General features: G+C 64.8%; 50 protein-coding genes, 1 tRNA gene, 1 pseudogene and 1 riboswitch (1 of these 53 only partly in view). Of the genes and pseudogenes, 21 read left to right on the top strand and 31 right to left on the bottom strand.

Features of this window, described 5'->3' with window-relative positions; all coding sequences use genetic code 11:
- Positions 1–687, bottom strand: the beginning of a protein-coding gene (locus J8I26_RS09605) for an efflux RND transporter permease subunit (RefSeq protein WP_209606539.1). The gene continues 2,469 nt to the left of window position 1, outside the view; the window shows 687 of its 3,156 coding nt (coding positions 1–687); its start codon is at positions 685–687; its stop codon lies off the left edge, out of view.
- 11 nt (positions 688–698) lie between these two features.
- On the bottom strand, positions 699–1,904 hold the full coding sequence (locus tag J8I26_RS09600) for an efflux RND transporter periplasmic adaptor subunit (RefSeq protein ID WP_209606537.1): 1,206 nt from the start codon (positions 1,902–1,904) through the stop codon (positions 699–701).
- A 641-nt stretch (positions 1,905–2,545) separates the two neighbouring features.
- On the opposite strand from J8I26_RS09600, the gene J8I26_RS09595 reads away from it, so the two are divergent.
- Positions 2,546–3,211 carry a TetR family transcriptional regulator gene (locus J8I26_RS09595; RefSeq protein WP_209606535.1) on the top strand — a complete coding sequence of 222 codons (666 nt, stop codon included), beginning with the start codon at positions 2,546–2,548 and terminating at the stop codon, positions 3,209–3,211.
- Positions 3,212–3,217: 6 nt separating this feature from the next.
- Here J8I26_RS09595 and J8I26_RS09590 read toward each other — a convergent pair whose 3' ends face one another.
- The 6 genes from J8I26_RS09590 to J8I26_RS09565 all read right to left on the bottom strand — a co-directional run bounded on the left by J8I26_RS09590 (position 3,218) and on the right by J8I26_RS09565 (position 11,137).
- On the bottom strand, positions 3,218–4,519 hold the full coding sequence (locus J8I26_RS09590; protein ID WP_209606533.1) for a TolC family outer membrane protein: 1,302 nt from the start codon (positions 4,517–4,519) through the stop codon (positions 3,218–3,220).
- A gap of 192 nt (positions 4,520–4,711) precedes the next feature.
- Positions 4,712–5,035, bottom strand: coding sequence for a rhodanese-like domain-containing protein (locus J8I26_RS09585; RefSeq protein ID WP_209606532.1), 324 nt, complete (start codon positions 5,033–5,035; stop codon positions 4,712–4,714).
- A 9-nt stretch (positions 5,036–5,044) separates the two neighbouring features.
- Positions 5,045–5,710, bottom strand: a complete 666-nt coding sequence (locus J8I26_RS09580; RefSeq protein WP_209606530.1) for a protein-L-isoaspartate O-methyltransferase — start codon at positions 5,708–5,710, stop codon at positions 5,045–5,047.
- A gap of 150 nt (positions 5,711–5,860) precedes the next feature.
- The gene (locus J8I26_RS09575; protein ID WP_209606528.1) at positions 5,861–9,076 is read right to left on the bottom strand and encodes an efflux RND transporter permease subunit; all 3,216 of its coding nucleotides are present in this window, start codon (positions 9,074–9,076) and stop codon (positions 5,861–5,863) included.
- Between the two features lie 3 nt (positions 9,077–9,079).
- Entirely contained in the window at positions 9,080–10,363 is a 1,284-nt protein-coding gene (locus tag J8I26_RS09570) for an efflux RND transporter periplasmic adaptor subunit (protein ID WP_209606527.1), read from the bottom strand.
- A gap of 144 nt (positions 10,364–10,507) precedes the next feature.
- A complete protein-coding gene (locus tag J8I26_RS09565) occupies positions 10,508–11,137 on the bottom strand; it encodes a TetR/AcrR family transcriptional regulator (RefSeq protein WP_209606525.1) in 630 nt (209 codons plus the stop codon).
- A gap of 361 nt (positions 11,138–11,498) precedes the next feature.
- Between J8I26_RS09565 and J8I26_RS09560 the strand changes: the two genes are divergently transcribed.
- Entirely contained in the window at positions 11,499–11,759 is a 261-nt protein-coding gene (locus J8I26_RS09560; protein WP_209606523.1) for a YkgJ family cysteine cluster protein, read from the top strand.
- A gap of 24 nt (positions 11,760–11,783) precedes the next feature.
- On the opposite strand, the pseudogene arsC reads toward J8I26_RS09560, so the two are convergent.
- Positions 11,784–12,134: pseudogene (gene arsC, locus J8I26_RS09555) on the bottom strand (arsenate reductase (glutaredoxin)); the annotation flags it as partial.
- A 227-nt stretch (positions 12,135–12,361) separates the two neighbouring features.
- Between arsC and J8I26_RS09550 the strand changes: the two are divergent.
- From J8I26_RS09550 to J8I26_RS09535, 4 genes are all read left to right on the top strand, one after another.
- Positions 12,362–13,216 (top strand): undecaprenyl-diphosphate phosphatase, encoded by an 855-nt coding sequence (locus J8I26_RS09550; RefSeq protein ID WP_209606519.1) that lies wholly within the window; start codon positions 12,362–12,364, stop codon positions 13,214–13,216.
- A gap of 115 nt (positions 13,217–13,331) precedes the next feature.
- Entirely contained in the window at positions 13,332–14,204 is an 873-nt protein-coding gene (locus J8I26_RS09545) for an undecaprenyl-diphosphate phosphatase (protein ID WP_209606518.1), read from the top strand.
- A gap of 40 nt (positions 14,205–14,244) precedes the next feature.
- Entirely contained in the window at positions 14,245–16,098 is a 1,854-nt protein-coding gene (gene recQ / locus J8I26_RS09540) for a DNA helicase RecQ (protein WP_209606516.1), read from the top strand.
- Between the two features lie 234 nt (positions 16,099–16,332).
- Positions 16,333–17,901, top strand: coding sequence for a methyl-accepting chemotaxis protein (locus tag J8I26_RS09535; RefSeq protein ID WP_209606514.1), 1,569 nt, complete (start codon positions 16,333–16,335; stop codon positions 17,899–17,901).
- Between the two features lie 88 nt (positions 17,902–17,989).
- Here the strand turns inward: J8I26_RS09535 and trmB are convergent, their stop codons facing one another.
- Both trmB and J8I26_RS09525 read right to left on the bottom strand, forming a co-directional pair.
- On the bottom strand, positions 17,990–18,709 hold the full coding sequence (gene trmB, locus J8I26_RS09530) for a tRNA (guanosine(46)-N7)-methyltransferase TrmB (RefSeq protein WP_209606512.1): 720 nt from the start codon (positions 18,707–18,709) through the stop codon (positions 17,990–17,992).
- A 94-nt stretch (positions 18,710–18,803) separates the two neighbouring features.
- A tRNA-Gly gene (locus J8I26_RS09525) sits at positions 18,804–18,877 on the bottom strand.
- Between the two features lie 186 nt (positions 18,878–19,063).
- On the opposite strand from J8I26_RS09525, the gene arfB reads away from it, so the two are divergent.
- On the top strand, positions 19,064–19,486 hold the full coding sequence (arfB, locus tag J8I26_RS09520) for an alternative ribosome rescue aminoacyl-tRNA hydrolase ArfB (RefSeq protein WP_245200243.1): 423 nt from the start codon (positions 19,064–19,066) through the stop codon (positions 19,484–19,486).
- A gap of 60 nt (positions 19,487–19,546) precedes the next feature.
- On the opposite strand, the gene J8I26_RS09515 is transcribed toward arfB, so the two are convergent.
- From J8I26_RS09515 to J8I26_RS09500, 4 genes are read right to left on the bottom strand one after another with little or no spacing between them, the layout of a single operon-like run.
- Positions 19,547–20,644, bottom strand: a complete 1,098-nt coding sequence (locus J8I26_RS09515; RefSeq protein WP_209606510.1) for a glycosyltransferase — start codon at positions 20,642–20,644, stop codon at positions 19,547–19,549.
- Positions 20,619–21,719 carry a hypothetical protein gene (locus tag J8I26_RS09510; RefSeq protein ID WP_209606508.1) on the bottom strand — a complete coding sequence of 367 codons (1,101 nt, stop codon included), beginning with the start codon at positions 21,717–21,719 and terminating at the stop codon, positions 20,619–20,621. Before J8I26_RS09510 ends, J8I26_RS09515 begins: the two co-directional genes overlap by 26 nt.
- A complete protein-coding gene (locus J8I26_RS09505; RefSeq protein ID WP_209606506.1) occupies positions 21,716–22,525 on the bottom strand; it encodes a glycosyltransferase in 810 nt (269 codons plus the stop codon). Before J8I26_RS09505 ends, J8I26_RS09510 begins: the two co-directional genes overlap by 4 nt.
- Before the next feature lie 4 nt (positions 22,526–22,529).
- A complete protein-coding gene (locus J8I26_RS09500; RefSeq protein ID WP_209606504.1) occupies positions 22,530–23,822 on the bottom strand; it encodes a hypothetical protein in 1,293 nt (430 codons plus the stop codon).
- A gap of 1,004 nt (positions 23,823–24,826) precedes the next feature.
- Between J8I26_RS09500 and J8I26_RS09495 the strand changes: the two genes are divergently transcribed.
- On the top strand, positions 24,827–25,762 hold the full coding sequence (locus J8I26_RS09495) for an exopolyphosphatase (protein ID WP_209606503.1): 936 nt from the start codon (positions 24,827–24,829) through the stop codon (positions 25,760–25,762).
- An 83-nt stretch (positions 25,763–25,845) separates the two neighbouring features.
- On the opposite strand, the gene J8I26_RS09490 is transcribed toward J8I26_RS09495, so the two are convergent.
- Positions 25,846–26,472: a trimeric intracellular cation channel family protein gene (locus J8I26_RS09490; protein WP_209606501.1), complete on the bottom strand. Its 627-nt coding sequence runs from the start codon at positions 26,470–26,472 to the stop codon at positions 25,846–25,848.
- Positions 26,473–26,709: 237 nt separating this feature from the next.
- On the opposite strand from J8I26_RS09490, the gene J8I26_RS09485 reads away from it, so the two are divergent.
- Positions 26,710–28,170 (top strand): hypothetical protein, encoded by a 1,461-nt coding sequence (locus tag J8I26_RS09485; protein WP_209606499.1) that lies wholly within the window; start codon positions 26,710–26,712, stop codon positions 28,168–28,170.
- Between the two features lie 43 nt (positions 28,171–28,213).
- On the opposite strand, the gene J8I26_RS09480 is transcribed toward J8I26_RS09485, so the two are convergent.
- The 3 genes from J8I26_RS09480 to J8I26_RS09470 all read right to left on the bottom strand — a co-directional run bounded on the left by J8I26_RS09480 (position 28,214) and on the right by J8I26_RS09470 (position 31,161).
- Complete coding sequence (locus J8I26_RS09480) at positions 28,214–28,423, bottom strand: protamine P1 domain containing protein (protein WP_209606497.1); 210 nt, start codon at positions 28,421–28,423, stop codon at positions 28,214–28,216.
- A 159-nt stretch (positions 28,424–28,582) separates the two neighbouring features.
- A complete protein-coding gene (locus J8I26_RS09475; protein ID WP_209606495.1) occupies positions 28,583–30,238 on the bottom strand; it encodes a PAS domain-containing methyl-accepting chemotaxis protein in 1,656 nt (551 codons plus the stop codon).
- A 338-nt stretch (positions 30,239–30,576) separates the two neighbouring features.
- Positions 30,577–31,161 (bottom strand): attG domain containing protein, encoded by a 585-nt coding sequence (locus J8I26_RS09470; RefSeq protein ID WP_209606493.1) that lies wholly within the window; start codon positions 31,159–31,161, stop codon positions 30,577–30,579.
- A gap of 186 nt (positions 31,162–31,347) precedes the next feature.
- Between J8I26_RS09470 and J8I26_RS09465 the strand changes: the two genes are divergently transcribed.
- The 3 genes from J8I26_RS09465 (at position 31,348) to J8I26_RS09455 (ending at position 35,419) form a co-directional block, all read left to right on the top strand.
- Positions 31,348–31,776 (top strand): nucleotide pyrophosphohydrolase, encoded by a 429-nt coding sequence (locus tag J8I26_RS09465; protein ID WP_209606990.1) that lies wholly within the window; start codon positions 31,348–31,350, stop codon positions 31,774–31,776.
- Positions 31,777–31,844: 68 nt separating this feature from the next.
- Positions 31,845–33,410 (top strand): methyltransferase regulatory domain-containing protein, encoded by a 1,566-nt coding sequence (locus tag J8I26_RS09460; RefSeq protein WP_209606491.1) that lies wholly within the window; start codon positions 31,845–31,847, stop codon positions 33,408–33,410.
- Positions 33,411–33,745: 335 nt separating this feature from the next.
- Positions 33,746–35,419, top strand: coding sequence for a diguanylate cyclase (locus J8I26_RS09455; protein ID WP_209606490.1), 1,674 nt, complete (start codon positions 33,746–33,748; stop codon positions 35,417–35,419).
- Positions 35,420–35,517: 98 nt separating this feature from the next.
- Here J8I26_RS09455 and J8I26_RS09450 read toward each other — a convergent pair whose 3' ends face one another.
- From J8I26_RS09450 to J8I26_RS09430, 5 genes are all read right to left on the bottom strand, one after another.
- Positions 35,518–36,021 carry a hypothetical protein gene (locus J8I26_RS09450; RefSeq protein ID WP_209606488.1) on the bottom strand — a complete coding sequence of 168 codons (504 nt, stop codon included), beginning with the start codon at positions 36,019–36,021 and terminating at the stop codon, positions 35,518–35,520.
- A gap of 134 nt (positions 36,022–36,155) precedes the next feature.
- Complete coding sequence (locus J8I26_RS09445; RefSeq protein WP_209606486.1) at positions 36,156–36,596, bottom strand: DUF2325 domain-containing protein; 441 nt, start codon at positions 36,594–36,596, stop codon at positions 36,156–36,158.
- Between the two features lie 105 nt (positions 36,597–36,701).
- Positions 36,702–37,403, bottom strand: a complete 702-nt coding sequence (locus J8I26_RS09440; RefSeq protein WP_209606484.1) for a YafY family protein — start codon at positions 37,401–37,403, stop codon at positions 36,702–36,704.
- 150 nt (positions 37,404–37,553) lie between these two features.
- Entirely contained in the window at positions 37,554–37,925 is a 372-nt protein-coding gene (locus tag J8I26_RS09435; protein ID WP_209606482.1) for a VOC family protein, read from the bottom strand.
- Positions 37,926–38,075: 150 nt separating this feature from the next.
- Positions 38,076–39,080: a bile acid:sodium symporter family protein gene (locus tag J8I26_RS09430; protein ID WP_209606479.1), complete on the bottom strand. Its 1,005-nt coding sequence runs from the start codon at positions 39,078–39,080 to the stop codon at positions 38,076–38,078.
- Between the two features lie 108 nt (positions 39,081–39,188).
- Here J8I26_RS09430 and J8I26_RS09425 point away from each other — a divergent pair, with 108 nt between their 5' ends.
- Positions 39,189–40,037, top strand: a complete 849-nt coding sequence (locus tag J8I26_RS09425; protein WP_209606477.1) for a LysR family transcriptional regulator — start codon at positions 39,189–39,191, stop codon at positions 40,035–40,037.
- 20 nt (positions 40,038–40,057) lie between these two features.
- Here J8I26_RS09425 and J8I26_RS09420 read toward each other — a convergent pair whose 3' ends face one another.
- On the bottom strand, positions 40,058–40,456 hold the full coding sequence (locus tag J8I26_RS09420) for a hypothetical protein (RefSeq protein WP_209606475.1): 399 nt from the start codon (positions 40,454–40,456) through the stop codon (positions 40,058–40,060).
- A 107-nt stretch (positions 40,457–40,563) separates the two neighbouring features.
- Complete coding sequence (locus tag J8I26_RS09415) at positions 40,564–42,201, bottom strand: FapA family protein (RefSeq protein ID WP_209606474.1); 1,638 nt, start codon at positions 42,199–42,201, stop codon at positions 40,564–40,566.
- 287 nt (positions 42,202–42,488) lie between these two features.
- On the opposite strand from J8I26_RS09415, the gene J8I26_RS09410 reads away from it, so the two are divergent.
- The 4 genes from J8I26_RS09410 (at position 42,489) to mntP (ending at position 46,586) form a co-directional block, all read left to right on the top strand.
- On the top strand, positions 42,489–43,397 hold the full coding sequence (locus J8I26_RS09410) for a cation diffusion facilitator family transporter (protein WP_209606472.1): 909 nt from the start codon (positions 42,489–42,491) through the stop codon (positions 43,395–43,397).
- Between the two features lie 115 nt (positions 43,398–43,512).
- Entirely contained in the window at positions 43,513–44,061 is a 549-nt protein-coding gene (locus J8I26_RS09405; protein ID WP_209606469.1) for a cytochrome b, read from the top strand.
- Between the two features lie 109 nt (positions 44,062–44,170).
- Positions 44,171–45,751, top strand: a complete 1,581-nt coding sequence (locus tag J8I26_RS09400; RefSeq protein WP_245200242.1) for a hypothetical protein — start codon at positions 44,171–44,173, stop codon at positions 45,749–45,751.
- 88 nt (positions 45,752–45,839) lie between these two features.
- Positions 45,840–46,007: riboswitch (yybP-ykoY riboswitch) on the top strand.
- 12 nt (positions 46,008–46,019) lie between these two features.
- A complete protein-coding gene (gene mntP, locus J8I26_RS09395) occupies positions 46,020–46,586 on the top strand; it encodes a manganese efflux pump MntP (protein WP_209606468.1) in 567 nt (188 codons plus the stop codon).
- Between the two features lie 20 nt (positions 46,587–46,606).
- On the opposite strand, the gene J8I26_RS09390 is transcribed toward mntP, so the two are convergent.
- Positions 46,607–47,191, bottom strand: coding sequence for an antibiotic biosynthesis monooxygenase (locus tag J8I26_RS09390; protein WP_209606465.1), 585 nt, complete (start codon positions 47,189–47,191; stop codon positions 46,607–46,609).
- Between the two features lie 35 nt (positions 47,192–47,226).
- A complete protein-coding gene (locus J8I26_RS09385; RefSeq protein ID WP_209606463.1) occupies positions 47,227–48,348 on the bottom strand; it encodes a porin in 1,122 nt (373 codons plus the stop codon).
- 312 nt (positions 48,349–48,660) lie between these two features.
- Between J8I26_RS09385 and ilvD the strand changes: the two genes are divergently transcribed.
- The gene (gene ilvD, locus J8I26_RS09380; protein ID WP_209606462.1) at positions 48,661–50,523 is read left to right on the top strand and encodes a dihydroxy-acid dehydratase; all 1,863 of its coding nucleotides are present in this window, start codon (positions 48,661–48,663) and stop codon (positions 50,521–50,523) included.
- 122 nt (positions 50,524–50,645) lie between these two features.
- On the opposite strand, the gene J8I26_RS09375 is transcribed toward ilvD, so the two are convergent.
- Positions 50,646–51,545, bottom strand: coding sequence for a LysR family transcriptional regulator (locus J8I26_RS09375; RefSeq protein ID WP_209606460.1), 900 nt, complete (start codon positions 51,543–51,545; stop codon positions 50,646–50,648).
- A gap of 135 nt (positions 51,546–51,680) precedes the next feature.
- Here J8I26_RS09375 and J8I26_RS09370 point away from each other — a divergent pair, with 135 nt between their 5' ends.
- A complete protein-coding gene (locus tag J8I26_RS09370) occupies positions 51,681–52,319 on the top strand; it encodes a LysE family translocator (RefSeq protein WP_209606459.1) in 639 nt (212 codons plus the stop codon).
- 42 nt (positions 52,320–52,361) lie between these two features.
- On the opposite strand, the gene J8I26_RS09365 is transcribed toward J8I26_RS09370, so the two are convergent.
- A complete protein-coding gene (locus J8I26_RS09365) occupies positions 52,362–52,742 on the bottom strand; it encodes a DUF427 domain-containing protein (protein WP_209606458.1) in 381 nt (126 codons plus the stop codon).
- Positions 52,743–53,128: 386 nt separating this feature from the next.
- On the opposite strand from J8I26_RS09365, the gene J8I26_RS09360 reads away from it, so the two are divergent.
- A complete protein-coding gene (locus tag J8I26_RS09360; RefSeq protein ID WP_209606457.1) occupies positions 53,129–53,770 on the top strand; it encodes a LysE family transporter in 642 nt (213 codons plus the stop codon).
- Between the two features lie 187 nt (positions 53,771–53,957).
- Positions 53,958–55,127: a serine hydrolase gene (locus tag J8I26_RS09355; RefSeq protein ID WP_245200253.1), complete on the top strand. Its 1,170-nt coding sequence runs from the start codon at positions 53,958–53,960 to the stop codon at positions 55,125–55,127.
- Here the strand turns inward: J8I26_RS09355 and J8I26_RS09350 are convergent.
- Positions 55,108–56,070, bottom strand: coding sequence for a LysR family transcriptional regulator (locus J8I26_RS09350; protein WP_209606456.1), 963 nt, complete (start codon positions 56,068–56,070; stop codon positions 55,108–55,110). The genes J8I26_RS09355 and J8I26_RS09350 overlap by 20 nt on opposite strands.
- Positions 56,071–56,193: the final 123 nt, after the last annotated feature.

The following is a 56,193-nucleotide window of genomic DNA, read 5'->3' as shown; positions in this document are numbered from 1 at the left end:
CTGCTGCGAGCCGGGGCTGGGCAGCGCGCCCAGCGTGCCGCCTGCCACCAGCGCGTTTTGCGCGGTGATGGCTGAGGTCACGTCGGCCGGCGTCAGGTTCAGGCCGATCAGCTTGTTCGGGTCGATCCAGATGCGCATTGCGCGTTCGGTGCCGAACAGCTGCGCCTGGCCCACGCCCGGCACGCGCTTGATTTCGTTGAGGACGTTGCGCGACAGGTAGTCGCCCAGCGCCACCTGATCAAGCTTGCCGTCGGTCGAGGACAGGCCGATGAACAGCAGGAAGTTGGAACGCGACTTCACCACCTGCACGCCCTGTTGCGTGACGGCCGCCGGCAGGCGGGCCTCCACGCGCTTCAGGCGGTTCTGCACGTCCACCGCCGCCAGGTCGGGGTTGGTGGCCGGCGAGAAGGTCACGGTGATCTGCACCTGGCCGTTGGCCTGGCTTTGCGACTCCATGTACTGCAGGCCGTCGGCGCCGTTCATTTCCTGTTCGATCAGGCTGGTCACCGAATCGTCCAGGGTCTGCGCGGTCGCGCCCGGATAAGTTGCCGTCACGACGATGGTCGGCGGCGCGATGTTGGGGTACTGCGACACCGGCAAGCCGGTGATCGCCAATGCCCCGGCCAACATGATGAAGATGGCCAACACCCACGCGAAAACGGGGCGATCAATAAAAAACTTTCCCATCTGGCAGCCTCTTAGTTAGCTTTCGGTTGGGCGCCTGCACCTTGCTGGGCCGGCTGGCCTTGCGCGGGAGCGCCCGCGGGATTCCATTGAACAGGCTTGACCGGTGCGCCCGGCTTGACCTTCTGCAGGCCTTCCACGATCACGCGGTCGCCGTCCTTCAGGCCGTCCAGGATCTGCCAGTTGGTGCCGCGGGCGGCGCCGGTCTTGATCGAACGCGGTTCGACCTTGTTGTCGGCATTGACCACGAACACGGACGAGCCGTTGGGGTCACGCATGACGGCCTGTTGCGGCACCACCAGCGCCTGCTCGTCGACCGCCTGTTCGATCTTGGTGCGCACATAGGTGCCCGGCAGCAGCACGCGCTTGGGGTTGGGGAATTCGGCGCGCAGCGAGACCGAGCCGGTGGCTTCATCCACGCTGATGTCGGAGAACAGCAGCTTGCCCGGCAGCGGGTAGTTCTGGCCGTTTTCCATGACCAGCGTGACCGCCGCCTTGTTCTCGCCCACGCTCTTCAACTGGCCGCCGGCCATGGCCGTCTGCAGCTTGAGCAGGTCGGCGCTGGACTGGGTCACGTTGACGTAGACCGGGTCGAGCTGCTGCACCAGCGCCAGCTGGGTAGCGTCGCTGCCCTGGCCGACCAGTGCGCCCTCGGTTACCAGCGCGCGGCCGATACGGCCGGAGATGGGCGAGGTGACGGTGGCGTAGCCCAGGTTCAGGCCGGCGGTCTGCACCGCGGCCTTGCCCGAGGCGACGTCGGCTTCGGCTTGCTTTTGCGCGGCCACGGCGTCGTCATATTCCTGCTTGGAAACGGCGTTGACTTCCACCAGCGGTTTGTAGCGCTGCGCCTTCAGCGAAGCCTGGGTCAGGTTGGCCTGGGCGCGGGCCAGCGTGGCTTGCGCGCTGTCGTAGGTGGCCTTGTATTGCGCCGGGTCGATCTTGTAGAGGACCTGGCCTTCCTTGACGTCGCTGCCTTCCTTGAAGACGCGCTTTTGCACGATGCCGGCCACGCGGGCGCGCACTTGCGCCACGCGGAAGGCTTCGACACGGCCCGGCAGTTCATTGGTGATGGCCACGCGCTGCGGCGTCACGGTGACGACGGATACCTCCGACGGCGGCATGGCGCCGCCCTGAGCAGCTGGTTTTTGTCCGCAAGCGGCCAGGGCGGCGGCGATTGCGACGGTCATGGTGAGGCGCGTGAAACGACTGACTGAGCTCATAGATATCTCGCACGAAAGTAAAGTTGAGGCCGCCGTGACGGCCGATGAAACGAATTCGGTAAAGCGGATGCTGCTGCCCTGTCCGAGGGGAGGACGAAGGCGGGATACACGAAAGCGATTTGACGAAAAAGCGGTTTGTTGCGGAGCAAAAAAGTAGATGCCTGCTTCCCGGCGGAGGCGGTCGATTTTTTTGCGTTTGATTTACGACAGAGACTTGAAGCGGGTGCTATTATACATACATTCATGTATGTATGTATTTCTTCGGAAACTCACACTAATTTATCAAACTTGCAGAACTGAGCGTAGAGAAATATGAGCGATTCCTTGCATTTTGTGAATTGCGCCGTTTCCAAGCCGTTTCTGCAAGGGAAAAACCGAGCCGCCAGCCATGCCTCAGCTGCCGCCTTGTCGCCGATCGCGACCGGGCCGCGCTGTGGCGGAGTAACCCCAGCGCCACAGCATTGTGCCTGGGATTGCCTGACGTAAAGATGACTGCTCGCACTCAACAGGCGCGCGCGGCCTTTACATTTTGTCCAAATCCGATGTGCATATGCAGCATCGCGGGCCGGCGGCATGTTTTCAGTTCTCATTGGGTGTCACCATGATCCAGATTTCCATTCTCTTCCGTCCGGGCCGCTGACATGGCCCGATCGACCAAGGAAGAAGCGCTTGAAACGCGCTCCCGCATCCTCGACGCCGCCGAGCAGGTGTTCCACGAGCGCGGCGTCTCGCAGACCTCGCTGGCCGACGTGGCCAAGGCGGCCGACGTCACCCGCGGCGCCATCTACTGGCATTTCAAGAACAAGAGCGATCTGTTCGACGCCATGTGCGAGCGTGTGACGCTGCCCATGGAGGCGGTGATGGAGGAAAACGCCAGCCCGCAGCAGGAAGACCCGCTCGGCCAGTTCCTGCGCAGCGGCATCTACGTGCTGACCATGGCCGCCACCGACGAGCGTTGCCGCCGGGTGTTCGACATCATCTTCAACAAGTGCGAATTTGCCGACCATAACGATCCTATCCTGGTGCGCCAGCGCGAGTGCCACGTCGACGGCATGCTGCGCATGGAACAGATCCTGACCAACGCCATCGCCCGCGGCCAGCTGCCGGCCACGCTGAACATCCGCGTGGCCTGCCTGATGGCGCACTCCACCTTCAGCGGCCTGCTGACGGACTGGTTCTTCGCGCCCGGCAGCTTCGATTTGGTTGAGGACGGCGGCCGCATCCTGGCGGCCTCGCTGCATGCGCTCAAGAACGCGCCGTCGCTGCAGAAGGATGCCGACGGCGCCGCGCCGACGATTCCGGCCTGATCTTCCTTATTGCTGCGGCGCGCCCAGCAGGGCGTTGACCTGCGCCAGGTCATCCTCGCGCAGGGCGCCGGCCGCGGCCTTCAACTTCAATCCGTTCATCAGCGTGTCGTACCTGGCCTTGGCCAGGTCGCGCCGTGTCGAGTAGAGCTGCTGCTGCGCGTTCAACACGTCGATGTTGATGCGCACGCCGACCTGGTAGCCCAGCTTGTTGGAGTCCAGCGCCGACTGGCTCGACACCTCCGCCGCTTCATACGCCTTCACCTGCGACAAGCCGTTGGCCACGCCCAGGAAAGCCTGGCGCGCGTTGAGCACGGCGGTGCGGCGCGCGTTCTCCAGGTCCGAGCGGGCCTTGTCGGCCAGCGCGATGGATTCGTCCACCTTGCTGCTGGTGGCGTAGCCCGAGTACAGCGGGATATTCCACTGCACCCCGATCGAATTGCTGTAGCCGCGCAGGTTCAGGTAGGGCGAGCGCACGCTGGTCTGGTCGGTGAAGCTGCGTCCGACCACCAGGTCTACCGTCGGCGCGTGGCCGGCGCGGTTGCGCTTGATCTCGCTTTGCGCCACCTCCAGCGCCACCTGCTGCGCTACCACTGCGTAGTTGTCGGCCTGGGCGCTGGCGATCCAGGCGTCGATCTGCGCCGGTTGCGGCGCAGAGAGTTTCACGCCCGGGCGCAACGCCGCCAGCGGCGCCGGCGGCTGGCCGATGATCTGCTGCAGTTTGGAAAGCGCCACCTCCAGGTCGTTCTGGGCGGCGATTTCCTGCGCGCTGGCCAGGTCGTAGCGAGCCTGGGCTTCATTGGTGTCGGTGATGGTCGAGGTGCCGATTTCGAAGTTGCGTTTGGCCGAGGCCAGCTGCTCGGTAATGGCGATCTTTTGCGCGCCCAGGAAGGACAGCGCGTCCTGCGCCGCCAGCACGTCGAAGTAGGCTTGCGCGGTGCGCAGGATCAGGTCCTGTTGGGCCTGGGCGAACTGCGCCTCGCTGGAGGCCACCGACAGCTTGCCTTGCTTGTAGCTTTCCCAGTTGGCCAGGCGCAGCAGCGGTTGCGTGAGCTGCAGCGCGTAGCTGTTGTTGCTGCTGTCGAAGTTCTGATCCGAGCGGGTGTAGCTGCCGCCTACGCCGACGGTCGGCAGCAGGCCGGCGCGGCCCTGGGTTTCCTTCTCGCGCCCGGCGGTGAGCGCATAGCGCGCGCTGGTGTAGACCGGGTCGTTGGCCAGGGCCAACTGGTATGTCTGCAGCAGGTCGGCGCCGCTGGCGGCGGCATGCACGGCCAGGCCGGCAATCAGGGAGGCGAAGAGCGTACGGCGCATGGAGCGGATTCTCCGAAGAAGGCAAGGCAACGAGGGCGAGACGGCACTGCGGTGCTGCTGTCGTCAGACGTTGGATCGCGGACGAAATCCGGCCCCGCGCCGCATCGGCGGCAAGCTGGAAAAAGAGGGGGAAGTTCGCCGGAAACCGTCTGCCGCAGCAACGCCCGTCCGCAAGGGGACGGGCGCGCCGGATCAGTAGGTCGGCATGGACGGGTCGACCTGGTTGGCCCAGGCGTGGACGCCGCCGGTCAGGTTGACCACCTTGGTGAAGCCCTGGCGCTCGAGGAACGCTGCCACCTGCATGCTGCGTCCACCGTGGTGGCAGATGCAGACCACGGGCTGCTCTTCATCGAGCTCGGAGAAGCGGCCGGGAACCGTGTTCATCGGGACCAGTTGCGATCCGGCGATGTTGCAGGTCTGATGTTCCCAGGGTTCGCGCACATCCAGCAGCAGGGGAGTAGGGCGGTCGGGATCGGCGATCCACGCGGCCAGTTCCGGGGCGGTGATGTGCTCCATAGCGTATTCCTAGAAAGTGAAGTGAGATGGTGCGGCCGCGGCGTGCAGGGGCTTGGCCACGGTCTCGACCACGTTGACGGTGTCGAAACTCTGTTCGGAAGTGCGGGTGATCAGCTTCAGGGTCATCACCGGCTCGGTGCCGATGATGGCCAGCAGGCGGCCGCCGACTTTGAGTTGCTTGCCGAAGGCTTCCGGCAGGAAGGGCAGCGAGCCCGAGATCACGATCACGTCGTATTCGCCAGCCTTGCCGTCGGCGCCGGTCCAGCCTTGCGCGCCGTTGCCCAGCTGGACGTCGACGTTGGCCACGCCGTAGTCCGACAGGTTCTGCTCGGCCAGGCTCTTCAGCTCGGGCGAGATTTCCACTGTGGTGACGTGACGCGCCTTGTGCGCCAGCAGCGCCGCCATGTAGCCCGAACCGGCGCCGATTTCCAGCACGTATTCGTGTTTCTTGACGTTGGCTTCCTGCACGATGCGGGCTTCCATCTTGGGCGCCAGCATGTTCTCGCCGCCCGGCAGCGGGATTTCAGTGTCGAAGAAAGCCAGGCTGCGGTGCGCGGCGGGGACGAATTCTTCGCGCTTGACGACCGTCAGCAGGTCCAGAATGTCCTGCGCCAGCACGTTCCAGGGACGGATTTGCTGTTCGATCATGTTGAAGCGGGCTTGTTCGATATTCATGGCTGTAGGCTCTAATAGCGACGGAAAGGCGCTATTTTATCAAACGCCGACGCGCTAAACAGCTCATGTACGCGGGGAAAAACGCCCAAGAAACCCGCCTGTTGCGGGATTTCCTCAGTGCAAGGCGTCGCGGCGGGCCGCCGGATGGGATCAATCCTCATGGCGCAGGCCTCCCGCACCGCCGTCGCTGCCATCGCCATTTTTGCCGAACCACTTGCGCTTGAACCATGCGCCCAGGTCGTCCAGGTAGGTATAGGCCACCGGCACCACCACCAGCGTCAGCAGCGAGGAGGTGATGATGCCGCCGATCACTGCCTGGCCCATCGGCGCGCGCTGTTCGGAACCCTCGGCCACGCCGAAGGCCAGCGGCACCATGCCGAACACCATCGCCAGCGTGGTCATCAGGATCGGGCGCAGGCGCACGTGGGCCGCTTCCAGCAGCGCCGCGCCGCGCTCCATGCCTTCACGCCGCGCCTGGTTGGCGAAGTCCACCAGCAGGATCGCGTTCTTGGTCACCAGCCCCATCAGCATGATGAAGCCGATGATGGAAAACATGTTCAGCGTCGAGCGGAAGAACATCAGCGCCAGGAACACGCCGATCAGCGTCAGCGGCAGCGAGGACATGATCGCCACCGGCTGCAGGAAGCTGGCGAACTGCGAGGCCAGGATCATGTAGATGAACACGATCGCCAGCGCCAGCGCACCCACCGCGTAGCCGAAGGATTCGTTCATGCTCTTGGTCGAGCCGCCGATCTGGTAGCGATAGCCAGGCGGCCAGTGAATGCCGTCCAGCATGGTCTTGATCTGCGCGTTGATCTGTCCGGCCGAGCGGCCCTGGGCATTGGCCGAAAGTTCGACCTCGCGGTTCAGGTCGCGCCGGTTGATCTGGTTGGCGCCCAGCGTGTCCTTGATGTCGGCCACCTGGCGCAGCGGCACCATGCGCGGCGAGCCGTCGGAGTTGGTCAGCGTGCTGGCCAGCATCAGGCGCGAGAGGTCGTCGGCGGTGTTGCGGTCCTTGGGCGAGAGACGCACGTTGACGTCGTAGTTTTCGTCGTCCGGCCCGCGCCAGCTGCTGGCCGCCTCGCCCGCCAGCAGCGGCGACAGGGCGTTGCCCAGCTGCGCCACGCCGATGCCGAGGTCGGAGCCGATGTCGCGCTTGGGCTCGATCGAGATGGTCGGCTTTTGCGCCTTCAGGCTGGAGTCGAGGTCGACCACGCCGGGGATCTGGCGCATCTGCGCCTCCACCTGCGCCGACAGTCGCGCCAGTTGTTGCAGGTCGGGACCCAGCAGGCTGAAGCGGATCTGCTTGTTGTCGCCGCCCACGCCATCCAGCGTGCCGACGTGGGTGACCGAGATGCCGGCCACCTGCGACAATTTCTCGCGCAGCAGCGGCGCCAGCTGGCCGGTGGTCAACTGGCGCTGGCTGCGCGGCTTCAGGCGCACGAACACGGTCGCGTAATTCTTGCCCTGGGCGTTGCCGGTGTTGACCGTGCTGTAGATGTCGGTGATCTCGGGGAACTGGCGCAGCACGGCCTCGACCTGGCGCACCTTGCTCTCGGTCAGCTCCAGCGAGGAGCCCACCGGCGTGAAGAAGGTGACGCCGGTTTCCGAGTAGTCCGCCTGCGGCACGAACTCGGAGCCGATCAGCCCGGTCGCCGGCAGCGCGAAGCCGCCGAAGAAGGTCGCCAGCGCGATGGCCAGCGTGGCCACGCGATGCCTGAGCGACCAGCGCAGCATCTCCTGGTAGCGCGCCGACAACCATTGCACCAGGCGCTCGAAGGCATGCAGCACGCGGCCGATGCTGCGCTCGTACCAGCCGGCCTTTTTGCCGTGTTCGCCGTGGGCGTCAGGATCGGGCCAGATGGACGAGAGCATCGGGTCCAGCGTGAAGGAGACGAACATCGAGATCAGCACTGCTGCGGCGACCGTCACGCCGAACTGGTGGAAGAAGCGGCCGATGATGCCGCCCATGAAGCCCACCGGCAGGAACACCGCAACGATGGAAAAGGTGGTGGCCAGCACCGCCAGGCCTATTTCCTGCGTGCCCTCCAGCGCCGCCATGCGGTGCGACTTGTACTTGCCGTGCAGCTTCATGCCGGCGTGGCGCACGATGTTTTCGCGCACCACGATGGCGTCGTCGATCAGCAGGCCCACGCACAGCGACAGCGCCATCAGCGTGATCATGTTGATGGTGAAGCCGAACATGTACATGAACAGGAAGGTGCCGATCAGCGCCACCGGCAGCGTCAGGCCGGTGATCACCGTCGAGCGCCACGAGTTCAGGAACAGGAACACGATCACGATGGTCAGCAGCGCGCCTTCGATCAGCGTGCGGCGCACATTTTCCACGCCGGTGCGGATCTGGCGCGAGCCGTCCTTGACGATCTCCAGCTTCACGCCCGGATAGAGTTTCTCGAAGCTGGGCGCCATGTCGCTCATGGCGCGCTTCAGGCCGTCGGCCACGTCGATGGTGTTCTGGCCCTGCGCCTTCAGGATGTCCAGCGCCAGCGTGCGGCGGCCGTTGTACAAGGCCAGCGTCTCCTGCTCTTCCTGGCCGTCCACCACGGCCGCGACCTGCTCCAGCGTGACCGGCTGGCCGCCGCGGCGCGCCACGATGATGCGTTTGAAGTCTTCCGGATTCCTCACCCGGCCCTGCACCTGCACCGTCTTTTCGGCGTCCAGCGTGCGGATAGCGCCGGTGGGCAGCTCCTGGTTCTCGTTCTTGACCGCATCCACGATCTGGTTCACGCCCACGCCCAGCGCCTCCATCTCGGCCGGCTTGACGTAGATATTGATCTCGCGCTTGACGCCGCCCACCAGCGTCACCGAGCCGACGCCGCGCACGTTTTCCAGGCGCTTCTTGATCACCTGGTCGGCGATGGTGGTCAGCTCGCGTAGCGTGCGCGGACGGGCGTTGGCGGCGTCCGGCGCGTTGGACACCGAGATCGAGAAGATCGGTTGATCGGCCGGGTCGAAGCGGGTGATGCGCGGCTCGTCGACCTCCTTGCGGAAGGCCGCCTTCACCAGCGCCACCTTTTCGCGCACGTCCTGCGCGGCCAGCGCCGGATCCACCGTCAGGTCGAACTGCACGATCACCACCGACAGGCCTTCATAGGAGTGCGACACTAGGGTGTCGATGCCGTTGATGGTGTTGACCGATTCTTCAATCTTGCGCGTCACGTCGGACTCGACGTTCTCCGGCGAGGCGCCCGGATAGGTGGTCTGCACCACCACCACCGGGAAGGTGATGTCGGGGAACTGGTCGACCCGCATGCGCTGGTAAGAGAACAGGCCCAGCACCACGAAGGCCATCATCATCATGGTGGCCAGGACCGGGTTGCCGATCGAGATGCGCGTGAACCACATCGTTTATCGTCCCTGCGGCTGGGTGGAGGGATTGGCCGGCGGCGCCGGCGGGACGATGCCGGTTTGCGCCGCCTGGGCGCCCGGCAATTGCCGCGCGGAATCCGTCATCGCTGGCGGGACCGGCGAGGCGGGCGCGCCGTTGCCGGCGCCTTGCTGCAATACGCGCACCGGCGTGCCGTCGCGCATGATGCCCAGGTTGGCGCGCACGATCTGCGCGCCGTCGGTCAGGCCGCTGGTGATTTCGGTGGCGTTGCCGTCGTCGGTGCGACCTTGCAGCCCGGTCACGACCGGGCGACGCGCCAGCGCGCCGTTCTCGATGGCGTAGACGTAGGCGTTGCCGTTCTCCACCTGGATCGCGGTGGCCGGCACGGCCAGCGCCTGCGCCTTCTTTTCCAGCGTCAGGCTGGCATCGGCAAACATGCCGGCGCGCAGCAGGCCCTGCGGGTTGTCCAGCCGCACATACACCATGATCGAGCGCGAGCCCGACTGCGTGGCCGGGTTGATGCGCACCACGCGGCCCAGCACCTTCTGCGGCAGGCCTTCCACCGCCACCTGCACTTCCTGCCCGGTTTGCACCTTGAGGATGTCGTTGGTCGGCACCGGCGCTTCCAGCTCCATCTGCGACAGGTCGACCACGTCCAGCAGCTTGCCGTCGACGGCCACCTTCTCGCCCGGCTGCACATTGCGCGCGCTGATCAGGCCCGCGATCGGCGAGCGCACCACGGTATCGGCCAGCGCCTTGCGGGCCACGTCCAGCGCGCCTCGCGCGGAATCGACGTTGGCCTTGGCGATGTCGAACTGGCTGGCCGCGGTATCGAAGGCATTGCGCGAGATGAAGCCCTTGTCCAGCAGCACCTGGTTGTTGTTGCGGGTCTGGGTGGCGATATTGAGCTGGCCTTGCGAGGCCACCAGTGAGCCGCGCGCCTGGTCGACCTTGGCCTGGTAATCGGCGCCGTCGATGCGCGCCAGCACCTGGCCTTCCTTGACCGCTTCGCCTTCGCGCACCAGCACCTGCTGCACTTCGCCGGCCACGCGCGCCTTCACCGACGCCTGGTTCAGCGCACGCAGCGCGCCCGACAGCGGCAGCACCTGGCGCAGCTCGCCGCTCTTGACGGTGTACAGGTCACCCGGCAGGAATTCCATGGCGCTGGGCGCCACGCTGGCAGGGGCGGTCTTGGCGGCATCCGGCGCGCTGCGTTTTTTGAGCAGCACCATCGCTGCCATCAGCAGCACCAGCGCCAGCAAGGTCCACCGCAGCCAGCGGCGTTTCAGGAAGGAAAGCGTCATTCGGTCGGTCCCGGGGTTCAAGCTTGCAGACGTACAGATAGATACAGACGTTCAGACAGGCTTTTTATTGTTCTACTGAGGTGATGCGGTGAAGCGGTACAGCGCAAATGCGGATCCGGCAGCCGGGCTACGGAGGTCAGGGGGTCAAGCCTTCAGGCCATGGATGCACAGGTCGATCAGGCTGGCGAGGTAGGCTTGCGGATCGATGGGCGTGATCGAGCAGGGGCCGAAGGACTGATCCCACAGCATCAGCATCACCACCGGCGCCACGATCACCTTCTTCATCGATTCGGCGTTGATGGCGCGGAATTCGCCGTGCGCCATGCCGCGCTCCAGCATGCGCACCACCATGGCGTCGCTGCGCACGATGATCTCGTCGTGATAGAAGCGCGCCAGCTCGGGGAAGTTGCCCGACTCGGCCACCATCAGCTTGGAGATGCCGTTCAGTCCGGAATGCGCCGCTGCATCCCACCAGCCCATGATCAGCTCGCGCAGCAGGTCGGCGCTGCTGCCGGCGTAACCGTCGACCATGGCTTCGGCTTCGTCCAGCAGCGGCAGCATGTTGGCGCGCACCACCGACTTGAACAGGCTTTCCTTGTTTTCGAAGTAGAGATAGAGCGTGCCCTTGGACACGCCGGCGCGCGCGGCGACGTCTTCCAGGCGGGTGGCCGCGTAGCCACGCTCGACGAACAGCTGCAGCGCAGCCGCCAGCAATTCTTGCGGGCGGTCCTGCTTGCGGCGTTCCCAGCGGGGTTCTTTGGCGGCGTCGGACATAGGCGAGCAAAACATCGCGAACCGGCCGGCGCGGCGGCGATCTCCCTCACGCGGGAGCGCCAGGCCTCGCGCGCAAAGACGAGTTCGCGGGTAAGTAACCGGAGAGTCAGCAATGTAAGTGGCAAACGTCATGGCGTCAAGGATGCAGATCAGGCATTCGGGTAAGCGAATGTAAAGCGTCCGGACGGCCGGGCGCCAGCAGCATGCGACAGAACGTCGCCGGCGCGCGCACAAGGTCGCAAACGGGGGATGAAACGCGCGGGCCGCAGCGCCGGCAAGGGTAAAATAGCGCCTTCGCCGACGCCAGCCGGCCGGCCGCGATGCGCCTTGATTTCCGACTCCCCGATTTGTTCACCCGTCCATGAATTGCCGTCCCCGCTGCGGCGCCTGCTGCACGGCGCCTTCCATCACCAGTCCGATCCCTGGCATGCCCGACGGCAAGCCGGCCGGCGTGGCCTGCGTGCAACTGGATGAAGAGATGCGTTGCCGCATCTTCGGCCGACCCGAGCGCCCGGCCTTCTGCGGCGGCCTGCAGCCTGCGGCCGACATGTGCGGCGACAGCCGCGAGGCGGCCATGTTCTGGCTGGGCGCGCTGGAGGCGGCAACGGCGCCGGCCGCCTGAGCCGGCTTGCCAGCTAATTAATCAGGGGAAAATTTCGGCCAGTCGTTCGCTGGGACGCACCAGCATCGTGCCCTTGGGGGCCACCACGATGGGACGGTTGATCAGGATGGGGTTGGCCAGCATCGCGTCCAGCAGCTGGTCGTCGCTCAGGCCGGGGTTGTCCAGGCCCAACTCTTTGTACAACGTTTCCTTGGCCCGGATCACCTCGCGCAGCGGCACGCCCATGGCGGCGACCAGTTTCTTGAGCGTGGCGCGGTCGGGCGGGGTCTTCAGGTATTCGATCACGATCGGCTCGACGCCGCCGTCGCGCAGCGCCTGCAGCACGTTGCGCGAGGTGCCGCATTTGGGGTTGTGGTAGATGGTGATGTCGCTCATGGCTGTGGTTCCGGCGTCGGTGCTGAGATAAGAAAGCCGATATGGTAACCCTTCCGGTTCGACGTCAATGGAACGTCAGCTTTCGTATTGTAAAATTTCGGTTTGTTGCAGCGCACCTTCTGGGGCAAGCGCTGTCCAAATGCCGGTTTTTGATATTTTTTGCCGCATCTGCCACGTTTTTCGCAACATCTCCCTTCAACTCCACATAAGAAGCCACCCAGCCACGTATGGACACTATCCTCGCGCTCAAGGCGCTCATCATGGGCGTCGTCGAAGGCCTGACCGAATTTCTCCCCATTTCCTCCACCGGCCACCTGATCCTGGCCAACAGCCTGCTGCAGTTCACCGGCCCGACCTTCTCCAAGGAAAAGGCAGACGTCTTTGAAATCGTGATCCAGGCCGGCGCCATCCTGGCGGTGTGCTGGGAATACCGCGCCCGCATCGCCGCCGTGCTGGGTGGCCTGTTCATCGACCGCAAGGCGCAGCGCCTGGTGATCAACCTGATCATCGCCTTCCTGCCGGCGGCCATCCTGGGCTTCCTGTTCAGCCGCAAGATCAAGGAGGCGCTGTTCAACCCGGTGTCGGTGGCGATCGCCTTCATCGTCGGCGGCCTGATCATCCTGTGGGTGGAACGCCGCAACAAGGACCGCATGAGCATGGCTTCGGCGCGCATCGAGACGGTGGACGACATGACCCCGCTGGACGCGCTCAAGGTCGGCATCGCCCAGGCTTTCGCGCTGATCCCCGGCACCAGCCGTTCCGGCGCCACCATCATCGGCGGCATGATGTTCGGCCTGTCGCGCAAGGCGGCCACCGAGTTCTCCTTCTTCCTGGCCATCCCGACCCTGTTCGCCGCCACCATCTATTCGCTGTACAAGGAGCGCGCGCTGTTGTCGGCGGCTGACGTGCCGCTGTTCACGGTGGGCACCGTGGCCGCCTTCATCTCGGCATTCCTGTGCGTGCGCTGGCTGCTGCGCTACATCAGCTCGCACGATTTCACCGTGTTCGCCTGGTACCGCATCGTGTTCGGCATCATCGTGCTGGCCACCGCTTACACCGGCGTCGTGGCCTGGGTGGAATAAACCGCCCGGGATGCGCAGGCCGCATCCAAGCTGCATTACACTGCTGCACCGACCGGACGCCTCGACGCGTCCGGTTTCATAACTATCCCGCCAATCCCTTCAAGAGAACATCCCCATGGCCAATGTTTGCAGCGCCGGCCTCGATATCGGCTTCGCTTCGCTCAGCTACGCGCAGATCGGTTTCCTGGGCATCGTCCAGGGCATCACCGAGCTGTTGCCCATTTCCTCCACCGCCCACATGCGCGTGGTGCCGGCCTTCCTCGGCTGGCACGATCCCGGCTCGGCGTTCTCGGCGGCGATGCAGCTGGCGGCGCTGGCGGCAGTGATCAGCTACTTCCGCCGAGACGTCGCCGCCGTCACCGGCGGCAGCGTCTCGGCCTGGCGCCGTCGCGACTTCAACGACCCGATGTTCAAGCTGGCCGTGGCCATCATCCTGGCCACCATCCCCATCGGCATCGCCGGCCTGGCGCTGTCGCATGTGTTGAATGCCTGCGGCTCGCCGCTGCGCAGCCTGACGGTGATCGGTTGGTCCTGCATCGTCATGGCGGTGCTGCTGGCGATCTCCGAGCTGGTGTGCCGCCATCGCCGCAGCGTCGACCAGATGCGCCTGCGCGACGCGCTGATCGTGGGTGTGGCCCAGGTCGGCGCGCTGATCCCGGGCGTGTCGCGCTCGGGCTCGACGCTGACTGCGGCGCTGTTCCTGAACTTCCGCCGCGAAGAAGCGGCGCGTTTCTCCTTCCTGCTGGGCCTGCCGGCGATCGCGCTGGCCGGACTCAAAGAGCTGGCCGTGCTGCTGCACGCGCATATCCCGCTGGAAGCCTGGGGCGTGCTGCTGTTCGGCCTGGCCGTGGCGAGCGTGTCGGCGTTTGCGGCGATCTGGGGGCTGATGAAATTCCTTGAGAGATTTTCGACCTGGCCCTTCATCGTTTATCGCGCCGCGCTGGGCGTTTTCCTGCTGTTTGCGGTGGGGCAGGGCTGGCTGCAATAAAATAGCGTCTTTGCTTCCCGCCTCAACCCGCCTCAGATTCATGGTCGACTTCGATTCCCTGCCCGCCGCAGCCACGCTGCAAGACCGCGCCCTGCATGTGCTGGAGACCGTGTTCGGCTATTCGTCCTTCCGCGGCCACCAGGGCGAGATCGTTCAACAGGTAGCCTCAGGCGGCGACGCCCTGGTGCTCATGCCCACCGGCGGCGGCAAGTCGCTCTGTTATCAGGTGCCGGCGTTGTTGCGCGAGGGCACCGGCGTGGTGGTCTCGCCGCTGATCGCGCTGATGCAGGATCAGGTCGACGCGCTGGCCGAAGTGGGCGTGCGCGCGGCCTTCCTCAACTCCACCCAGAGCTTCGACGAGGCGCTGCAGATCGAGCGCCGGCTGCGCCAGGGCGACCTGGACCTGCTCTACGTCGCCCCTGAACGGCTGATGACGCCGCGCTGCCTGGACCTGCTGGAGGCTTCGCGCATCTCGCTGTTCGCCATCGACGAGGCGCATTGCGTCTCGCAATGGGGTCACGATTTCCGTCCCGAATACATCAAGCTGTCGGTGCTGCACGAGCGCTTCCCACAGGTGCCGCGCATCGCGCTGACCGCCACCGCCGACGCCCAGACGCGCGAGGAGATCATCCATCGCCTGCAGCTGGAACAGGCGCGGCAGTTCGTGTCCTCCTTCGACCGACCCAACATTCGTTACCAGATCGTGGAGAAGGCCAACGGCCGCAAGCAGCTGCTGGACTTCATCAAGAGCGAACACCCGGAGGACGCCGGTATCGTCTACTGCCTCTCGCGCAAGAAGGTGGAAGAGACCGCCGAGTTCCTGCGCGGCGAAGGCATCAACGCGCTGGCCTATCACGCCGGCATGGACTACGCGCTGCGCACCGCCAACCAGGCGCGCTTCCTGCGTGAAGACAAGATCGTGATGGTCGCCACCATCGCTTTCGGCATGGGTATCGACAAGCCCGACGTACGTTTCGTCTGTCACCTCGATTTGCCCAAGAGCGTCGAGGGCTATTACCAGGAAACCGGCCGCGCCGGCCGCGACGGCCTGCCCGCCAACGCCTGGATGGCCTACGGCCTGCAGGACGTGGTGCAGCAGCGCCGCATGATCGACGAGTCGGAAGCCGACGAGACCTTCAAGCGGGTGCTCGGCACCAAGCTCGACGCCATGCTGTCGCTGTGCGAGACGCTGCATTGCCGGCGCGTTCGCCTGCTCAATTATTTCGGCGAAGAGGCCGCGCCCTGCGGCAACTGCGACACCTGCATGACGCCGCCGGTGTCCTTCGATGCCACCGTCGAGGTGCAGAAGCTGTTGTCCACCGTCTACCGCGTTGAACAACGCTTTGCGCCCGGCCACGTGATCGAGGTGCTGCGCGGCATCGACGGCGAACGCGTCAAGCAGTGGCGCCACGACCAGCTGTCGGTGTTCGGCATCGGCAGCGATCGCGGCGAGGCCGAGTGGCGCGCCGTGCTGCGCCAGGTGATCGCGCTGGGCCTGCTGACGGTCGACGCCGAGAACTACAGCGCCTTGAAGCTCACCGAGGCCGCGCGCCCGGTGCTGCGCGGCGAACAGAAGGTGCAGCTGCGCCAGTACCAGAAACCGGCCAAGGCCAAGCGCAGTTCGCAACGCTCCGGTTTCGTCGAGACCGATCTGTCGCCCGAAGAGCAGGAGCTTTTCGAGAAGCTGCGCTGGTGGCGCGTGGAAACCGCGCGCGAACACAACGTGCCGGCCTACGTCATCTTCCACGACGCCACCATGCGTGAAATCGCCAAGGCGCGTCCGCAGTCGCTGGACGAATTGCGCCACGTCAACGGCGTCGGCGAGAAGAAGCTCGACACCTACGGCGCGCAGATCATCGCGCTCATTTCCGGCGTGGAACAGACGCCGGCGTGAGCCGGCTGATCCATCACGCCTCGTAGGAAAATCTCGTCGAATCTCGCAGTCGATTTCACTTTCCGCATCAATACAACAACGCCATGCCGAAATCACGGATGGCGTCATTGCGCAGAAATAATCCCCCTCCAATCTGTTGACGAAAACTCAGGATTTTCGGACGCCGCTCTTCAGCCGGTCATCCGCGACGCCGTTAATTCCTTTGTCAGTCCACGCACACGTTCGGGGGGTAGCATGAAGCTCAATGATGTGAGAATCGGGATACGGCTGGGCTTGCTTGCCGCCTTGTTGCTGGCGGCCACGGTCTTCGTCGGCGTACGCGGCTGGATGGTGCTCGACGAGATTTACCAGCAGGGCGCACAGGCCATGCAAAGGGGGGCATTGATCGAGCAGTCGGTGGACGCCGCGCGCAGCGCCCAGGTGCAGTTCAAGATCCAGGTGCAGGAGTGGAAGAACACCTTGCTGCGCGGCAAGGATCCGGAGTCCTTCAAGAAATATCGCCAGGCCTTCATCGATGAAAGCGCGGCGACCCAGGCCACGCTGAAGAAGCTGGAAAAGCTGATGCCGCAAATCGGCATGGACGACGCCGCCTCGCGCAAGACGCAGGAAGCGCACGCCGAGCTGTTGGCCAAGTACCTGGAAGCGTTGAAGCTCTACGCGACCGATGACCCGGCTTCGGTGGCGCGGGTGGATGAGCAGGTCAAGGGCGTGGATCGCCTGCCGACCAAGATGATCGACGACATCGTCGTCGCCGTGCATGCGCACGCCGACAAGGTGCGCGAAGAGATCAACGCCGACAGCCTTTCCGACTACCGTCAGGCGCGCACCCTGCTGGTGGCGTCGATCCTGCTGTCGCTGCTGGTGGGCGTGGGCATCACCTGGTGGCTGGTGCGCAGCATCGTGCGCCCGCTCGGCGCGGCGGTGCGGATTGCACAGACAGTGGCCGCCGGCGACCTGCGTTCGGAGGTGGTGGTGAGCGGCAAGGATGAAACCGCGCAACTGCTGCATTCGCTCAAGGAGATGAACGACAACCTGGTCAACATCGTCTCCGAGGTGCGCCAGGGCACCGGCAGCATCACGGTGGCCGCCACCGAGATCGCCAACGGCAACCGCGATCTTTCCGAGCGTACCGAGGACCAGGCCAGCTCGCTGGAAGAAACCGCCGCCTCGATGGAGGAGATCACCTCGACCGTGCAAAAGAACGCCGACAACGCCAACCACGCCAACCAGCTGGCCGGCGAGGCCTCCGGCGTCGCCGTCAAGGGCGGCGAGATGGTGGGCTCGGTGGTGGCGACCATGCAGGCGATCGAAGAGAGCTCGCGCCGCATCGTCGACATCATCGGCGTGATCGACGGCATCGCCTTTCAGACCAACATCCTGGCGTTGAATGCAGCAGTGGAGGCCGCCCGCGCCGGCGAACAGGGGCGCGGCTTTGCGGTGGTGGCCTCAGAGGTGCGTTCGCTGGCCCAGCGCAGCGCCACCGCCGCCAAGGAAATCAAGGAGCTGATCGACGACTCGGTGAGCAAGATCAGCGCCGGCACCGCGTTGGTCGGCGGCGCCGGGCAGACCATGCAAGATATCGTCTCCGCGATCCACAAGGTCGCCTCCATCATGGACGAGATCACCGACGCCAACAAAGAGCAGAGCGCCGGCATCGACGAGGTCAACCGTGCGGTGATGCAGATGGATAGCGTGACGCAGCAGAACGCCGCGCTGGTCGAGCAGGCGGCGGCCGCCGCCGAGAGCATGCAGGAGCAGGCCGAGACGCTGCAGCGCGCGGTGGCGGTGTTCAAGCTCAAATAAGACCGTCACGGTGGTTCGCGCAAAACAAAAAACGGCATGTCCCGCGAGGGCATGCCGTTTTTCAATCGAGCGCCGCAGCGGCCGACGTTCAGCTCACCTTTTCGAACACCAGGTCCCACACGCCGTGGCCCAGGCGCAGACCGCGGTTCTCGAACTTGGTGGTGGGGCGGTAGTCCGGGCGCGGCGCATAACCGGACGGATCGGTGGAGGTGTTCTTCAGCGTCGGCTCGGCGCCCAGCACTTCCAGCATCTGGATGGCGTACTCCTCCCAGTCGGTGGCGCAATGCAGATAGCCGCCCACGGCCAGGCGCGAGCTGAGCAGCTGCACCAGCGGGCCCTGGATCAGGCGGCGCTTGTTGTGGCGCGCCTTGTGCCAGGGATCGGGGAAGAACACATGCACGCCGGCCAGCGCTCCCGGCGCGATCATGTTGTTGAGCACCTCGACCGCATCGTGCTGGATGATACGCACGTTCTCCAGCTTGCCCTCGTCGACCAGCTTCAGATAGCTGCCCACGCCGGGGGTATGCACTTCCACGCCGATGAAGTTCTTCTCCGGCATTAGCGCCGAAATCTTCGCGCTGGTCTCGCCCATGCCGAAGCCGATCTCCAGCACCGTGGGGGCTTCGCGGCCGAAGGCGGCGGCGATGTCCAGCGTTTCCTTGGCGTAAGGCAGCAGGAACTTCGGCCCCAGCTCTTCGAGCGCGCGTCCTTGCGCATTGGAAACGCGCCCCGTGCGCGTGACGAAGCTGCGGATGCGGCGCTCGGTCGGATCGTAGAACAGCGGTTTGCCGGATTTGTTTTCAGACATGGATAACTCGTGAATCGGTGTTGTGCGGCTGGGCCAGTCCCGTTGGCCGGACGATCCCGGCGGCTGGCAGCCTGCAGCTATAACGGTGCGGCAGTGGAGCGGGTGAAGGGGATCGAACCCTCGTCTTAAGCTTGGGAAGCTCCTGCTCTACCATTGAGCTACACCCGCGTGAGGGGCGTATTTTACGCGGGTTTGGCGGCGCCCGGCAAAACTGGGCGAGGGGTGATGCGCAGCGCCTACATCCGTCCTGCGGGACACCCGGACGTCGCAAACCGGGCGCCGGCGCGGCGGCAGTCATTGTCCCGTACGGATACGGCGGAGGGCGACGGTCGCGCCAGCCGTTAAAATGGCGTTTTGCCAACCCGGGCCGCTGCCATTCTTCCCCTCTTCATTGCCGACGACGACGTTGAGTTCACCGCCATCCGCGCGCAGGGCGCCGGTGGTCAGAACGTCAACAAGGTATCGAGCGCGATCCACCTGCGCTTCGATATCCGCGCTTCTTCCCTGCCCGATGAGGTGAAGCAGCGGCTGCTAGCGCTGAACGATCAGCGCATCAGCAAGGAGGGCGTGGTCGTCATCAAGGCCCAGGCGCACCGCAGCCAGGAAAAGAACAAGGCCGAAGCCCTGCAGCGTCTGCAGGAAATGCTGGCGCTGGCGGCCAGTGCGCCCGTGTTGCGCAAGGCCACGCGTCCCACCCGCAGCTCGCAGCGCAGGCGGCTGCAGAGCAAGACGCAACGCGGGGAAATCAAATCGATGCGGGGGAAGGTGCGCGAATGAAGCCGGGGGCGATGCTCAAGGAGGCCGGCCGCCGCGCGGATGCGGCGGTCGGCCAGCCGGTCATGGCCTGGACGTGTTGATGTCGTTCAGGAACGCGATGTAAGCCGGGATGAACAACTTGCGGGAAAACATGTTCACGGTCGCCTGCGCTTCCTGTCTGATGAGGTCGATGTCTTCGCCCCCCTGCGCGACTCGCTCAATCAGCTGAGCATAGGTGGCCAGCGCATTGTCCTTCACTAAGTAACCGTTGTTCTTGTCGGATACCAGGCTGCGGATGCCTTCGATGTCGTTGACGATCACCACGCAGCCGCAGGCCATGGCTTCCAGCACCGCGTAAGACAGGCCCTCATGCAAGCTGGGCATGATCAGGATGTCCGAGTTGGACAGGATTTCAGGAATATTGCTGATGAATCCGAGACAGGTCACGTTGTCGGGCACCTCGGGCAGGAAGCGCAGGACGTCCGCCGGAGTCGCCCCGCACAGCAGCAGCTTGTACTTCGGGTTGGTCAGGTAGTCCTTCCAGACATGCAGAGCGCGTTCAAAACCCTTGCGGCGCTCTGGTCGGCCCACAAACACCACCAGTACGTCGTCTTTGTTGATGCCATGCTCCTGTCGCCAGCGGGAGTCCAGGTAGCGAGCTTTGTTGTAGACATCCAGATCGAGCCCGCAAGCCGAGCCGTTGAGGATGACGGATGGATCGAGGCTCTCCCGTACATTTGTTAATAGCCTGACCATGTCACGCGAGACCGTCAGTACCTTGGTGGCCAGTGAACCGTTGATGCTCTCGAGCAGTTTCAGCACCCAGCGCACGGTGCCGTTATAGCCGACGTAAGGCACGCCGTGGTTGAAGTAGATCCGCGACTTCACGCGCATCAGCCACGCCGCGAACAGCGGCAGCGGCGACGACTTGGTGTTGTGGCTGATCACGACATCGGGTTTGCGCGCATGGATCAGCCGGCAGATTCGGAACAGGGAAAACGGCAGCAGCGGCAGGTTGCGCAGTGACAGGTCGTATCTGATTTCCAGCGTGCTGGTTTTCGATCTGATGCTCGATGTGATCAGCTCCGAGTCATGCCCAGCCTTGCGCTCTCCCTCGATCAGCGGATCGATGAACAGCGCAGCCATTCGTCCATTAGGATGAAAGTGAAGAATCTTCATTGCGTTTGTTATCAGTAAAACGGAAGAGCAGAAAAAGCGGCGCCAGGTAAAACAGCGATTCGAAGTTGGTTCTCCAGCGCGTGGCCGATCCTGGATTCAACAACCCGAAAGGGGCGTGCAGGATCATCAACGCCAGCACGGCCGGGACGATGCACCACAGGTAGAGGCGACAGAACAATTGCTTGTCGGCGAAGTCATGCCGTTTGGCATAGCGATAGATCACCAGCGGCGCAAACAGGACGAAGAGGCCTTCCAGGAAGAAGGGGAGGAATTCCGGGCGTGACATGAGTTCGGATGGCAGTGGGCCTACGATGCCCGTGATGACGCCTAGTGGAAGCATGCGCTTGAAATGTTCAAATCCGAAACCGGTCTGCGGTTCGATGTCGAACAGCGCGTATCGACTCGCGCGCGCCGAGGCCTCGATGCTGCCAAAGCCGCGATACAGGATATCCGTCCAGGCGAAGAAGTAGACAGACAAGACCACCAGGGCAAGCGCCGTCAGCAGCACGCTCCATGACCTGTCACCCAGCTGTTTGATGATGTACGTGGCTACAAACAGCCATATGATGGCGAGTCCATAGTGCGGTCTCAATATGAGGCAGGTGCCCAGTGAGAGCAAGGCGAGGATGACGCTCGTCGGGTTCGGTTTTTCGACGCAGTACCTGGACCAGATTACCAGCAGCATGCTGAAGCATCCAGCATAAATAGCTTCCTTGCCGACGATCGAGGTCCAGATGAAGGCGCTTGGCAGCAGCAGCAGCAACATTAACGGCCATCTACGACCGCCGGTGGCATAGTAGTAGATGATGCCCGCTGAGGAAATCATGCCGAACGTCACATGGGCGAAAAGTGGCCCGCCGACATGGTTCAAACTGACTGCAAGCGTATTAATTAACTGCGTCCGGAGGAATCGATCGGTGGTGTAGTAGCCGCTCAAGTAGAGCTTGGAGTCCACCAGTGGCGAAAAGCGGTTGAATACGATCGTCGCAAACAAGGCGCCGGCGACCTTGATCGCCAGCAATATCCCAATTTTCAACCACAGGCCTTCGGTGTTGCGTGGCTTTGCCGCCATCATGACATTCCCCTTAATTTGCTGACCAGGCTTGTCGGAAGCAGCGACTTCACGGCGATGACGATCATGGCTCTGAAGCCAATCCGGATGACGCAGGACACTCTCTCGAGGCCGGTCAGGTTTCTTGATGCGATCGCCAGGTATTCCCGGTAGGAAATCATCGGCTGGCTGGATGCCACACCGTCGACCTCGACGATCGTCAGCGGCGCCTGGGTGGGCGCGAGGACCACGCACTGGCGGCGGCTGCGCATGTAGAGATCGAAGTCGGCGGCGATCTTGTAGCGGATGTCGTAGGGATGGCTGCGAATGAAGCCGGCGGCGAACAGCATGGCCTGGTGCGAGGTCGGCATATGCATGGGCGTGGCCGCATGGGCGTGGACGACCTTGGTATGGCCGCTGCTCTCCACTTGCGAGAAGGAGAAGCAGGCGATATCGACGCTCTCCTGGCCGCCGAGCTGTTCAATCCATCCTGCCAGCTCGTCGGGGCCGGCCTGCATGCAGTCGCCGCAATTCAGGAACAGGAGGAAGCGTCCGTTGCTCTTGGCGACGCCCTGGTTCATCGCATCGTAGATACCCTTGTCGGAACCGGAATGGAACAGGAAGTTGGCGGTGCCGGCGAGCGGCGCCACCAGTTCATGGGTATTGTCTGTGGACTTGCCGTCCATCACGATATGTTCGAAGCGGGCGTCGCCGTAGAAGCGTCCCATGCTTCGCAGCGTGAGGGCCAAGCGGGCGGAGTCGTTGCGGGTGACCGTGACAATGGACAGCAGCCGTGGCGGCGGCGTTGCCTGGATGAGTGCCTGATTCATCGGATTAGATTGTCACTGGGGAGGAGGTGTTCATGTGTTCGGAAATGAGCTTCTTGAACAGGTAGAAAAGCAGTGCCGTGCTCACCAGGCAGGTCGCGGCCATGGACAGCAGGATGCCGACGCCGCCGAACTTGCGGGCGGTCAGGGTCAGCAAGGTGAAGCCGAGCGCAATCTCCAGCGCATAGACTTTGTAAGGCACGGACTTGATGCCGGCGCTGCTCAGGGTGACCACACCGACGTCGCGCAATACGCGTACGGCGAAGTAGATGAAGGCGGCCAGCATCAGCGGGTGGTCGATCACGTTCTTGCTGGTGAGGCGCTCAAATACATGCATGTCGTCCAGCACGATCACGGCGACGTAGATGCATGCCACCGAGGCCAGGCCGACGATGGCCGAGCTGCGGATCATCTTGAGGATGGCAGGCGCTCCGCCGCGGACCGCATCGGGGGTCAGCCGGCGTGACTGATGCTGCACGAACGCGTAGTAGATCACGAACGACAGGAAGAAGAATCGCGTGGCGAAGTGATAGGAAACGATCTGCTCGCTGCTGAGGTAGTGCGCCGAGAAGTAGTAGTCGGCGCCGAGGAAGACCGCCGACAGGACGTTGAGCGTCCAGAACGCGAACGCATCGTGGCAGATGGCGCGCAGGCTGTCCTTGCGCGGGCGCTTGCGCCCCAGCAGCATCTTGCGCGCCACGTTGAGCACCAGCGGCAGGTTGATCACCACCTGCGGCGCAATGTAGATCAGCACCGAGACCACGACATCGGGATGGGCGGTGTGGGCGTACAGGGCCAGGCCGGCCAGCGAGGCCAGCGACTGGAGGATCAGCAGGGTGTTGCCGGCCAGGCCTTTGTTGAGCACCACCAGCATGCGTTGCAGGATGACGTTGCTGGTGGCGATGATCATCAGCGCCATGCCGATGGAGAACGCCCGGAACTCGATGCTGTCGACGGCGTAGTGGTCTGCCGGCAGGAACAGCCGGGGCAGCAGCGGGCTGGCGACGATGAATGCCGCCAGCGCCAGCACCAGCGCATAGTGCACGAGGATCATCAGGCGCACATCGGGCGCGCCGCTCTTGCGGGAGTTGAATCTGTTCTGCAGCGTCTGCGACAGGCCGAGCTCCAGCACCTGGAACCAGATCGCATAACCCAGCAGCAGGAAAATGACAGATGCTTCAGCCGGGGTGTGAATCTTGGAGAAAACGAAGATGGCGTAGAGCTGGGCCAGCGCTGCAATGCTTTTGCCGCCAAGATTGGTGAGAACGAAGATGACAGATTGCTTGTGTTGGTGACTCAAGGTGTTGTTCCAGGTTGTGACAAGCCGAGAATCCTTGGCCTCCATCCATATCCCGTTCCCATGCCGCAAGGCCGGTCGCGGCGCTCGTGCAGTATGAAAACGTTCCAGCTTGCAATATTGCAGCGGCAAAGATGGCTTGTCCGCCGCCTGATTTCTCGATCATATAACTGATAATGATTGCTATTTGAGAGAAATAGGCAGGGAAAAGATGAATTTGCCTGCATATTTTGAAATGCCGATTTTACTTCCAGTGGCGATGGAGGAGACAAATTCATTGCACGGGAATCAAAATCCCATGCTGAGGCCGCGCCGGCCGCAAAGGGGCCGGGGAGGCTTGGCGAGCCGCAATGGCCGGGGAGGGGCGTGGCGCCGCCGCCGGGCGTGCATGCTGTCAGACGGGATGCGCGGGGTGATGCCGTGTTGCAAGAAAATCACGGTTTTTTGCTGATTGCCGCTTGACCGGCGCAGCGCAGGCGCCGGGCCGGATCAAGCGCCGGCCGGGATGCCGGATGCGAGGATGAGGGGTGCCCCGAGCGCAGTCGTGAGACGTTGGCGGCCGCAGTGACCGATCTCCGGGCGCGTCAGAATCTCGGGGCGCGTCAGATTCAGCGGGGCCCGCCGCGACCGCCGCCGTCTCCCCAGCCGCCTGGTCCGCCGCCCGGCCCCGGGCCGCAGAACCAGGGGGCGCAGACGCAGCCCCCCAGGCTGAGCGCGAACAACATGGCGGCGATCGTGGTCATCCATCTTTTCATGGGTATGCTCCTTGCAAAATTCGGTCAGGCAGCATTGGACACTGCAGGTTTGCTAAGCGCGGTCAGGCAATTGCAACAATTGATGTCGAGGCCGCCGGCGCGGCGGACTCGGCCATGGCGGGCGGCAGGGCGGAAAAACGCTCGCCGCCATCGACAACAGCCCTCGCCCGCGCCGCATTTTTGGGCTATAACGTTAGCCTGATATCTTGTGGCGGTCATGTCTGGTTGGAATTCATCAACGAGGGGAAAATCATGTCGGAAGCAAAGAAATATCGTCTGGTCACGCGCAGCGACTTTGACGGCCTGGTGTGCGCGGTTCTGTTGAAGCATCTGGACATGATCGACGAGATCCTGTTCGTGCATCCCAAGGACATGCAGGATGGCAAGATCGCCATCAGCGACAACGACATCACGACCAACCTGCCGTTCGTGCCCGGCGTGCATATCGCCTTCGATCACCATTTGTCGGAAACCATCCGCAACACCGGTGAGCGCAAGAACCATGTGATCGACCCGGCCGCGCCCTCGGCGGCGCGCGTGGTGTATGACTACTATGGCGGCGGCAAGGCGTTCCCGGCGTCGTGGGGCGACATGATGGCGGCTGTCGACAAGGGCGACGCCGCGCGCTTCAACGAGCAGGAAGTGCTCAACCCCCAGGGCTGGGATCTGCTCAACTTCCTGATGGATGCGCGCACCGGCCTGGGCCGCTTCCGCGATTTTCGCATCTCCAACTACAACCTGATGATGGACCTGATCGAGCTGTGCAAGACGCACACCATCGACCAGATCATGGCCTCGCCCGACGTCAAGGAGCGTCGCGACCTGTACTTCGAGCACGCGGAGAAATGCAAGGAACAGATCCGCCGCTGCGCCACCGTGCACAAGAACCTGGTGGTGCTGGACCTGCGCAAGGAGGAAGTGATCTTCGCCGGCAACCGCTTCATCATCTATGCGCTGTTCCCGCAGACCAATATTTCCATCCACGTGCTGTGGGGCCTGAAGAACCAGAACACGGTATTTGCCACCGGCAAGTCCATCCTCAACCGTACCTCGAATACTAACGTCGGCGCGCTGATGCTGGAATACGGCGGCGGTGGTCATGAAAACGCCGGCACCTGCCAGGTGGAAAACGACCGCGCCGACGAGGTGTTGCAAGCGCTGGTCGCCCGCATCAATACCGACGGCTGACCGCGCCTCGCCAGCGTTGCAGAACGATGCCGCCCGCCGCAAGCCGGGCGGCATTTTTCATGCGCGCGGCGCGAAGACAGCGCTTAGTCGAAGCCGCGCACGCGCTCGGCGTTCAGGCGCGGCAGTTCCCAATGGAAGCGGATCGCCAGCAGGCGCAGCGAGAATCCGGCCAGCAGCGAGCTCAGGGTGGCGATGCGCGGATCGATGTCCAGATGCAGGATGCCGACGTACATGGCGCCGGTCAGCAGCGAGACGCTGGCGTAGATTTCGCGGCGCAGGACCAGCGGGATCTCGTTGCACAGCACGTCGCGCAGCAAGCCGCCGAAGACGCCGGTGACCATGCCCAGGATCACCACGATGGCGGGATGGAAGGCGCCGAAGCTGCGCGCAATGTCGCAGCCGATGATGGTGAAGGCCACCAGGCCCAGCGCGTCGACCACCAGGAAGGCGGATTTGAAGTGGTGCAGGGCGCGCGCCGCGACGGCGGCGACGATGGCCGCGCAGATGGTGAAGGCGAGGTATTCGGGATGCAGCACCCAGCCCAGCGGATAGTGGCCGATCAGGACGTCGCGCACGGTGCCGCCGCCCAGTGCGGCGACGGCGCCGATCAGGCAGATGCCGAAGATGTCCATGTCCTTGCGGATGCCCATGAGCGCGCCCGAGACGGCTTCGGCGCAGATGGCGATCAGATAGATGTAGTGCAGCAGCATGGCGACTCCAGTGGGACGTGCGGGATGGAAGTGTCGGCATTGTAACGGCAAGCTGACACAGGGCTGACAGCGGTGCCGATAGCGGGCGGCGCGGGCAGGATTCGCTTGCCGCGTCTCTTTACATCTGCAAGAATCGCCGCGGGAGTCCCATCAACAACAAGCGGGACATGGGCGGGGGATCGGCGACTGCGGCCGTCATCGCGCGTGGGCCGCCGCTACGCCAAACCGGATAACAAGATGACGTATGTCGCACGCACGTTCCGCCTGCTCGCCATCGCGGGTGTTTCGCTGGTTGCCGCTTGCACCCATGCACCGCGCAACAAGGCCGAGATCCCGCAGCAGGATCCCGCCATGTCCACCATCTACCTGTACCGCGCAGCGCTGACGGCCGCGCGTGCGCAGCCTTTTTATGTGTCGCTGGACGGCAAGCCGGTCACGCCGCTTACCAACGGCAGCTATGTCGCGCTCAATGTACCGCCAGGAGATCATCGGGTCGTGGTCAGTCCCGGCCCCTACGGCTACAACCGCGGCGCGAGATTGAAGACGGTCGCCGGCGGCAGCTACTTCTACCAGTTCGAATTCAAGACCGGCGACGATCCGCGCCACTTTGCCGAGACCACGCTCAGCGCCCGCGACGAGCAGGTGGCGCGCGCCGACATCGGCAGCCTCAGGCGCGCGCTGGCCAATTTCAACGACCGCCGCCTGACCTATGCGCGCACCAACTACGCCTCGGTGTCGGATGTCGACGCCGTGCCGGCATTGAATGCCCGCGGACGCGAGGTGTATCAGAACTGGTTGCGCCAGCGCCTGCCGCGCGCCTTTGTGGTGGCCAGCAACGGCGCCTGGTATGGCACCTGGGGCATGGGCGTGATCGACATCCCGGGTTTGTCCGATCCGGCAACGCGCGCCATGCAGCGTTGCGCGGCGAGGATGGACGTGATCTGCCAGGTGTATGCGATCAACAATTCCGTGGTGTGGCGGCCGCTGCCCAAGGAGATGGTGCAGAACGAGCGGCAGCGCAAGGCGGCTGCCGCCGCACCAAGCGCAGCGGTGACGGCGCCCGAGTCGGCCGAGGCCGTGGGCGGCGAGGACGAGAGCAAGCTGCAGCAGCCGCAGGTGCGCTTGATCGCGCCCATCTTCAGCCAGCTGATGATGCTGAGCCTGCCGCCGGGTTTCAAGCCGGGCTTTGAGCAGGCCAATTCGGCCAGCTATATCCGCGAGTCGGTGCCGCTTGATGAAAGCGTGAACCGCTGGACCCAGATGGTGACGGTGACGGGCGTGCGCAACATGGCGCGCAGCACCGAGGTGACGCCGGAGGGATTCGGCAACAAGATTGCGGAGGGATTTCGCAGCAGCTGCCCGGGGAGCTATGCGGGCAAGGTGCTCTCCAGCGGCATGGTCAACGGCCGTGAAGAGCATGTCTTTGTGGCCAGCTGCGGCAAGCGCACCACCGCCTATGGCACGGTCAGCGAGACCGCCATGATCCAGGTAATCAAAGGGCGCGCCGACTACTACACGGTGCAATGGGCCGAGCGCGGCGAAGCTTCCGAGACGCCGTTGCCGGTGGACGTGGCCAAGTGGCTGGACCGCTACAACGGCCTGGCGCCGGTCAAGCTGTGCGAGCGCGTGCCGGGCGAAAAGCCGCCGTACCCGAGCTGCGTCAACGGCAAGGGCAGCGGCGGCGGAACGGCGGTCTGAAGGCCGGCGCCGAAGCGGCGCAAGCCAAGACCGCCGGGACCGTTCAGGCCGAAGTGTCGATGATGCTGCCGATCTTCTTGAAGCCGGAGGAGACGCTGTCAGCCACGGTGTTGGCGGCCGAGGAGACGGCGTCCACCGTGCTGTCGTAGGCGCCTTCGATCTCGTCGCCAACGTCCTGCACGACGTTCTTGATCGGTTGCACGATGGTGTTGTAGAAGCTGCTGTTGCCCGAGGAAACGGATGACACGCTCATGTTGTACTCCCTTGTTCTGATGGTTGGAGGTTCGCGTGCCCGGCGCGCGGCCGGGCACGAAAACGTATCTTCATCATAGCAAGCAAGGCGTCAGCGAAACGGCCCCCATGCGCCGTTGCCGGGTAAAGATTTGCAAGTCAATGTAAAGGCGCGCCGGCCTCACTGGTGCGCCAGCTCCAGCGTCCGCGCGGTCGCCCTAACGGGCGGCGCCGTCGCTCCTGCCGCTGCCGGCGTCGACGCACCGTCCCCGATCTTGAACACCGACACCGCCTGGTTGAGCCTGCCGGCCTGCTCGCGCAGGTTTTCGGCGGCGGCGGCGGCCTGCTCCACCAGCGCGGCGTTCTGCTGCGTGGTCTCGTCGATGTTGTTGATCGCTTGGTTCAACTGGTCGATGCCGCCGCTCTGCTCCTGACTGGCCACCGTGATCTCGGCCATCGTCACCGCCATGCCGCGCACCGCGCTGCCGATTTCCTGCATCGCTTGCGCGGTCTCGCGCACCAGCTGGTTGCCGTTCTCGACCTTGGCGCGCGAGTCGTCGATCAATCCCTTGATGTCCTTGGCCGCCGCTGCCGAGCGCTGCGCCAGCGTGCGCACCTCGGCCGCCACCACCGCAAAGCCGCGGCCCTGTTCGCCGGCGCGCGCGGCTTCCACCGCTGCGTTCAGCGCCAGGATATTGGTCTGGAACGAAATGCCGTCGATCAGGCCGATGATGTCCACGATCTTGTGCGAGGCGGCGTCGATCTCCTCCATCGTGCTGCCCATGCGCTGCACCGATCCGGCGCCGCGCTGGGCGATCTCGGCGGCGCTGCCGGCCTGGCGGTCGGCGTTGGCGGCCGAGTCGGCGTTCTGGCGCACGGTGGCGGCGAATTGCTCGACGCTGGAGGCAGTCTCTTCCAGGCTGGATGCCTGCGATTCGGTGCGGCCGGACAGGTCGAGGTTGCCGTTGGCGATCTCCTGCGTCGACACCGCCATCGAATCGACGTTGCGCCGCACGTCGCCGATGATGGAGCGCAGGTTGACGTTAAGCTGCTGCAGCGCCTGCAGCAGCAAGCCCATGTCGCCGCGCCGGCCGTTGGCGATCTCCAGGTTGAGGTCGCCGCCGGCCAGCCCATGCACCGCTGCGATGGCCTCTTTCAACGGCGCGACGATGGCCGCATGCAGCATGGCCCATGCGCCCAGCAGTAGCAGCACGCCCAGGCCGGTGCCGCTCCATACCATGTAGGCATTGCCGCCGGCGTCTCGCACGGCATTGCCGGCGACCGCGCCGCCGGCCACGAACATCAGCGCCAGCAGACCCATGACCAGCCCCAGGCGACGCGCGATCGGCATGTCGCGCAACTGGTTGAGCCAGCCGGCCGCGCCCGAACGCACCGCGACGCCGCGACGGATGCGCAGGCCGCGCGCCTGGCCCAGGGCGAACCGACGATACACGCCGTCGGCTGCCTGCACCTGCTGGCGCGAGGGACGCGTGCGCACCGACATATAGCCGACCATGCGGCCGTTCTCGCGCACCGGCGTGACGTTGGCCTGCACCCAGTAGAAGTCGCCGTTCTTGCAGCGGTTCTTGACCAATCCGTTCCACGGCAGGCCCGACTTGAGGGTGGCCCACATGTCGGCGAACGCCTCGCGCGGCATGTCGGGATGGCGCACGATGTTTTGCGGCGCGCCCAGCAGTTCGTGCTCCTCGAAGCCGCTGATCTCGATGAAGTAGGGATTGACGTAGGTGATGTTGCCCTGGAGGTCGGTCTTGGAGACGATAGACTTGCCGTCCTCAAGCAGACGTTCGTTGGTGGTGACCGGCAGATTCTTGCGCATGCGATTTCCCCTTGCCTGGAAATGCCGGATCCCGGGGTCTTTGCGTCCCATAAGATCCTGGCGTTTATTGTGGTCGCTGCGACGCGGTTTCCCCCCTGCGGCGCAGCCCTGCAAATTCAACTATCGCTACTGCGGTTGCTTAACGTCGGTGTTGCCAGGATGAGTGATGCCTGATGGTAATTTTTCCCAGCCGCAGCAGGGCCTTGGCTGGTTTCGTTGTCGGGCGCGGGCAAGATATTGTTGGAAAATTTGCTCCTTTTTGCAAGTGAGATCGGTAACCGTCAATTACGTTGCCGCGCGGGAAGGCGACCGTCCCGGCCGCGCACCGCGTTGTCCATTTACTGTTGTGGCTGGAGCTGGAACAGCAGGCCCTGCGCGGTCACCTCGACCGACAGCAGTTGGTCGGAGACCACCTCGGTCATGCGCTGGCCCGGATTGTTCAGCGCGATGCTGATCAGACGGGTGATCAGCGGCAGCAGCTTGTCCTGTGCGGTGGCGATGAAGCTGCGCGCGGCGCCGTCGGCGCAGATCAGGAATTCATCGCGCGCGGCCTGCGAGCGGTCGGTCAGCAACACGCCGATGGCGCGCAGCTCGCCCTTGGTGTTGAGCGTGCCCAGCAGGGCAGTCTGCGAAGGGCCGACCTTGGTCTCCAGTACGTATTCGTACTGACCGGGGTGCAGGCGCGACGCGTCCAGCCGGTACAGGTTGGCCATGTGCTCGGGTTCTTCCACCTGCATGCCGGCCAGCACCGCGGGCAGCTTTTCATTGAAGCGCCGCGCGAATTCCTTGGGCGTTACGCCCAGCGTGGTTTCGGCCGCGGCGTGCTCGGCCAGTTGCTTGTCCACCGAGCGGTCGCAGGCGGCCAGCAACGATGCCAGCGCGAGCAGGGCGCAAACGAAGAGGGAACGAAAACGGGATGGCATGAAGACTCCAAGGCAAAGCGGTCGCGGGTTTCGCTACATTGTGCATCAAGCGCTGCGGGCGCAACCTGTCCCAGATCAAGGATTGTGCGCGATTGCGCCCGGCGTTGCGCCGCGCCGCACCGGTGCGCGTTTTCGCGATGGTGATAAAGTGTGCGCTTCGCCACACAGCGCCTGCCCGACGACGCCATGACAGCCCCGCAGCAACCGACCTCCGACCTCGCCGAATTGCGCGACATCATCCGCCAGTTTTCCAGTGAACGCGACTGGCTGCGGTTTCATACGCCCAAGAACCTGGCCATGGCCATGTCGGTGGAGGCGGCAGAACTGATGGAGCATTTCCAGTGGCTGCCCACCGGCGCCGACCATGAGCTGGACGAGGCTGCGCGCGTCGGCATCCGCCACGAGATGGCCGACGTGCTGGTCTATCTGATCCAGCTGGCCGACCACACCGGGGTCGACCTGCGCAGCGCGGTGCTGGAGAAGATGGAGCTGAACCGGCGCAAGTATCCAGTGGAGCTGGCGCGCGGCAGCTCGCGCAAATACACGGCTTACGGCGCCGGCCTGGACGCAGACGACAACACCAACAACAACGGCAGCGACGACAGCAGCCGCTGAGCGCGCCGACGACAATCAACAACGCCAACGCCAACGTCAACGTCAACGCCATCCGCCGGGAGATCCCCTTGAGCAACTGGAACGACGGTTACGTCTTCGATATCGCCTATACCTACGGCTACTATCCCGACATGAATCCGGCGCGCCTGCCGCTGGCCTTCGCCTTCCACGGCCTGCGCGCGCCGACGGTGCAGACCGGTTGCGAACTCGGCTTCGGCCAAGGCCTGTCGACCAATTTCCATGCGGCGGCATCGGGCACGCGCTGGTGGGGCAATGATTTCAATCCGATGCAGGCCGCCTTCGCTCAGGAACTGGCGGCGGCCAGCGGCAGCGGCGCGCAGATGGAGGATTCCAGCTTCTCGCGCTTTTGCCGCCGCGAAGACCTGCCCGACTTTGATTTCATTGCGCTGCACGGCGTGTGGAGCTGGGTCTCGCAAGAGAACCGCGACATCATCTTCGACTTTATCGACCGCAAGCTGAAGCCGGGCGGCGTGCTCTACATCAGCTACAACACGCAGCCGGGCTGGTCGGCCTTCATGCCTTTGCGCGACCTGCTGGTGCAGCACACCCAGCAGGCCGGCAACGAAGAGCAGGGCCTGCCGACTGCGGCGCGCATCGACGCCGCGCTGGAGTTTGCCGCACGCATGTTCGAGTCGGACCCGGTGTATGCCCAGGCCAACCCCTTCATGCGCGACCGCCTGAAGATCCTGCAGCAGCAGGGCCGTAATTACCTGGCGCACGAATATTTCAATCGCGACTGGCACGCCGAGTCCTTCGCCGACATGCATCGCCGCCTGTCCCAGGCCGGGCTCGAGTTCGCCTGCCCGGCCAACTATGCCGACCATCTCGACATGGCCAACCTGACGCCGGGGCAGCGCCAGTTCATGCAAGGCATCAGCGATCCCGTGATGCTGCAGAGCGTGCGCGATTTCATGGTCAACCAGCAGTTCCGGCGCGACTACTGGGTGCGCGGCGCGCAGCCGCTGGACGATCGACAGCGCGTGCAATCGCTGGCGCTGCAAAGCATCGTGCTGCTGACCGAGCCGGACAAGGTGCCGCTGACGATTCAGAACGTGGCCTCCGAGATCACCCTGAACCGCCTGATCTACGAGCCTATCCTGCAGGCGCTGGGCGACTACCAGCCGCATACGCTGGTGGACCTGGCGGCCTCGCTGGCGCATCGCAACCTGAACCTGTCGCAGGTGCTGGATTCGGCGCTGATGCTCGTGGGCACCGGCCATGCGGCGCCCCTGCCGGCCGAGGTCGACGCCGCCACGCGCGAGCAGGTCGCGCGCCGTGCGCAGACACTGAACCTGCATTTACTGAACAAGGCCACGGTAGCGCCGTCCGAATCCGAGGGCGGCGTCGATCATCTGTGCAGCCCGGTGACCGGCGGCGGCGTGCGGGTCGACCGCATCGAACAATTGTTCCTGCTGGCGTTGCGCGAGTGCGGCGAGGACGTCGACGCCTGGCCGGCCCATGTCTGGAAGCATATCGCCGCCCAGGGCAAGAAGCTGGTGCGCGAAGGCGTACGGCTGGAGGGAGAGCAGGAGAACCTGGCCGAACTGGCCACCCAGGCGCAGCTGTTCGCCCGCACCCGCCTGCCGCTGCTGCGCGCGCTGCAGGTGGCCTGACGCAGCCGGTGCGCGGCGTGGGAAAAACGGCACATGTGACGGCACCGATGACGTCGTCGTTTGCGTCCTCACGCTTGAGCCTGTAGCATTCGCGTGCCGGTGAAAACCGGCGCACCACATGATGTCGCCGGAAGCAGGGGAGGGCCGGCGGCGCAGCACCTGCGCATCAATGCGCGGCCGTTTCAGATTCCTGGCCGCCCCGGGGCATGAAGCCCGGAACAATCCCCGAATATCGCTGCACCTCGCGCCATTGCGCGCCCGCCTCTCGGCGTAGGCTGCGCAATGCCTGCAATCGATCAATACATCTTTCCGCAAGGAAAGTCAGTCTTCAGCCTATGTCGCGTCTAAATCTGGAACTCAAAACCCGCCTGGCCATGGCCGTCGTGGCCGCCGTCGTCATCACCGCCGTCGTCGTCACTGCGCTTTCCTTGTTCGTCATCCGGCGCGACATGCGCGAAGAACTGGGCGAGCAGCAGTTCACAGCCTTGAAGCTGACCGCCGCCGCGCTCGACGCCGGCTTCGAGGATCGCCGCATCGCGCTGCGCCTGCTGGGCGAAGGCATCCCCGACGCCGCCCGCCACAATCCCGTGCTGATGCAGCGTTACATCGAGCAGCATATGTCGCTCAATGCGCAGTTCTTCAACGTGTCGGTGGCCGAGGCCAACGGCAACGTCATCGCCAACTACGCCGATGCCGGACAGATCAACCGCTTCAGCATGGCCGGGCGCGACTACCTGAACGACACCGTCAAGGGCAAGAAGGGCGTGATCTCCAAGCCGCTGCAAAGCAAGATGTCCAATCGCCCGGTGGTGCTGATGACCGAACCGGTGCTCAACACCCGTGGCGACGTCGAGCTGGTGCTGGTGGCCAGCATCGACCTGAAGGAACACAACTTCCTCGGCCAGTTCACCGGCGTGCGGCTGGGCAAGAGCGGCTTCATCTTCATCATCACCGGCGACGGCGTGGTGGTCGAGCATCCCGACAAGGAGCGCATCCTCAAGCATATGGACGACGTCGGCGGACAGAGTCCGGCCAACAACCAGGCGTTGAAGGGCTTCGAAGGCAGCATGGAGAGCCCCGATCGCGCCGGCGAGGACGCCCTGTATTCGTTCAAGCGCATGGCCAGCACCAACTGGATCATCGGCGCGCATTACCTGACCCGCGACGCCTACGCGCCTATCGCCGAGATGCAGGAACGCGCCATCCTGGCCTCGGCAGTGCTGACGGTATTGGCGGGCCTGCTGTCGTGGTGGTTCATCAACCGCTTGTTCCAGCCGCTGGCGCGCCTGCACGCTCACATCCAGCGCATCCGCCAGGACAAGAGCCTGGACCAGTTGCCGGGCGAAGCGCGCAACGATGAGCTGGGCGACCTGCACAATGCCTTCAACGCGCTGATGCTGGAACGCAAGAACATCGAGGCCGAGCTGGACGAGGCGCGCGTCAACCTCGAAGAGATGAACAAGACCCTGGCCCGCCTGGCGCTGGAAGACGCACTGACCGGCCTGGCCAACCGCCGCCAGTTCGAGCGCGGCCTGCAGGAAGAATTCAACCGCGCCGCGCGCACCGGCTTGTCGCTGGCGGTGATCATGATCGACGTCGATTACTTCAAGCAGTACAACGACCTGTACGGCCACATGGCCGGCGACAAGGTGTTGCGCCGCCTGGGCAGCGCGATCCGCGACACCAACCTGCGTCCGGAAGACATGCTCGCGCGTTACGGCGGCGAAGAGATCGCGGTGCTGCTGCCCGGCGCCAAGCTGGAAGGCGCGGTGATGGTGGCCGAGCGTATCCGCAAGTCGATCGAGGCGCTGGACATCGAGCACAGCGCCAGCGCCAGCGGCCACTTGACCATCAGCCTGGGCGTGTCGGCAGTGGCGCCGCAGCGCCAGGTGGACAATCCGGAAGACGTGCTGCGCGAGGCCGACGAGGCGCTGTACCTGGCCAAGGCGGCCGGCCGCGATTGCATTCGCACCGTCGACGACCTGAAGAGGTCCAAGGGCCAGGCCTGAGCTGCCGGGCAGGCAGCGCGCTGCGGATCACCGGGCGAAAAAAAGCCGCGCATCATGCGCGGCTTTTTTATGTTGCGTATCGCCGTGATGCGTCCGGCTCAGGGCTGCTGCGGCGACGGCACCAGGAACTTGGACTTGGCGCAGTACATCTTGGCGTCGGTGTTGTTGTAGACGATCTTGCTGCCGGCCTGCGACTGCCGCATCGGATAGGCGGAGTTGTCTTCGGCCGCGAAGCGGATGCCCAGCGAGGTGCTGATGGCTTCGGCCAGCTTGACCGGGGTGGCCTTGAAGTAGGCGCCGATGAAATCGGCCTGGCTGCTGCTGTCGTTGACCAGGAAATCGGTGGCTTGCACGCCCCAGATGTTCACGTTGGTGGCCTTGAACCAGTAGGCGCCGCCTTCGGTCTTGTAGGGCGGGCCGAAGGCTTCCACCAGGTAGTCGAAGAAGTATTTGCTGTTGAGTTGGTTCAGGCACAGCAGGGCGTTGCCGACTTCGATGCCAAAGCTGGGTTGCGGGGCCGCATGCGCGGCCGGCGTCACTGCGGCCGAACAGGCCAGCGCGAGCGCCGGAAGGCTTTTGGCCAGGCGACGTACGATGTTCAAACAGACTCCCGAGGATGATGCCGTGATGGCTAGTTGTCACTTCGACCATATTGTGCGGCCGTTGGGAGTCGATTGTAGGGGGCTTTGCGTATTTTTTCCAATCGGCATGTCGCTGCACGCCGTCGGAGGCGATGTTAGCGTGCGCGACGCAGTAGGCGATCCCCGCGTGCGGAGGGGCCGGTTGGGTCTGAACGCACCTGCGCCAGCGTGCCCAGGCCATCCAGGAAGGACGCGATACCGGTGCCCTTGACCAGCACGCAGGGCTTGCCCAGTTTCTTGCAGGTGCTCTTCACCAGATGGTAGGCGTTGTGGCTGATGTTGCCGGAGGCGCAGATGACGATGTCGGCTGCGGCCAGCATGGGGGTGAGGCGATGCAGGTTGTCTTCGCGCCCGCCGTCGTGGTGGATGAAGCGGCCGGCACGGGTTTCGATTTCGGCGCGATAGTGGTTGCGTGCGCCGGTCAGGCCGCCCACGCAGAGCACGCAGCGGTCGTCCAGCGAGATCGGGGCAGCGGCGCTGGCGCCGTGATTGGCCTGCACGGGGGCGTGGGCGTTTCGGCTGGATTCTTTGCGCATGAGCCTGGACCAAGAGTGATCGATGGCTCAAGCCTAAACCGGTCGCGCATGGCGGCGAACGAATGAATCCGCATCTGCATATGCGCTTTTCTGCGCCGGGGAGCGTCAGGGTGCCGGCGGCGCTTCTTTGGTGGCGCGCTGCATGGCGCGCACGAAGTCGGCCAGGCGGCGACCGTTGCGGTCGGGGTAGTAGCCTTGCGCGCTCATCTGTTGCACGCGGTCCAGGCGGAACGAGCGGAAGTCGTCGCGTGCCTCGCACCATGCGGCCAGCAGCCAGGTGCCGCCGAAGAAGGCCAGCGCCAGCGGCCATACCACGCGTTGGCTGGCGCGCTGCTGGGCGTCGGAGTAGTGCAGCAGGAGTTTGTGGCGGCTGCTGATGGCCTGGCGGATTTCTTCCAGGCGCTCGCCGTGCAGCGGGTCCATCTGCGTGTTGGGGGCGAACAGCGGCGTGGCTTCGACGAAGTCGCGTTTGTCCTTGGGCAGCGCCAGCACCACCTTGGCCAGCGCTGACGCCGCCGAGGCCGACAGCTGCGGGCCGCCCCAGGCCTGCACCATGCGCATGCCGATCACCAGCGCGTCGATTTCGTCGGCGTTGAACATCAGCGGTGGCAGGTCGTACCCGGGTTTGATGCGATAGCCGACGCCGGCTTCGCCATCGACCGGCACGCCCGAGAGGGAGAGGTCGCGAATGTCGCGATATACCGTGCGCTCGGATACCGCCAGCCACTCGGCCAGCTGGCGCGCGGTGGTGAGCCTGCGTCCGCGCAGGTATTGGGTGATCTGGAACAGTCGGTCGGCTCGGCGCATGAGGTGGCGGGGAGGCAATGGTGCGCGCCATTCTGGCACGCATGCACCACCTCCGCCACAAGCTTCGATGTTGCTCTGCAATGGAGGACGGCGACGGCTTTTTCAGCCTTGCGCGGGGTGTGCATTGCGCCGCCGCAGTCCGGGTCGGTCTCAGTTCTTGGCGTGCAGCGCGACGCGGTTGCCTTCGGTATCGATGAATTGGCAGATGTAACCGATATCGTTGGGCAGCTGCATCTTCTCCAGCGCGATCTTGCCGCCGGCCGGCACGATGCGGTCGATCACCGCCTGGATCGACGGGCCGGCGTCGAGATAGACCAGCGTACCCTGCGGCGATGGTTCGATCCAGCGGCCGCCGGTCAGGCAGCCGACCGACTGGCCGTCGTCGCGGATGAAGATGGCCATCGGCGCGTCTTCGTCGAAGGCCTCGGGACGCAGCGTGGTGGCGAACACGGTTTCATAGAAGCGCGTGGCGCGGGTGAGGTCCTTGGTGGCGATCTCGAACCAGTTGACGGAGGTTTGCATGCTGTCTTCCTTTTCGTTGTGATTGATGAACTGTTCCATGCCTGCGTCTGTGTCGCCTGGCATGGAACGCATCATGCAGGCAGGCTCCTGACAACGTGGTGTCAGGAGCCTGCGGAAAAGAAAGAACGGAGGAAGGTTTTTGCGCGGGGATCAGCGGCCGACGGCCACCGGCGCGGCGGGAGACGATGCCTGCTCGGCGCGCTCCTGCTGCTCGGCGTAGCGGCGCGCCAGTACCGCGCACAGCATCAGCTGCATCTGGTGGAACAGCATGATGGGCAGCAGCACCACGGCCGCGCCGCTGCCGGCAAACAGCACCGAGGCGATGGGAATGCCGGAGGCCAGCGACTTCTTGGAGCCGCAGAAGACCAGCACGATCTCGTCGCCGCGCGGCATCTTCAATGCGCGCGCGCCGTAGGTGGTGATCAGCAGCACCGCGCCCAGCAGCACCGCGTTGACCAGCACCAGCAGCGCCAATTGCGTCGGCGGGAACAGGTGCCAGATGCCTTGCGCCACGGCGGCGCTGAAGGCGGCGTAGACCGACAGCAAAATACCGCCGCGGTCGACCACGTTGACGATCACCTTGTGCTTGTTGATCCAAGCGCCGATCCACGGACGCAGCAGGTTGCCCAGCACGAAGGGCAGCAAGAGCTGCAGCAGGATGCTCAGCACCTGCGACAGGCCGCTGCCTTCGTGGTGGCGATGCAGCAGCAGCGTCACCAGCAGCGGCGTGACCAGGATGCCCAGCAGGTTGGAGGCGGTGGCGCCGCAGATCGCCGCCGGCACGTTGCCGCGCGCAATCGAGGTGAAGCCGATCGACGACTGCACCGTGGAGGACAGGCAGCAGACGAACAGCACGCCCATCCACAGCTGAGGCGTCAGCAGGTCGGGCACGGCGGCTTTCAATGCCAAGCCCAGCAGCGGGAACAGGATGAAGGTCGAGGCCAGCGTCAGCAGGTGCAGCTTGGGTTGCTTCAGGCCCGAGATCGCCGCTTCGCGCGACAGCTTGGCGCCATGCAAAAAGAACAGCAGCGAGATCGCCACGTTGCTGGCGACGTGCATGAAGGCCTCGAAGCGGCCGGTGGCGGGGAGCAGGGTGGCCAGCAGCACGGTGCAGATCAGCAGCTGGGTGAAGCGGTCAGGCAGGAAGCGTTTCATGATGGACGTGGAAAGATGATTTTGTCCTCATGATAGGAAAAGCCGGGGTAATCGGGAACCCCTTTGATAGCGTTGACTGTGATCGGAATATTCGATGACAATGCTCCCATGCTCAATCCCGTCTGGCTCCACACCTTCACCACCGCCGCGGCTTCGGCCAGCTTCACCGAGGCCGGGCGCCAGCTCGGCCTGACCCAGTCCAGCGTGAGCGACCATATCCGCCGGCTGGAGCAGAGCGTGGGGCGACGCCTGTTCGTGCGCGACACCCATTCACTGGCGCTGACCGCCGACGGCGAGAGCCTGCTGGTGCACGCGCGCCTGATCCTGGAGGCGCATGCGCGCGCCGAGGCCCAGTTCAGCGGCACCCGCCTGCGCGGCCGGGTACGCTTCGGCACCTCGGACGACCTCGCCATGGGGCCGCTGCCGGACATGCTGGCGGCCTTTCGTAGCCAGCATCCCGAGGTCGAGCTGGAGATCACTATCGGCCTTACCAGCGACCTCTACACGGCGCTGGAACAGGGCAAACTGGATTTGCTGGTAGGCAAGCGACGCAGCGGCGAATCGCGCGGGCACAGCATGTTTTCCACACCGATGCAGTGGCTCACGCGTCCCGAGAGCATGGTCGACCTGTCGCAGCCGCTGCCGCTGATCCTGCTGCCCGAGCCCAGCATCACGCGCGCGGCGACGCTGCAGACGCTGGGCAAATCCGGCCATCACTGGCGCATCGTCTGCACCAGCGGCAGCCACGCTGGCTGCATGGCGGCCGCGCGCGGCGGCCTGGGACTGGCGGCCTTGCCGCAGCATCTCAGCTCGCGCGACCTGGTGCCGCCGCTGAACGTGGCGGCGCTGCCGGTGTTGCCGGATGTGGAGTATGTGGCGCTGACTGCGCGCCGCCTGTCAAAGCCGGCGGACACGCTCTACCAGATCCTGATGAGCAGCCGCCTGTCGCGCGGCTGAGTGCGAGCGTGGCCGGCGGCTCAGGCCGGATCGACCACCAGCGCGGCGTTGTCCAGCGTGCGGATGCGGCGGTCGACAAAGTAGCCGCCGGCTTCCATATAGCGCAGGTAATGGCGCGCGCATTGCGTGCAGCGCGCCACGTTGCAGCGGTTGTAGGGATAGTAGCGGGGCGCGATGGGTGCCGCGGGCGAGCCGTATTGGGTGCCGTCCGGATGGTGCTCGGCGAAGGTCGGTTCGTCGTAGGGATCGCGCACCAGCGTGGCGACGTCGGCCAGCTGGGCCTCCGGCAGCGACAGCGGCAGGCTGATCCAGCCGGTGCTGTCGGCGCTGCGGCAGTTGCAGTCCTGGACGACGGCAGCGCTTTGTCGGGCGAACGCGCGCAAATCGTCGGCGCTGGCTTGCGGGAGAAGGTCTTGCATGGAGCGGCTTTCGGATGGCTGGGGCGCAGGGCGCGGCCCCATCGAGTCCGTCATTGTAGAACGCATCGCGGCGGCGAGCTGGACGCTGCCGCGATGCGTGATTTGGCTTATTTCTTCGGGTTGTAGCGGATATCGCCCTCGAACAGCTGCGCCGTGCCGCCGCCGAGGTCGGACTGCACCGGCCAGGACTGGTGGCCGATGCGCAGTTCGGTGCCTTCGAACACCGCCTTGGCGACCACGATGCGGGCGTCTTCGGCCGCCACCATGCCTTCCTTCATCTGGCCCACTTCTTCTAGCAGCACCTTGACCTCGTAGGCCAGCGCCTTGCGCTTGTCGCTGGTCTCGAACAGTATTTCCGGCGTAGCCTTTTCCGGGTTGAGCTTGTAATAGGCTTGCTGCTTGATGGTGCGGTCCAGCTCGGCCACTTTGCGCGCGTACTCCTGTTCCTTGATGGCGATCTTTTCTTCCAGATAAGGGTCGAGGCCTACCTGCACGCGCGTGAGCGTGGAGGTGGAGGCGCCGATCACGTTGGCGCGGATCGAGTTGGTCGCTTCCACGCGCCCGCCGATGATGTGGCCGGTGCGCGGGTTGCCCTTGCCGACCACGATTTCATTGCCGGCCAGCAGTTCACAGTGGCGGGCGTTGCCCAGCACCAGGATGTCTTCGGCCGCTTCGATGTGGGCGCTTTCGGCGAACATCACCTGCACCGATTTTTGCGCACTGATGCGCGAAGCGATCGCGGTGGTGCCGGCAGTGGCGGTCACGCCTTCGCTGTGGCCGATTACGCCGCCCTTGACGGTCACGCTGCCGCCGGCCACGATCTCGGCCGCCTCCACCGTGCCGCTGACGACCACGTCGCCGCCCACGTGCACCTTCATGCCGGTCAGCACGTCGCCGGAGACGCGCACCGAGCCCTCGAACGTGAGGTTGCCGGTGGACAGGTCGACGTTCTCGACGTCCAGCACCGGATTGACCTTGACGCCATTCTTGATCAGCGTCGGCTGGCCCGGCACCATGGCCACCAGCAGGTCGGGATCTTCCTCGCTGGGCTCGGCGCCGACCGATTCCTTGGCGAAGGTGATGTCGGCGATCGGACGCGCCGGCACCTTGCCGCCGCGGATGTCGATGCCGTCTTGGCCCGGTACGGGCGGGATGCGGCGCATCAGAGGATCGCCCGCCGACACCAGCAGCAGGTGGCCCATGTCGGCGTAGGAGACCACGGCGTCCTCGTCGATTTCGGCCAGTTCTTCCTCTTTTTCTTCCAGCAGGCTTTCAAAGCGGGCCGGCTCGGCCGGCGTGGGCATCAGGCCCTGTGCAATGATCAGCTTGTTGCAGTGGCCGGCCGAGAGTGCGCCGCGCAGTTGCTCATGCAGGATGCCGTAGGTGATGCCGGCGGCGCGCACGGCGTTGACCACTTCCACGCTCTTGGCGCGGCCGCCGAAGGGCGCCACCAGGGTCAGCGAGGCGGTCATCAGGTCGTCGGCCACCTCCAGCGAGAACTCGCCGTCACGGCGTTCGGCGATGACTTGGGTCACGGCTTCCTTGGCGTCTTCCGCCTTGCGCACGAAGCCGTTGAGGATGGAGTCTTGCGAGAACAGCTTGGTCAGGCCGTTGTCGACCATCGCCTGCTTCAGGAACGCCAGCGTCAGCGGCGGGAAGCCCGGCGTCGGGGTAAAGGTGGCGGAGAGTTCGCCGCTGGCCCTGTCGAATGCGAACGACAGCGGTTGCGGAGTTGCTTGGCTCATGCTGATCCTCGGATGAATTGCTTGCTTACGTCTGCCGGCGTCGTCCCGCGTCGCTTCCCATGGCGGCGCGGCGGGTGTCGACGTGGCGTCGCGCCCCGTCACATGCAGTATGCGCGGTGTAGTGCACGCCGGCGAAAATCGGCGTCGATAAATTCGGCATCATCGGCCGCGCTGTCCCTCGCGCAACGCAGCGGACATTGTAGTGTGGCAAGATGATCCAGCAATTTGATCCATAGCACAAGTTTTGCGGGCATTTGAGGGCACATTACCGGCAAATAGTTGACGATATGTTAAGCATAGAAAAAGAAGACGCGTACGACAAGGAACTCCGCTATCGCGCCGGCAAGACCAGCACCCTGGTCAGCATTGCCGTCAATGTCGGCCTCACCACGCTGCAGATCGGCGTGGGAATTTTCGCCGGTTCGCAGGCGCTGGTGGCTGACGGTGTGCATTCGCTGTCGGACCTGGTGGCGGACTTCGTGGTGCTGTTCGCCGCCAGCCGCAGTCGCAAGCAGGCCGATGCCGACCACCAGTACGGCCACCAGCGCTACGAGAACGCCGCTTCGCTGGCGCTGGGCGCACTGTTATTGGCGGTGGGCGTGGGCATGCTGGTCTCGGCCGCGCAAAAGATCCAGGCCTACGGGCACACGCCGCCGGTGCACGTGGCGGCATTGTGGGTGGCGCTGGCGGCGTTGCTGGGCAAGGAGCTGCTGTTTCGCTACATGCTGCGGGTGGCGCAGCGCGTGCGTTCCAGCATGCTGGTGGCCAATGCCTGGCATGCCCGCTCGGACGCCGCGTCCTCGCTGGTGGTGGCGCTGGGCATCGGCGCCAGCCTGGGCGGCTTCACGCTGCTCGACCCGGCCGCCGCCGCTGTGGTCGGGCTGATGGTGCTGCGCATGGGATGGCGGTTCGGCTGGACCGCGCTGAACGACCTGATGGACCGCGCCGTCTCCGAAGAGGAGTCGCAGGCGATCCGGCGCACCTTGCTGGAGACGCCCGGCGTACAAGGCCTGCATGATTTGCGCACGCGCCGTATGGGCGACATGACGCTGGTCGACGTCCATCTGGAGATTGACGGCGCGCTCACCGTCAGCGGCGGTCACGCGATCGCCGCCGCGGCGCGCCAGCGCGTGCTGGATGCGCACAACGTGCTCGATGTGATGACCCACGTGGATCCGGTGAACGTCTCCATTTGACGCGACGCACGTGCAGGAGTCCTCACGATCTGCCCGTTACGGATGAACTTTGCCGCCGTCGGCGGTTCGCACGCTTGAACTACCTTAACCTTCGCCATTCGCCAAAGGAGCCCGCATGCAAGCAAGTCCGTCCCATCCCCTGCATCGCTACAACGCCGCCGCGCGTTGGCTGCACTGGATCATCGCCCTGCTGATCATCGCCGCCTATGCGCTGATCCTCTCGCACGGCGAATTCCCGCGCGGTTCGCCCGAGCGCACGCTGGTGGTCCAGTCGCACTTCTGGGCCGGCATCGCGGTGCTGATCCTGGCCATCCCACGCGTGTTCAACCGGCGCGCACGCGGCGCTCCGCTGATCACGCCGCCGCTGTCCTCGGTGCTGCAAAAGTTGTCATGGCTCACGCACCTGTTGCTCTACCTGTTCCTGTTCGCCCAGCCCATCCTTGGCATTCTCACCGTCTGGCTCGGGCGCGGCGCGATTCCGGTGCCGTTGAGCGAGCTGCAGATCGCCTCGCCGTTCGCGGTCGACAAGGATCTCTCCGGCAGCATCAAGGAAGTGCACGAGACGCTGGGCGAGCTCTTCTATTACGTGATCGGCCTGCACGTGCTGGCGGCGCTGGCCCACCACCTCGTGCGGCGCGACGATACCTTGCGCCGCATGTTATAAGCGCAGCAAGTTGGAACGCGCCGTATCGGAACGGCGCGTTCCAACTTGTAAAGATTTCCGCGATGACGCCGTTAGTGCCGCTATCAGCCTTCGAGCGCACCGAGACGTCATGACCACGATCGCCCCCACTTCCGCCTCCACCACCGCCGGTTACCAGCCGCTGTCCGCGCGCAGCAGTGCTGCTTCGGCAAGCACATCGGCGACGCAAGCCTCCGCCACCGTCGCGCTGGGCAGCTCGGGTGCGCAGGCCGCCAACCTGGCGTTGTATGCGCCCAGCGGGCTCATCGCTGATGCCAAACAGCCGGTGTGGGAGAGCAAGCAGATCGACCCCGTCAGCGCGCTAATGGCCGGCACCGCGAAGGCGGTCGACTTGGCCGGTCGCCTGCAGGGGCTGGGCCGCGCCCTGATGGATCAGGTCAGCGAAGGCGGCAATGCGTACTCGCAGTCGGTGCTGGTGTCGGACCTGGCGATGCAGGGCGACGCCGGCGTGCAAACCATCCTGCGCGACCAGCTGCAGAAGTTCGCCACCAACAGCATCGGCCTGTCGGTCACCACGGTCGGCGGCGCCAAGATCAACTTCAGCTTGTCTTCCAACAGCGATGGCATCGCGGTCAAGGTGGAGCTGGAGCAGGGCAAGCTCACCGATGTCGAGCGCGAAGCCATCGGCAAGCTGGGCGAGGCCTTCCAGGGCGCCATCAACGGCCTGGCCGAACAACCGCCCAGGTTGTCGCTGGACGGCCTGATGAAGTTCGACGGCAACGTGTTGTCGGCGGTTGACCTCAAGGCCAGGCTGGGCGACGACCAGACCGTGCAATTGCACGTCGATGCAGAGCAGCGCACGCTGTCCACCAGCGGCGCTGCCGGCAGCATGAAGGTCGCGGTCGATCTCAAGAACACCGCCATCCTCGGCAGCGGCGAGCAGCGCCAGCGCGCCATCGCCGGTTACCTGCAGCAGTTCGACGCCGCCGCCCGTCGCGGCCATGGCAACGCCGGCCTGACCGCGCTGTTCAAGGACGCCTTCTCCCAGCTCAACGGCAGTTATCCGGCGCAGGGCTTTGTGCCCGGCAAGGAGATGCCCGCTGCCTCGGCCGACGCCACCGACCGCCAGATGCTGTCCGGTCTGGCCGATTTCAGCGCCTCCATTTCGCAGGCGATCGAGGCTCCCAATCCGCTGAACCACAACGAGATCGACGGCTTCGATTACCAGGTCTCGCAGCAGACCTCGGTGACCGGCCGCAGCCAGGCCAACCGCGGTATCGTGCAGCAACAGCATTCCAGCCTGAAGGCGTCCTGGCATGAAGCATTGCAGCCGGACCTGCCGCTCAAGCTGGGCACCGACAAGCAGTCGCAGAACTACACCTATCACCAAGTCGACGACCAGGCCTCCAGCAAGCTGGAGATAAATTATGCACAGGGCTACCTGACCAAGGCCTTGCTGAGCCAGTCGGCCAGCCAGAACACGCGTGTCACCAAATACGTGCTGGGCGAGAAGGTGTCGGACGTCAGCACGCCCTTGAATTCGGCCATCGTGCGCGACTTCGCCGAGCAATTGCGCGACGGCAAGGATGCGCGCACCTCCGACGGCCAGTACCGCTGGACGCGAAAGCTCGCGCAGATCAGCGCGATGGCGCTGCTGCAGCCGGACCCGGCGGCGCTGAAGGCGCAGGGTGCGCTCACGCTGTTGGACTGAGCAGTTTCTCCCGCAACAACTTTCGGCGCGCATGCAACTTACCGGCATGGAGGGCTTGCGCATGACCCGTCTTCATCGGGTAGAATGCGACCTTCTCTTTGGGGAGTAGCCAGCTTCCGGGTCATCCGGAAGAGCCCGCGTCAACATTCTCGGCAGCAGCCGTGGCGCGGGTAGCCAACTTGGTAGGCGAGACCATAGACGCATCTGTGCCTGTGGTCGGGCGCATCGTTGCGTCCATGGACATCGCCCGACCCAGGAACCCCGTCTCATGAATTTCCCCTCGCTCGTACTCCTCGCCTTCGCGATGTCGACTGACGCGTTCGCCGCCGCCATTGGCAAGGGCGCCGCCATGCAGAAGCCGCGCTTGCTGCAGGCGCTGCGCATCGGCCTGCTGTTCGGCGTGATCGAGGCCATCACGCCGCTGATCGGCTGGTTCGCCGGTTCGGTGGCCACCAAGTGGGTATCGGAATGGGATCACTGGATCGCCTTCGTGCTGCTGCTGGTGCTGGGCGGGTTGATGATTCGCGAAGGCCTCAGCGATGAGGAAGAAGAGGCCTCGCCGGAACCGCAAAAGCAATCGCTGGTGAAGCTGGCGCTAACCGCGGTGGCCACCAGCATCGACGCCATGGCAGTCGGCGTGGGCTTGGCCTTCGTTGACGTGAGCATCCTCGAAGCCTCGCTCCTGATCGGCCTGGCCACCACGCTCATGGTGACCATCGGCGTGATGGTCGGGCGCATGCTGGGCGGCATCGTCGGCAAGCGCGCCGAGATCATCGGCGGCGTGGTGCTGATCGGCGTGGGCGCGGCGATCCTGTACGAGCACATCGGCGCCTGAGGCGCGTTTTCCTGGGCTTCCTAGTTGCCGTCGTCGAACAGCCAGCGCTGCACCAGCCGTGTGTAGCGCGGCATGACCACGTACACCATCAACGCCACCAGCAGGGCGGAGGCGAGCAGGCCGTCGCTCAGGCGCGCCGACGGCAGGCCCAACTGGTGCAGCAGCGGCAGCACCAGCTGCGACATCGCCAGCGACAGCGGGAAGATCGCCGACCAGGTCAGCAGGAACTGCTTCCAGCGCACCGGCAGCTTCGCCTTGGCGCCTTCCGGCGTGAACCAGAAGTCCAGCCCGCTGCGCACGAAGAACTGGTCGTCCCTGGCCAGGAAGGGCTTGACGCGTTCGATGTGGGCAGCGCGCGCCGGCGAATCCATCCATGCATGCAGGCGCTGCTCGGACGCAAAACGCAGGATCACCGTGTAGGCGGTGGTGACGCCCTTGAGCGGACGCACCACCTGCCAGTCGACGATGCCCTCGGCGGCCTGGCTCACGCTCGCCACCTCTTTCAGCCACGCCTCGTACTGCGCATGCATGCCGTGGCGGATGTGGTGGGTAATGACCACGGTGGCGCCGTGGGCGGGATCGAAAGGGGCGTGGTCTGGATTCAAGATGGCTCCTGCTGCGGGTGAAGGCGGATCGCTGGTCAGAACTTGTGGCGCAGGCCCATGCGCAGCACGTTCTGCGCGCTGTCGTCGGCGGGCGCGACCGAATACGACTGGCCGATCACGCCGGGGTTGACGGCGTCGCCTGCGTTCTGGCGGCTGAACATGGCGTAGACGTCTGTGCGCTTGGACAGATAGTAATCCACGCCCAGGTTGACCTGGGTGGTGTGCGCTCGCGTGGCGCCGGTGGTGGCGCGGGCCAGGTCGGCGCGGTCGTGGATCACGCTGGCCAGCAGGTGCAGCTTGCTGTCGTAGGCGTAGTCGACGCCGACGTCAACGATGTTGGCGCGCGTGGCGCTGGTGATGTTGACCAGGCCGGTGGCCGCCAGCGGCGCCTGTAAGGGGCGTCGCGTCTGTGACCAGGCGGCGAACAGCTTGGCCGGGCCGGCCTGGTAGCTGGCGCCCAGCGTGAAGGTCTTCAGGTCGGTGTCGCCGGCGCGCGCCGGCAGGGCGTCGCCGGCCAGCTTGCTCTGGTAGTACGCGCCGCCGATGCCGAACGGGCCGTTGGCGTAGTTGGCGCCGACGCCCACCGCGCGACCGGCGGCGTTGTTGCCCGCCACCTCGCCGAAGCCGTAGAACAGGCTGCCGCTGAAGCCGCCGTAGACGGCCGAGTCAAAGCGCAGCGAGTTGCTGGTGCGTGCGCCGGTGACGCGGTCCAGGCTGTTGAAGTGGCCGGCGCGCACGCCGCTGCCGCCGAAGATCTGGAACGAGGTGTACTTGGTGCCGATGTCTTCCAGGTAGTCGGTCTGGCGACCCAGCGTCAGCGTGCCGAAGCCGCCGGACAGGCCGACCACCGACTTGCGGTCGAACAGCGTGCCGGGTGTGGCCATGGCGCCGTCGTCGGCGTTGAAGCCGGTTTCCAGCTGGAAGATCGCCGACAGCCCGCCGCCCAGGTTTTCACTGCCCTTGAAGCCGATGCGCGAGGCCATCTGGTCGCCGGAGTCGAGGCTGACGCGGCTGTTGTTGCCCGGCGCCACCTTGCTGGTATAGGCCAGGCTCATGTCGATGACGCCGTAGATGGTCACGCTGCTGTCCTGGGCGTGGGCGGCGGCGACTGACAAGGAAAGCGGCAGGGCGAGAGAAACGAGGACGGATTTTTTCATGTGCATTCCCGAAAGTTGGATCGGCATTTGCCCGAAGGCAAAAAAGAGTCCGGGAATATAGCGGCCGCCGGCGCGCCCTGTATGGGACAAAACCGTACCGGCCCTGACGCGGTCGCAGCACGAATATACATAGGCCGCCGCGCAGCCCGGAACGGGCGCGGGATTGCGGCGCGCGGCACGGCGCCGGCGCGAAGGATGACTAATATCTATTGAGAATCAAAACGCGCTGAATTATATATTTGACAAATGGCAAGCCCGGCGGCAATCTTGTGCTCCCTTTTTCAGCACACGCAGCTCTGAGGAGACACCCACATGCCCACCTACCGTTCCCATACCACCACCCAAGGCCGCAACATGGCCGGCGCCCGCGCCCTGTGGCGCGCCACAGGCATGAAGGATGGCGACTTCAGCAAGCCCATCATCGCCGTGGTGAACTCCTTCACCCAGTTCGTGCCCGGCCACGTGCACCTGAAGGACCTGGGCCAGCTGGTGGCGCGCGAGATCGAGGCGGCCGGCGGCGTCGCCAAGGAATTCAACACCATCGCCGTGGACGACGGCATCGCCATGGGCCACGACGGCATGCTGTACTCGCTGCCCTCGCGCGACCTGATCGCCGACTCGGTGGAATACATGGTCAACGCCCACTGCGCCGACGCCATGGTGTGCATCTCCAACTGCGACAAGATCACCCCGGGCATGCTGATGGCCGCGATGCGCCTGAACATTCCCGTCGTGTTCGTTTCCGGCGGCCCGATGGAAGCCGGCAAGGTGATCAAGACCGTCAACGCCGACAAGAAGGTCATCAAGCTGGACCTGGTGGACGCCATGATCCAGGCCGGCGACAAGAACATCTCCGACGCCGACGTGGCTGAAGTGGAACGCTCGGCCTGTCCGACCTGCGGTTCCTGCTCGGGCATGTTCACCGCCAACTCGATGAACTGCCTGACCGAAGTGCTGGGCCTGTCGCTGCCGGGCAACGGCACCATCCTGGCCACCCACGCCGACCGCAAGGAACTGTTCCTGCGCGCCGGCCGCGTGATCGTTGAGCTGGCCAAGCGCCACTACGAACAGGACGACTACTCCATCCTGCCGCGCAACATCGCCACCAAGGAAACCTGGGAAAACGCGATGACCCTGGACGTGTCCATGGGCGGCTCGACCAACACCGTGCTGCACCTGCTGGCCGCCGCGCACGAAGCCAAGGTGGAATTCACCATGGCCGACATCGACCGCATCTCGCGCAAGGTGCCTTGCCTGTGCAAGGTCGCGCCGATGACCAACAAGTACCACATCGAAGACGTGCACCGCGCCGGCGGCATCATCGCCATCCTGGGCGAGCTGGCGCGCGCCGGCCTGCTCGACACCTCGCGCCCGACCGTGCACAGCAAGACCCTGGCTGAAGCCATCGAGAAATACGACATCCGCGTCTCCAGCGACCCGGCCGTGCACAAGCTGTTCCGCGCAGCGCCCGGCGGTGTGCCGACCCAGACCGCGTTCTCGCAGGAAGAGCGTTTCGAGACCAGCGACCTGGACCGCGCCAACGGCTGCATCCGCGACATCGAGCACGCCTACTCGCAAGACGGCGGCCTGGCGGTCCTGTACGGCAACATTGCCGAAAAGGGCTGCATCGTGAAGACCGCCGGCGTCGATGAAAGCATCCTCACCTTCTCCGGCACCGCACGCGTGTTCGAGAGCCAGGACGCTGCCGTCGAAGGCATCCTGGGCGACAAGGTCAAGGCCGGCGACGTCGTCATCGTGCGCTACGAAGGTCCCAAGGGCGGCCCCGGCATGCAGGAAATGCTGTACCCGACCTCGTACATCAAGTCCAAGGGCCTGGGCAAGGCTTGCGCGCTGTTCACCGACGGTCGCTTCTCCGGCGGCTCCTCGGGCCTGGTGATCGGCCACGCATCGCCGGAAGCCGCTGAAGGCGGCGCCATCGGCCTGGTGGAAGAGGGCGACATGATCGACATCGACATCCCCAACCGCACCATCAACCTGCGCATCTCCGCGGACGACTTGGCCCGCCGCCGCGCCGCCATGGACGCGCTGGGCGACAAGGGCTGGCAGCCGGGCCATCGCGAGCGCGTGGTGTCGCAGGCGCTGCAAGCCTACGCCGCCCTGACCACCTCGGCCGACCGCGGCGCCGTGCGCGACCTGTCGCAGCTGAAGCGCTGAGTGTTAAGCGCCGGTCGTATCCCGTTGTAAAAAAAAGCCCGCGCAAGCGGGCTTTTTCTTTGGCGGCCAATGTGATTCAGCAGGCGCTCATGCCGTTGATGCTGTCGTCGGTATGTCGCCGTTCATGTCGATGAAGCTCCGCTAATCGCCGCCAGCGCCGCCGCTACCATCGGATTGTCGCGTTCGCGGTGCCAGGCCACGGTGGCGGTGGTCACCATCACCTTCTCGCTAAGCGCCTTGAACACCACGCTTTGCGGCGCCATCTTGCGCATGCTGGCCGGCACCAGCGCCACGCCCTGGCCGCAGCCGACGAAGGCGATCTGCGAGGTGATCGAACGCACCTCGTGCAGCACGCGCGGGTCGAAGCCGTGCGCGCGGCAGGCCGCCATCATGTGGTCGAAATGCAGCGGGCTGTAGCGTCGCTCGAACATCACGAACTGCTCGTCGTTGAGCGCTGCCAGCCGGATGCGGGTGCGCCCGGCCAGGGGATGGCGGTGATGCAGCGCCACGCACAGCGCGCTCTCCTGCAGCGCGATGCGTCCGATCTTCTCGTCCGGCTCGCCCTCCAGTCGGGCAAAGGCCAGGTCGATGTCGCCGGCCAACAGCGCCGGCACCGCTTCCACGCTGTCGATCTCGCGCACACTGATGGCCAAGCCGGGAGCCTTTGCCTTCAGCGCCTCGACGATGGGCGGCACCACGTCGAACATGGCCGAGTTGACCGCGCCGATGGTCAGCAGCCCGGATTGCCCACGCGCCGCCTCGCCCACCGCGCGTTCCAGTTGCTCCATTTGCACCACAAACTTTTGCACCGCAGGCAGGATCGCCGCGCCCACCGGCGTCAGCCGCGTGCCCTGGCGCGAACGCTCGAACAGCTGCACCTTCAGCGCCTGCTCCAGCACCTTGATCTGCTCGGTCAGCGGCGGCTGCGACATGCCCAGCCGGCGGGCCGCACGGCCGAAGTGCTGTTCTTGCGCCACGGCGGCGAACAACCAGAGGTGCTTCATCAGGCGGAAATTGATCATGGCGGCGGCCTTCGGCATCAGTGAGGTTGATAGGATAGTCGTATCACGATGGAATTTTAATCAGAATTTACCGATCAGAAGACATAAGGCAAAGTGGCGCGGCCTTCCCATTCACCTTGCCTCGTGTTTCATTTCATGACTCCTGTCATCCTCGACTGGCCCGCCATCGCGGCGGTGCTCTCGGCCAGCGCCATCGGCGTGGCCATCCCCGGCGCCAATTTCGTGGCCATCGCCAACAAGGCGCTGGCCGCTTCCCGTCGCGAGGCGGTGTGCATGTCCTTCGGTTTCGCGCTGGTGAATTGTCTGTGGGCGGTGCTGGGCATCCTCGGCGCGAGCGCACTGGTGGCGCGCTACGCCTGGCTGGGCGGCGCGCTCAAGCTGCTGGGCTGCGCTTATCTGATGTGGTTCGGCCTGCGCCTGATCCTGGTCGCGCCGGTATCGGCGCCGGCGATTGCGGCCGCCACGCCCATGTCGCGCAGCATTGGCCGCAGCGCGTTTCGCCAAGGCGTCGCGCTCAATATCGTCAATCCGAAGTCGCTGCTGTACTACTGCGCTTTCCTCTCCAACGTGGTGCCGGCGCGGGTCACCGGCGAGACCGCCACGGCGATGGTGTTTGCCGTCGGCGCCTGCGCGGTGCTGTGGTACAGCGCGCTGGGCGTGTTGCTGTCTTTCCCGCTGGTGTCGGCGCGCTTTCGCCGTTCGCTGGTCGGCATCAACCGCGCTTGCGGCGTCATGCTGGTGGCGCTGGGGTTGTCGGAGCTGTTCGGCGCCTGAGGGGGCAGGCGCGTAATGGAGGCGGCTGCATCAGCGGCAGCGTCAATCCACCGCCACCTTGATCTCGGGCAGCTTGTCGTCGTAAAAGGCCAGGCGGCCCTGCAGCGCGCGATGCTCGTCGTAGGGATCTTCGTAACTCCAGACGGCGTCGTGCAGCGAGCGGTCTTCCAGCATCAGGTCGTAGTAACTGGCGCTGCCCTTGAACGGACAATGCGAGGTAGTGGCCGAGGGCTGGATGCGCTGGCTCTTCAGCGCCGTGCGCGGGAAGTAATAGCGCGTCGGACAGTCGGTCTCGTGCACCGCGATGACGTCATCCGAGCCGGCGACTTCCTGCTCGCCCACGCGCACCGTCACGCGCTGCGCCACGCGTTGCTCCTCGACTTTGTGATCAGGATGCTGCTGGTGTCCGGGGGACTTGCTCATGCGTGCCTCCATCCAATAAAAAAAAAGTAAAAGTGAGCGCCGGGTGAATCATTGGCAGATGATCGACGAACCGGCTATCAGGCCAGCCCCGGCGCAAAGACCAGCTTCAATGCCAGCAGCGCCGCCAGGAACGCGAGGATAACGACCGTCAGGGTGACCGGGCGTGTCGAGCTGCGGGGAGTGTGTGCCATGACTATGCTCCTGTGATCCAAATGGCAAGCGTGCGCCCGGATCGCGCAGGCCGCCATCGGAGAGCCGCCGCAGCCGTCGTCGGAGGCCGCTGTCGGCGGCGTCGGCGGGGCTTGATGAGCTCGCGCGGGGGCGCGCCGTTGGCGTTACAATCGCGGACCGGCACTGCTTTTGCGGCGCCTTCAAAGGGATTGTCCATGGATGCCTTCTTCTTCATTCCGGTTGCGATCATGCTGGCGCTGGTGCCCGGCCCGAACAACTTTTGCGCCCTCAACAACGGCATTCGTCGCGGCGTCGGCGCGGCCTTGCTTGCCACCTTCGGCCGCGTGACGGCGTTCGCGATCTTCCTGACGATCTCGGCGCTGGGTTTGGGCGCGATGCTGTTGGCCTCGGAGACCGCGTTCGAGGCGGTGAAGTGGGTCGGCGCGATTTATCTGTTTTACCTCGGCTGGCGCGCCTGGCGCAGCCGCGAATTCCACGGCCTGGAGTTGGCCGACGGCGCAGCCGGCGCCATGGCAACGGGCAAGGGCGCACCCAGGAGCGTGGGCGCGCTGGCCATGCAGGAGTTCCTGCTGGGCATCACCAATCCCAAGGCCATCATGCTGTTCGCTGCGATCTTCCCGCAGTTCATCGACCAGTCCCGCCCGGCCGCGCACCAGTTCCTCGTGCTGGGCTCGATCTACCTGGCCGCGGAGTTCGTTTCCACCGCCGTCTATGCCAGCGGCGGCACGCAGATCCGTCGCTTCATCCGCACCTCGCGCGGCGTGGCGCGCCTGAATAAATTGACCGGCGGCTTCTTCATCGGCGCCGGCGCGTTGTTGCTGGCGGCGCGTCAGTAAGCGCTGTTGTCGCACGAGAGCAAGGCCACCTGCGCGGTGGCCTTTTTGTCCTGACGGGCGCCAGACGGTCATATCGAGGGGGCGGTTGAAGCGACTTCCAATCCCGGCGACAATGTGCACTAGCTGGTCTGTCCCAAGCGGGCAGCCTTCCGTGTGACGCACCCGCCCCGACCAAGGTTTTTCAATGATGTTTTCCGCAGCACGTCGCTTCGCTTCGCCCGCCTCACGCTCCACCTCCTCCAAGACTCCGCTGCTCAAGCATGCTGCCGCCCTTTGTCGCATGGTGTTGTGTGGCCTGTTGCTGCTGACGTTGACGATGGTGGGCGAACGCGCCTTTGCCGCCGGAGCCGAGCGTTCGACCGCCGGCAAGCAGCGCACCGCCGGCGCCAGCGCCAAGGGGCGCAAGCGCAATGTGCGCCAGCAGGTGAAGTCCAAGCGCCGCGTTGCCGGCGCAGCGCCGGCCAAGCAGACGAAGAAGGCGCGCCAGGCGACGCGCCCGGTCGCCAAAGCAGCGGTCGGCGCCGCCGGCGCAGCGACTGCTGCCGCAGCCGCGCCCACCGCATCGGCCCAGCCCGAGCTGCTGCCACGCTGCGGCTTCACTGAGGCTTCGCGTCGGCATCTGTTCTCGCACGCCATCTACGTGCTCGACGAGCAATCCGGCGCCACGCTCTATGAACGCAATGCCGAGCAGGTGGCGCCGATCGCCTCGATTTCCAAGCTGATGATGGCGATGGTGTGGCTGGACCAAAAGCATGAGGCGCTGGCCAGCCGTCTGGCTGTCACCGAGGACGACCTCGATACGCTGAAGTACACGCAGTCGCGCCTGAACGTCGGCGCCAGCGTCACGCGCGGCGACATGCTGCACATCGCGCTAATGTCGTCCGAGAACCGCGCCGCCGCCGCGCTGAGCCGCGACTATCCGGGCGGACGCGAAGCCTTCATCGCCGCCATGAACGCCAAGGCGCAAGCACTGGCCATGCCGCACACCCGCTTCGTCAACGCCACCGGCCTGTCGCCCGACAACGTTTCCACCGCCAAGGAATTGGCCAGCATGGTGCGCGCCGCCAACGGCTATGCGCTGATCCGCGAGTACTCGGTGGATCGCGGCAAGACCGTCAACATCGGTCGCGGCCAGCTGCAATACGTGAACTCGAACCGCCTGGTGCGCTACCGCCAGGTCAGCGCCAGCGTGCAAAAGACCGGCTTCATCAACGAGGCCGGGCACAACATGGTGATGCGTTTGCTGGTGCACGGCCGCCGCCCGGTGGTGGTGTCGATGCTGGGCAGCGATACCGGCGAAGGCTCGCGCCTGGACGGCGTGCGCATCGCGCAGTGGCTCAACTGTTCTTTGCGCTGACGGCAGAACCGGCGGCACGGCGGCGCGGCGCCTTGGCATCGACGCCCACCTTCTCCGGGAAGGACGCCATCAGCCAGTCGATGAACACGCGCAGCCGGTGCGGCACATGCCGGTTGTGCGGATACACCACGTGGAAGGGATAAGGCGCCGGGCGCCACTTCTGCAGGATCTCTACCAACTCCCCCCGCTCGATCGCCGGCCCCGCCGCATAGGTGAAGGTCTGGATGATCCCCAGTCCCGCCAGTCCCGCCGCAAGGTGGGCGTTGCTCTCGTTGACGCCGATGCGGTGTTCGGCCTTGATCTCCGTCTTCTCGCCGTCGCGCGCAAAGCGAAACGGCACGGCGCGCCCGTTTTGCGGCGACACATAGCTCACCAGGCGGTGGCCGTTCTTCAATTCCTCCGGATAGGCCGGCACGCCGAACAGCTTCAGGTAGGCCGGCGTGGCGCAGGTGACCAGCCGCGCGGCGCCGAGCTGGCGCGCCACCAATGTTGAGTTGTCCAGTGCGCCGCCGCGGATGACGCAGTCGACGTTGTCGCCGATCAGGTCGACCGAGCGGTCGGACACGCCGAGGTCGATGCGGATGTCCGGATAGCGCGCGAGGAAGTCGGGCAGGGCCGGGATCAGCACATCGCATGCGGTGGAGCCGCCGACGTCGATGCGCAGCTGTCCGCGCGGGTTGCCGCGCGCGACGTTGAACGAGGTGTCGATGTCTTCCAGGTCGCGCACGATGCGCGCGGTCTTCTCGTAATAGTCGCGTCCCTCCGGCGTGACCGTCACGCGCCGCGTGGTCCGCTGCAGCAGGCGCACCCCCAGATGCGTCTCCAGTTCCTGCACCTGCTTGCTCAGCGTGGCGTTGGGCATGTCCAGCGAATCCGCCGCGCGGGTGAAGTTGCCGGCCTCCACGACGCGGGCGAAGGCCCGGATTGCCATCAGTTGGTCCATGTGGACGTCCTCCAGTGAATTTAATTATCCATGTGTATGGATAGTAATTTTCATTTTACACACTTTATCCATAAACAGCCTGTCGATAAAGTGCACCCATGCCTTGCAGCACACAGCGGAAAA

Source organism: Herbaspirillum sp. LeCh32-8, assembly GCF_017814915.1.
In the GTDB taxonomy this organism is placed as follows: Bacteria; Pseudomonadota; Gammaproteobacteria; order Burkholderiales; family Burkholderiaceae_D; genus Herbaspirillum.
This window is presented reverse-complemented; position numbering and strand designations above follow the sequence as displayed.

Bases quoted from the DNA above. Each gene is read 5' to 3' on its own strand.
- J8I26_RS09570 (WP_209606527.1), bottom strand. From the start codon at position 10,363: ATGACGCTTTCCTTCCTGAAACGCCGCTGGCTGCGGTGGACCTTGCTG.
- trmB (WP_209606512.1), bottom strand. From the start codon at position 18,709: ATGTCTGAAAACAAATCCGGCAAACCGCTGTTCTACGATCCGACCGAG.
- J8I26_RS09550 (WP_209606519.1), top strand. From the start codon at position 12,362: ATGGACACTATCCTCGCGCTCAAGGCGCTCATCATGGGCGTCGTCGAA.
- J8I26_RS09495 (WP_209606503.1), top strand. From the start codon at position 24,827: ATGTCGGAAGCAAAGAAATATCGTCTGGTCACGCGCAGCGACTTTGAC.
- J8I26_RS09560 (WP_209606523.1), top strand. From the start codon at position 11,499: ATGAATTGCCGTCCCCGCTGCGGCGCCTGCTGCACGGCGCCTTCCATC.
- J8I26_RS09360 (WP_209606457.1), top strand. From the start codon at position 53,129: ATGGATGCCTTCTTCTTCATTCCGGTTGCGATCATGCTGGCGCTGGTG.
- J8I26_RS09435 (WP_209606482.1), bottom strand. From the start codon at position 37,925: ATGCAAACCTCCGTCAACTGGTTCGAGATCGCCACCAAGGACCTCACC.
- J8I26_RS09430 (WP_209606479.1), bottom strand. From the start codon at position 39,080: ATGAAACGCTTCCTGCCTGACCGCTTCACCCAGCTGCTGATCTGCACC.
- J8I26_RS09480 (WP_209606497.1), bottom strand. From the start codon at position 28,423: ATGAGCGTGTCATCCGTTTCCTCGGGCAACAGCAGCTTCTACAACACC.
- J8I26_RS09490 (WP_209606501.1), bottom strand. From the start codon at position 26,472: ATGCTGCTGCACTACATCTATCTGATCGCCATCTGCGCCGAAGCCGTC.
- J8I26_RS09585 (WP_209606532.1), bottom strand. From the start codon at position 5,035: ATGGAGCACATCACCGCCCCGGAACTGGCCGCGTGGATCGCCGATCCC.
- J8I26_RS09425 (WP_209606477.1), top strand. From the start codon at position 39,189: ATGCTCAATCCCGTCTGGCTCCACACCTTCACCACCGCCGCGGCTTCG.
- J8I26_RS09565 (WP_209606525.1), bottom strand. From the start codon at position 11,137: ATGTCCGACGCCGCCAAAGAACCCCGCTGGGAACGCCGCAAGCAGGAC.
- J8I26_RS09420 (WP_209606475.1), bottom strand. From the start codon at position 40,456: ATGCAAGACCTTCTCCCGCAAGCCAGCGCCGACGATTTGCGCGCGTTC.
- J8I26_RS09545 (WP_209606518.1), top strand. From the start codon at position 13,332: ATGGCCAATGTTTGCAGCGCCGGCCTCGATATCGGCTTCGCTTCGCTC.
- J8I26_RS09510 (WP_209606508.1), bottom strand. From the start codon at position 21,719: ATGATGGCGGCAAAGCCACGCAACACCGAAGGCCTGTGGTTGAAAATT.
- J8I26_RS09445 (WP_209606486.1), bottom strand. From the start codon at position 36,596: ATGCGCAAAGAATCCAGCCGAAACGCCCACGCCCCCGTGCAGGCCAAT.
- J8I26_RS09515 (WP_209606510.1), bottom strand. From the start codon at position 20,644: ATGAAGATTCTTCACTTTCATCCTAATGGACGAATGGCTGCGCTGTTC.
- J8I26_RS09590 (WP_209606533.1), bottom strand. From the start codon at position 4,519: ATGCGCCGTACGCTCTTCGCCTCCCTGATTGCCGGCCTGGCCGTGCAT.
- J8I26_RS09575 (WP_209606528.1), bottom strand. From the start codon at position 9,076: ATGTGGTTCACGCGCATCTCGATCGGCAACCCGGTCCTGGCCACCATG.
- J8I26_RS09580 (WP_209606530.1), bottom strand. From the start codon at position 5,710: ATGAATATCGAACAAGCCCGCTTCAACATGATCGAACAGCAAATCCGT.
- J8I26_RS09600 (WP_209606537.1), bottom strand. From the start codon at position 1,904: ATGAGCTCAGTCAGTCGTTTCACGCGCCTCACCATGACCGTCGCAATC.
- J8I26_RS09440 (WP_209606484.1), bottom strand. From the start codon at position 37,403: ATGCGCCGAGCCGACCGACTGTTCCAGATCACCCAATACCTGCGCGGA.
- J8I26_RS09475 (WP_209606495.1), bottom strand. From the start codon at position 30,238: ATGCGCAAGAATCTGCCGGTCACCACCAACGAACGTCTGCTTGAGGAC.
- J8I26_RS09355 (WP_245200253.1), top strand. From the start codon at position 53,958: ATGTTTTCCGCAGCACGTCGCTTCGCTTCGCCCGCCTCACGCTCCACC.
- J8I26_RS09405 (WP_209606469.1), top strand. From the start codon at position 43,513: ATGCAAGCAAGTCCGTCCCATCCCCTGCATCGCTACAACGCCGCCGCG.
- recQ (WP_209606516.1), top strand. From the start codon at position 14,245: ATGGTCGACTTCGATTCCCTGCCCGCCGCAGCCACGCTGCAAGACCGC.
- J8I26_RS09595 (WP_209606535.1), top strand. From the start codon at position 2,546: ATGGCCCGATCGACCAAGGAAGAAGCGCTTGAAACGCGCTCCCGCATC.
- J8I26_RS09370 (WP_209606459.1), top strand. From the start codon at position 51,681: ATGACTCCTGTCATCCTCGACTGGCCCGCCATCGCGGCGGTGCTCTCG.
- J8I26_RS09350 (WP_209606456.1), bottom strand. From the start codon at position 56,070: ATGGACCAACTGATGGCAATCCGGGCCTTCGCCCGCGTCGTGGAGGCC.
- J8I26_RS09535 (WP_209606514.1), top strand. From the start codon at position 16,333: ATGAAGCTCAATGATGTGAGAATCGGGATACGGCTGGGCTTGCTTGCC.
- mntP (WP_209606468.1), top strand. From the start codon at position 46,020: ATGAATTTCCCCTCGCTCGTACTCCTCGCCTTCGCGATGTCGACTGAC.
- J8I26_RS09365 (WP_209606458.1), bottom strand. From the start codon at position 52,742: ATGAGCAAGTCCCCCGGACACCAGCAGCATCCTGATCACAAAGTCGAG.
- J8I26_RS09410 (WP_209606472.1), top strand. From the start codon at position 42,489: ATGTTAAGCATAGAAAAAGAAGACGCGTACGACAAGGAACTCCGCTAT.
- J8I26_RS09470 (WP_209606493.1), bottom strand. From the start codon at position 31,161: ATGCCATCCCGTTTTCGTTCCCTCTTCGTTTGCGCCCTGCTCGCGCTG.
- J8I26_RS09505 (WP_209606506.1), bottom strand. From the start codon at position 22,525: ATGAATCAGGCACTCATCCAGGCAACGCCGCCGCCACGGCTGCTGTCC.
- J8I26_RS09400 (WP_245200242.1), top strand. From the start codon at position 44,171: ATGACCACGATCGCCCCCACTTCCGCCTCCACCACCGCCGGTTACCAG.
- J8I26_RS09485 (WP_209606499.1), top strand. From the start codon at position 26,710: ATGACGTATGTCGCACGCACGTTCCGCCTGCTCGCCATCGCGGGTGTT.
- ilvD (WP_209606462.1), top strand. From the start codon at position 48,661: ATGCCCACCTACCGTTCCCATACCACCACCCAAGGCCGCAACATGGCC.
- J8I26_RS09415 (WP_209606474.1), bottom strand. From the start codon at position 42,201: ATGAGCCAAGCAACTCCGCAACCGCTGTCGTTCGCATTCGACAGGGCC.
- J8I26_RS09385 (WP_209606463.1), bottom strand. From the start codon at position 48,348: ATGAAAAAATCCGTCCTCGTTTCTCTCGCCCTGCCGCTTTCCTTGTCA.
- J8I26_RS09455 (WP_209606490.1), top strand. From the start codon at position 33,746: ATGTCGCGTCTAAATCTGGAACTCAAAACCCGCCTGGCCATGGCCGTC.
- J8I26_RS09375 (WP_209606460.1), bottom strand. From the start codon at position 51,545: ATGATCAATTTCCGCCTGATGAAGCACCTCTGGTTGTTCGCCGCCGTG.
- J8I26_RS09465 (WP_209606990.1), top strand. From the start codon at position 31,348: ATGACAGCCCCGCAGCAACCGACCTCCGACCTCGCCGAATTGCGCGAC.